Source organism: Pseudarthrobacter sp. AL07 (assembly GCF_029960665.1).
Classification (GTDB): domain Bacteria; phylum Actinomycetota; class Actinomycetes; order Actinomycetales; family Micrococcaceae; genus Arthrobacter.
The window spans coordinates 1-51,586 of the sequence record NZ_JASBRB010000023.1 but is presented as its reverse complement, the minus strand read 5'-3'; the positions used below and the strand labels follow the sequence as shown (position 1 = coordinate 51,586).

The following is a 51,586-nucleotide window of genomic DNA, read 5'->3' as shown; positions in this document are numbered from 1 at the left end:
ACCGGATACTGCCCCTACTGCCAACCACGAGCCCCAACCTAACTAAGTACTACTAGGAGGCCCGGAAACTGGCTCTCAGCGTCGAAACCCGTCCGGCCCAGAGGAGGCTGCTCTCGATCAGAGACGGATTCCGCACAGCCTCCTCTGCGATTGATGTCCTCGCTCCGCCTAATGTCAGCTAAGTGGGCTCACATCAGATTGACATTGTCACGGGGGTGCTCGCGCCAGCCCGCCTTGGCGACATTGTGCGGCTGGTCCTCGGTGTCCAGGCCGCGCTGGTACCAGACGTTCCACTCGTCGAAGGACAGGTTGATGTGCTTTTTGTGTTTTGCCCTTGGCACGCACGGCGTCGGCGGTGGCGATCACGGACTCGATAAAGCCGAACCCGGGCGAGGCGCCCGGCCGGAAAGATTGGGTCCAAGTGCACCGGATCATGGTGGCGTGAACAGCGAATGGGTCGTGTGGTGGAAAGAAGCGCCACACGACCCAAACGCTTGGTCACCAATGGTCACGGCGCGGACCCGTGTGTCATAGCTTTAGCCCTTGATCGCCCCTCCTGTGAGCCCAGTGACCAGGAACTTCTGGGCAAGGAAGGCAAGAGCGATGATCGGCAGTGCCAACAGGATGCTGGCGGCGGCGATGAGTTGGTAGAGGGCGGTGTCTTCAGCAATACCGAACGATGCGATGAATACCGACAGGGTGGTCGCATGCTGCTGCGTCAGTACAACCGGGATCAGGTATTCCTGGATGGCCAGCAGGAACGTGAAGATCCCTGCGGTAACCAGCCCGGGACCGGCAAGGGGCATGATGACCCGACGGAATGCCCCGAAGCGGCTACAGCCATCGATCTGGGCCGCTTCTTCCAGTTCCCTGGGCAGCTCGGCGAAGAAGTTCCGCAACAGCCAGATCGTGAACGGCTGGTTCACCGCCACGAGGGCGATGATCAGCATCAGCTGGGTGTCGTAAATATTGAGGGCCTGTGCGATGGAGTAGAAGGGCAGGACAACGACGAAGCGCGGCAGTGACCGGAAAACAAGTGCCAGCACGAGCAGCCACAACGAGATCCGGGAATCAAACCGGGACAGTGCATAAGCCGCAGGCGCCCCCACGATCAGGGAAATGATGACTGTGACCACGCCGACCACGATGGTGTTCACACCGAATGAGGCGAATTCGGTGGCGTACCAGAGCTGTTCGTAGGCCGTGATCTGGGGGGTGAAGCTCCAGACGGGGGGCGAGATGAACGCGTCTGTGTAGGGCTTGATGGAGGTCAGGAAAGCCCAAACAAACGGGAAAACTGCCACAAACGCCGCCACCGACAGCCCTATGTATGCCATGGCGGTCCGCCACCGGGGGCGGCGTCCTATGGTGGTGTTGCTCAGGGCCCCTCGGGGCCGACGTGGAGGACGGCCATCGACGGCGCGGTCCGGGATGGGTGTCGGCAGCGGGGCCGGGGGAAGGATGCTGACGTTGTTCGGTGCACTCACGCGGATTTCATCTCCCGCCAGGTTTGGCGAATGAAGGGGACGAGGAAGATCAGGATGATGATGATCGTGATGACGTTGATGGCGCTGGCGAGTCCGAGTTGTTGGGTTTCGCCGAGCGCGACGTTGTAGACGTAGGTCATGAGGGACTCAGTGCCGACCGTTGAGGCGGCCGGGGTGATCATCCGGATGCTGTCGAAGACCCGGAAGCCGTCCATGATTGAGATGAGGGCGATGAAGCCGATGAATCCCCTGATGGAGGGCATCACGATGCGCCATTGGGTCTGCCACCAGCCGGCCCCGTCGAGGGCGGCCGCCTCGATCCGTTCGCGGGGGACGGACTGCAGGGCCGCCACCAGGACGAGGATGCCGAACGCCGACTCGTGCCAGATGCTGTGGAAAATGAGTAGGAACTTCGCCGCCGCCGGATCGGTGAACCAGTCCGGCGCGATACCCAGGGGTGCCAGCAGGACATTGACGAAGCCGCCGAACGTGCTGTTGAACAACCAGGAGAAGACGAGTGCGCCGATCACCGTCGGCACGACATAGGGCACCAGAAGCAGCCCAAGGAAGAAGGCCCGGGCCTTGGCGCGGACGGCGTTGAGCATGAGGCCAACAACGTACCCGCCAACGATCTTTCCTGCCGTCATCGCGGCGGTGTAGACGGTCGTGAACCCGGCGGCGGCCCAGAACCGCTGGTCACCCAAGGTGGCCGCATAGTTGGCGAACCCGACGAACAGACCAGGGTCGCCATAGCTGACCTTCCTGAAGCTGTCGAAGGCCGTGATGAATAAGGGCCCGGCCATGAGCAAAGTCATGACCAAAATACTGGGGCCGACGAAGATGAAGAATTCGCGTCGTCTCAGTGGACCCACCTCCTAAAATCTGTAGTGGCGGATTCGCCGCGGAATGGTTACTTCAGGTACCCGGCGGTCGTCAGCGCGGCGTTGGCTGCGGCATCGGCCTTGACGAGCGCATCCATCGGGTCCCCGGTGCCGTTGACCGCTTCGACGATGAAGGGACGGGTGCTTTGCTGGATTGTGGGCATAAACGGCTTTAGCGGCAGCGTGTCCGCGCCTGCCTTCAGGGTATCCAGTGCGGCCTGCCAGTAGGGTGCTTTGGCCTGCAGTGCGGGGTCGTTGAGCTTGCTGGCCCGGGAGATGACGGCGAACGGGGCTCCGTTGGTCATTGCCGCGTCTCCGACCGAGGTGGCCAAGACTCCGGCGAGGGTCTCGAAGCCGACCTTGGAGTTCTTGGCGATGGCGAACCCGTCCTGGGTCCATTGGGCGGCCGGCTTGCCGCCGGGCTTTGCCGCCGGTGCCGGAGCGAAGGCGAAATCGTTGGAGAATTTCGACAGGGCCGGGTCGATGAGGGTGGCACCCCGGCCGGCGTAAATGATGCCCATCGCGGCCTGCCCGTTCTGCAGGGCGGCGACGGCCTTGGCGTTGTTCAGGGTCAGGGCATCGCTGGACATGTAGGACTTGAGTTTGCGCAGGTCGTTGATCGCGGCTGCGCCTTCGGGGGAGGCCAGCGTGGGCTGTCCCCCGCCGTTGACCCAGGAGCCGCCCTGGCTGGTCAGCGCGTTGTTGAACGCGGTGGAGATATCACTGTCCGCGTTGAAGGAAGCGACGAAAGGTGTTTCGGACTTCCCCGCGGTCTTGATCTTGTCGGCCGCTGCATACAGTTCGTCATAGGTCGTGGGCGCCTGGATGCCCAGGCTGTCCAGGATGTCCTTGCGGTACATCAGAATGTGGACATTCTGCTGGTTGGGCAGGGCATAGAGGTGCCCGTCGTACTTCATCTTCTCCAGCAGCGCCGGATCAATATCGTTGACACCGGAGGCTTCACCGTTCTTGGCCACCCACTCGTCCAGGGGCGCCAGCCATCCCTTGGAGGCGTACTCGACCAGGGTGGTGTTGTAAACCTCCACAATGTCATAGGACGCGCCGTCGGCCGGCTGGGAAAGCGAAAGCGGTGCCTTTTCGAGTTGGGCCGAGAAGTCCACCGGTGAATGGTTGACCTTGAGATTCTTGACCCCGTTGCAGGCGCTCGTCATAGCCTTGGTAAACGGGTCCATACCGGGGGCACCGTAGGCCAGGACATTGACAGTGACCGGGCTGGCCGGCTCAGGGGCAAGACAGGTCCCCTTGGCGCCGGTGGCACCGGGAATCTGGCTGCCGGCGCCACAGGCAGCCAGGGACGCCACCGTAAGGGCGGCTACAGCCAGCAGCAGGGGCGAGCGACCGATTCTTTTGGGAAAGTTCAAAACGTCACCTTAATGATTTGGTGCCCCTAGCAGGCATGAATACGTATGTCCTAGACTGTGGCACAGCTAACATGATTGTCAATAGGCTTGCCGTGAGATGTTTACTGCGAAGCATCCACCCGACCCCGGAAAGTGAGGCAACAATGGTTGCCACCAGTCGTGACGTTGCCCGCTTGGCGGGCGTGTCCCAGCCGACGGTTTCGCGCGCCCTGCGCGGGGATCCCCGGGTCACCGTGGAGACGCGCCGCCGCATCGCGGATGCGGCGGCGGCCCTGAGCTATGTCCCCAGCCAGATGGGCCGTTCACTCTCAACGCAGGCCACTCAGCGGGTAGCCATGGTCGCCGACCTGGCCAACCCCCTCTACCCGCTGATACTTCCGGCGATCCACGACGCCCTGGCCGGCCGCGGCTACCGGATGGTTCTGATGGCCGAACGCGAGGATGACGATGCTGCCTACTCGCCACTTCTGGACCGCTCCGTCGACGGGGTGCTGCTCACGACCACGCGGCGGGAGTCAACAATGCCATTTGAGCTCCAGCAGCGAGGCATCCCCATGGTCATGCTGAACCGCATCGGCGGGATCGTGGCAGCAGACAGCGTGGTCGCTGACAACCTGCAAGCGGGCCGGGTAGCAGCCCAGATGCTTGTCTCTGCCGGCCACAAAGAGATCGGGTTGATAGCAGGGCCGGCCGCGGCCTCCACCAGCACCGACCGCGAGGCCGGAATCCGGGAGGCACTGGCTGACTCCGATATCCCCTTGCGTTCCTCGCAAGTTGCGCGCGGGTGGTTTGGGCATGATTCCGGGGTTTCGGGGATGCGCAAGCTCATGGCACTGGAGCGCCCACCCCGCGCCGTCATCTGCATCAGCGACTCGGTCGCCATCGGCGCGTTGAATGCGGCCCGGGAGCTTGGCCTCCGGGTGCCCGAGGACGTAGCTCTGGTCGGGGTTGACGATATCCCCACCTCCGGCTGGCCGATCTGCAACCTCAGCACCGTCGCCATCCCCTTGGCCGACATGGCCAGGGATGCCGCGAATCTTCTGGTGGACAGGCTGACGGGGGTTGTGGCCGGGGACCCGGTGCGCCGGATCCACCCGGTGCGCGCCGTGCCCCGCGGCACGCACACCGCCTCCTAGTCGACGCACGTCCCAATCCGCGAGCGAAACCTTGACATGCATGTGATACATACGTATACATGACCCATGGACGTTAACGTGAAGCAGAAAACAGCAACCCAGGTCGTCGATGAAAATGAGCTGAGGCGCCGGACCATCCGCCGCAGTGACTACGTCAGCTGCAACCAGGCCTTCATCGACTGCCGCACCCCCGGCAGCGACACCAAGGAGAACTACTCGATCATCGGACCGGGGGTGACCCAGAGCGCACAACAGGTCGTGAACCTTCGGGAACCGCACGGCTTCAACATCGGTGCCGCCGCCATGCCGGATGGCGTGGTGAACAACCTCCATCTCCACTTCACCGCCGAAGTTTTCCTGAACTGGAGCGGAACCTGGCAGATGCGCTGGGGCGCGGACGGCAGCGACGGCGAATTCATCTGCGAAGAAGGCGATATCGTCAGCGTTCCCACCTGGATCTTCCGCGGCTTCACCAATGTGGGAGGTTCGCACGGATGGCTGTTCACTGCCCTGGGCTTCGACAACACCGGAGGCATCATCTGGGGACCCTCGGTGCTGAAGGAGGCAGAAAAGCATGGCCTCTTCCTGACCCTGGACAACGAGCTGATCGATACGGTGGCCGGCGACACAATCCCGGAAAACGTGGAGGTCGTCCCGCCCCTGCCCCAGGCCGAGATCGACAAGCTGCGCACCTGGACCGCCGAGCAGATGCAGGAACGTGTGGTCCGCCAGCGCGATCTGAAGTGGAGCAGCCAACCGTTCCTGTGTAATGAACTGCCCGGCGGCGGGGCCGAGCTCGCCACGGTCATCGGTTACGGAATGACAGAGGACCGGGACCAGGTACCGCCGATACACTACCCGCACAACTTCAACCTCGCGTGGCTGCGTGCGGTCAAGGACGAGGGCATGCTCCAGCATCGCCACGACCACAGCCAGGTGTTGATGGGCTACCGCGGCACATGGCTGGTGACCCTGAACGACGGCGACCACAAGGTGGCGACCGTCCTCCGTCCCTACGACACGATTTCCGTGCCGGCGGGAGCCTGGCGGACCTTCACCGCAATGGATGACGAGGCCCAGATGCTGGTCGTGAACAGCGGCGACGGGCGCGTCCGTCTCGAATGGCCGTCCGAAACCATCCGGCACGCCGAAGACAAAGGCCACGCCGCCGACGCCGCCGGCTACGTCGCCGCGTGGAACGTCGTCCGATACTCCACAATCGACGACTGAGCGGGCAGATCATGGGGCCTCGCCCAGCGACACAACGGATCCGTACCTGGATCCGGGTGCCGGGCATGCTGTGCACCGCCGAAATCTTTACCGCTATGGATCCCTACCTCTGCCTCGGCGGCGCGACAGTGGACACACGGATCGAGGGCACCACCTTGGACGAAGCGGCGGAGCATCTCCTCGAGCTTGCCCGGAGGCAGGAGGGGCCGGTGGGGATCATCGGACTCTCACTGGGTGCAATTGTCGCGATGGCCGCGGCAGTGAAAGACCCGTCAATTTTCCACGCCGCAGTGCTGATCTCCACCAACCCACGGGGGCCCAGGCTCGAACAGATGCAGGCCTGGGAAGAATTGGTCCGACGCAACACGGCTGGCGCCTTCCCCGAAATCGCCGGTGACCTCGCGCCTGCCCTGTTCGCGCCGGCACGCATCACCGCCGCCCTACTCAGGACCGGAACAGCCATGGCCGAACACCACGGACCGCGAGTCTTCGCCGACCAGCTGGGCATCCAGCGGAGCCGGCGGGACCTTCGTACCGAGCTGCAGCGGGTCACTGCACGGACTCTGGTCCTCGCCGGATCCGAAGATCAACTCTGTACCCCGGAGATGCACCACGACATCGCCACTGCCATGCCACACGCCGAACTTCACATCATGCCCGGCGCCGGCCACCTCATGCCACTTGAGGGCCCGGAAGCAACGGCCAACACCATCAACCACTGGAATCGAAGGAAAACTTCATGACAACCACCCCCCCGGGGCTGCGGGCCTACGGGTTCGACGGCCCCGTCGACTACATCGAACGCATCACCTACGACATCTGGAACCTGCCCCACCGCGATCTCGAACTCATCCGCAAGTACTACGCGCCCAGCACGGCAATCCACCTCGACGCCGGCGATCTGGTGGGCGACGAGATCGTCATCGCCAACACCCACGCGCGGCTGCGCACCTACCCGGACTTCCACGGCGTCATCGATGACACGATCTGGACCGGTTCCGAAGAGGAAGGTTACCGGACCTCCATGCGCTGGACATGGACCGGGACCGACACCGGCGGCACCGTCTACGGCCCCGCCACCGGCCGGTCGGTGACATTCACGGCGATAGCCAACTGCATTGTGCACGGCGAAGTCATCGTCGAGGAATGGCTGGGCGCCAACCCGCTCGCTCAGGCACGCCAGCTGGGATACTCCCATGAGGACGCCGTGCAGGCTACTGACTATCCCTCTGCAACCCGGGTGGCCCGTCCGTCCTTTGACTTCACCCGGACGGCAGAGGGAGACCTGGTCCGGAAGGCATTCACCAATGCCTTGGAAGGCCGGTTTGAATCCGGGCTCTACGCCGCCGATTGCGCCACCGCGTTCGCCCCGGACGTCCAGCGTGACGGAGCCGGCGCAGTGGTGGAGTGGGCCGACGGTCTGCGCGCCGCCCTCGGACCCCTTGTCGTGGAGGTCGATGACCAGTACTCGCTGCCGGCCTCGGACACACTGCCGCTGCGCGTTGCCACCCAGTGGCGGATCGCGGGCACCGGAGCCAGGGGCCCTGTCGAGTTCAGCCTCATCAGCCACCACCATCTCGTTGAAGGCCGCGTCACGGCGCAGTGGCTGGCCTACGACGAACTCGCCCTCGCCCACCAGGGCATTGCTTTGCCCCAGCCAGCCACCGCCGCCTGATCACCAACCTTCCCGGAGAAAACTATGTCGCAGATCCTTAAGTCAGCCCTCCCGACCGGCCATACCGGCAGCAGCAAGCCGGAAGTCCGGGCCACCGTCGAGGCAATCATTGACGATATCCGTACCCGCGGGGACGTTGCCGTCCGCGAATACTCGGAGAAATTCGATGGTTGGAGCCCCGAATCCTTCCGGCTCACTCTCGAGCAGATCGAGGAGATCATTGCCACCCTGCCCCGGCAGGTGATCGATGACATCACGTTCGTCCAGGACCAGGTCCGCCGCTTCGCCCAGGCCCAGCGTGATTCCATGACGGACATTGAAATCGAGACGCTTCCCGGGGTCCGGTTGGGGCACCGGCACCTCCCTGTCGCCTCCGCCGGGGCCTACATCCCCGGCGGCCGCTACCCCCTGACCGCTTCAGCGCACATGACCATCATCACGGCCAAAGTCGCCGGCGTGCCCCGGGTGGCCGCCTGCACCCCGCCCATCCGCGGTAAGATCCCCGCAGCGACCATCGCGGCGGCACACATGGCGGGCGCGGATGAGATCTATCTGCTCGGCGGCGTTCAGGCCGTGACGGCCCTCGCCGTTGGTACCGAGGAAATTCCCAAAGTGAATCTCATTGCCGGCCCGGGCAATGCCTTTGTGGCCGAGGCCAAGCGCCAGTTGTTCGGCGAGGTCGGCATCGACCTTTTCGCCGGTCCGACCGAGATCCTGGTCATCGCTGATGAGTACGCTGACCCGTTCATTGTCGCCGTGGACCTGCTCAGCCAGGCGGAGCACGGGCCCGATTCCCCGGCTGTGCTCATCACCACCAGCGCCGCACTGGGCGCCCGGGTGCTGGAACATATTGAGCAGATCCTGCCGGGCATGCCCACCAACGACTACGCCGGGCCGGCCTGGCGGGACCACGGCCAGATCCATGTCGTCGATACCCTTGACCAGGCCTATGCCTTGGCGGACACTTTCGCCTCCGAGCATGTCGAGGTCCTGACCCAGGAGCCCCGCGAGGCCTTGGATAAGATGCATGAGTACGGCGCGCTGTTCCTCGGCGAGGGCACCTGCGTCTCCTACGGCGACAAAGTTATCGGCACCAACCATGTCCTTCCCACCAAGGGCTCAGCCCGCTACACCGGCGGCCTTTGGGTGGGCAAATACCTGAAGACCGTCACCCACCAGGAAGTTACCGACACCGCATCCTCGGCGCTGCTGGGCGAGATCTGCGGCCGCGCCAGCAGGGTCGAATCCTTCGAAGGCCACGCCCGGTCCGGTGACGTCCGGGCCACTAAGTATGCCGGTGCCGCCCTGCCCTGGGCCACCCTGCCAGTGACCGTGGACCAGCTGTGACAGGGCCGTTGACAGGCCGCACCGCCCTGGTCACCGGCGCCGGCAACGGGTTGGGCCAAGCGATGACCCAGCATCTGGTGGATGCTGGCGCCCGTGTGATCATGGTCGGCCGGAACCTGGATAAACTCGTCCAGGCCCGCGATGAACTTGGACTGACCGGGGACCAGTGCAAGCTGGCAAGCTGCGACGTCTCGAATTCGGCCTCAGTCGATCAGCTGGCGCTGACCCTCAAGGACGAATCCGTTTCCATTCTGGTAAACAACGCCGGGATTCCCGGGCCGGTGTCCGACTTGGTCGACATCGATCCGGACGACTGGGACAACGTCTTCGCCACCAACGTGCGTGGCGTCTACCTGATCTGCCGGGCCTTTCTTCCTGCCATGATGAAATCCCGCAGCGGCGACATCATTAACATCGCATCAGTGAGCGGGAAACGGCCGCTCGTTGGGCGGACTCCCTACTGTGCATCGAAGATGGCCGTGATCGGGCTGACCACTACCCTGGCTGCCGAGGCCGGCCCGTATGACATCCGCGTCAACAGCCTCTCGCCCGGCCCGGTCCGGGGACCACGGATGGAACGCAACTTCCGGCTGGAAGCTGAACGCTCAGGAACCTCCTACGATCAGGCCGAGGCAGACTTCGTCTCCCGGGCAGCCCTGGGCCGCATGGTAGAGGAAGAGGAAGTCGGCCAGGCTCTGGTCGGAATTCTGCAGATGCGAGGACTCACCGCAGCAGACATCGATCTGTCGGCCGGGATGGTGGCCCGCTGATGTCAGCACGGTCACTGGAGCCGCTCAAATCACGACTCGCCGCCGGCGACCGACTGCGAGGCCTGCTCGTACGGGTGCCGGCACCGATGCTGATAGATATGGCCGGGACCAACGGCTACGACTTCATCTTCCTCGACACCGAACACGGGATCGCCGATCAGAAGGACATCGCAGATCACATCACCGCAGCCCGGGCCGCGGGGTTGCCCACGCTGATCCGCATCGGTGAAGGGGAGGCCGCCCTCGCGCTGCGGGTTCTCGACGCCGGCGCCGAAGGTATTATTGTGCCGCACGTCCGCACAGCCGAAGAAGCTTCAGCCGCGGTCCGTATGTCCCACTACCCGCCTCTCGGGGACCGCGGCTTCGCCACCTACACGGCAGCGGGCCGATGGGGCAAAACCTCCCCGGCAGACCACGCCGCGCAGACCGCAGCCCGGACCCTAGTCATTGCAATGATTGAGGACGCCGAAGGCGTTTCCAACGCCGGCGCCATCGCACAGACCCCCGGTGTAGATGTCATCTTCGTGGGCCCTTCGGACCTGGCCGCGGCTTTGGGATATGACGCAGCCCGGGCGGACGACGCCCGGCTGCAGGTCTGGGCTGCTGCGGCAGGGCGCCCGGTCATGGCAATCGTCTCCACCGCGTCCCAGGCCCGCAAGGCCTGGGAACAAGGAGCCGCGATGGTGGTCCTGAACGCGCAATCAGCCATCGACGACTGCCTGGCTGACTGGGCGGCCACGTCCTGAAGACATCAAAAGGAGGGCCTCCGGTTGGCACAACCGGAGGCCCTCCTTTCGTCATGTTGTGACGGCGTCAGTCCGTCACCGACTTACGGGTCGCTGCGTCGGCAAAGTCGCCAAGATAGTCGACGGTGAAGTGCATCAGCTTCTCCACAGAACCCACCGTGAAATACTCGTCAGCGGCATGGGCCCGATCGCCATGGCCGAGTCCTGCCACACTGAACGGGATCTGCTTGCCCAAAGCGGTGAAGAGCGAGGCCGGGCAGCAGTTGTTCGCGATCGGCCACACCGCCGTCTCCACCCCGTAACGGGCGGCCGTGACGATCCCCGCATCCAGCAGGACATCATGGTCATCGGGCATCGACGGCGCACCGGCATAACCGCGCGGAATGTCAATGTCCACGTGGCCGAAGCCTCGCCGGTCCAGATGCCCGCGCAGGGCCTGGACGAACTCCTCTGGAGTCAACCCAGGCGGAAACCGGAAATCAACTCTAGCGCTGGCTTCCCCGGGGAGCGAGGTATAGAACGTCGGGCCCTGGTAGCCCCCGGTAATACCCTGGATGTTCATGTTGACACCGGTCATGTAATTTTCCACATGGTCCGCAATGTCTTTACCGGCCAGCGCCCGTTCAACGTGCAGGTTGCCCAGCATATTTGCCGACCATGCTGGATTCTCACGGAAACCGGCCGATACCTTGGCGATGTCGTCGGCGAACTGCAGCGAGGCCGCCTCCGCGACAGCTCCTACCCCATCGATGGTGACCCGCTGCTCATCGTCATACATCGTGCCCAGGGCCCGCACCAGCTGCATCATGGGCGCGTCGATCCACGCCGAATTCCCAGCCCAGATATGCCGCCCATCGGCAGGACCGCCCCATGCACCGCCACGGCAAGTAATCTGTGCAAACACACACCCCTTAAACCCGCGGCGGACCGTCATGACGCCCGAGGAATTCTGCTGCATGCAGGGCAGCCAGATGCCGTCGGCACTCAGCAGCAGCTCCCGGTGTTTCTCCACAAATCCCGGCAAGCTCGGGCTGCCGATCTCCTCTTCGCCTTCGATCACGAAGATCAGGTTGACCGGCAAGTCCACACCGGCCTGCTGCATGGCCTCGACCGCGAGAATCGCGGCTATCACAGGCCCCTTGTGATTATTGGCACCCCTGCCGGCCACCACCGGGCCAAGGTGGGGCAACAGTCCGAGATCGCGGGCATCAATAACCTCAGCTGCCAGCGGGTCCACCGTCCACTCATGTGCCATTGTCGGCGTCACATCGTATAGTCCATACACAATCAAGGTGGGAGCCGACGGCATAGATGACCGGGCCGTCCCCAAAACGACCGGATAGCCTGCCGTGGGAACGATCGCGGCGTCAGGGCACACACGGCCCAACAGTGCGAAAAAATACTCCGCAGCAGCTCCGATCCCCTCACCGGTGTCGCTGAATGAAGGCATACGCAAAGCGCGGCGCACCTCCTCCAACGCCGCATCGCCGTCGGCGTCGATGATCTGATGGGCCGGAGTGAACTCCGCACGTGGACCTCTGATTTTTGCATTCATCCAGCAATTATCAGCTATGCATACGTATACCTCAATCCCGTGCCACGTGCGGTCCCGACACAGCTGAGTTAGATAGTTCCGAGTACGGCGTCCGGCCGAAGACGGAACAAGTCAGAACGACCTGCGCCGGAAACGCCGGGTGGCGGAAGTGCGAGCCACCTGTATTGCTCCGGGGAAAACGTGCACCCAACACGGCCAGCTCACTACTTCAGGTCGTTATCCGCCGCTTCCTGCCTGTGGCGGTTTCCCCAAGTCAGCCCTCCAGGACCTGCCTGATCGCGAACTCGCCCACGGCGAGCATCCGCGGGTTGTCGTCGGAGTTGCTCACCATGGCGGTGGACAGGACGAGAGCCCAGCCCCTGCCCCCATCCAGGTGTCCCCTTGCACCGCAGGGCCAAAGGCGTCGATGAATCGCTGGCGGGCGCCGGCGTCGAACATCAGCCACGCCACCGCAAGATCGACAGCCGGGTCCCCGGCCCCGACATCGCCGAAATCGATAACACCAGCCAGCGTGCCGTCGTCCGCCAGCAGAATGTTGCCCGGGTGAAGGTCCCCACGGAGCATCATCGCCGGACCATCCCAGGCATTTGCGGTGCAGGCCTGCGCCCATACGGCGCCGAGTGCTGCCGCCTGAGGGTAGCGCTCGCGGTCCCCGAGCCGTTCCACCACCGCCGAGTCACGATCTGTCAGCGGCACACCGCGGAAAGGATTCACCGGGACGCCGGCTTCGGCGGGCATGTGGAGCGACAGGAGGAATTCGGCCAGACCTTCAGCGGCCGGTCCGCGCTCAGCGGGGTCGACGTCAGCCGCGGCGGCGCCAGGGATCCACCGCACGATGCTCCACGGCCACGGAAAGTCCGACGTCGGCCGGCCGGCATGGACGGGTCCCGGCCATTCGCAATCCGTGCCAGCGGAAGATCGCGGAGGTCGGGACGCTGCTGCCGGACAAGGCACTGGACGACCGTCTCGCTCACGTCCACCGTGGCTGGTGGCATTTCCGCACCTGCCGAACGGCCACCTATTGTGCCCAGTCGTCGTCGCCGTACGCCCGGCCGCGGAAGTGGGCTCGGAGGTACTCCCCCACCACGGCGGCCCCCAGATCATCGGTCTCGGGCGCCACCACCCGGCCGCCAACCCGGCGCGCCATCCGCTGGACGAACCGTTCCAGGCCGGGATCGTCGCCGAGCCGGAAGAACGTGACCTGCGTACCGGCACGCCCCAGGCGGTCGAGCTCGGCCACGGTGATCCGGATGGTCTCCGGGTCCGGCGGGTAGTCGAACCAGGTCTCGCCGCCGGCAAGCAGGTGCGCGGTTGGTTCGCCGTCGGTCACCACCAAGAGGACCGGCTGCATGGACGGGTGCTTGCGGAAGAACCGGCCGGCCAGCAGTAAACCGTGGTGCAGATTGGTTCCCTTGCTCTGGAAGGGCGGCAAGGCGGTGAGCTCGCCAATGTCCATGGGCTGCGCGTAGCGGCCGAACGTGATCAGCTGCAGCCGGTCGCCGCGGAAGCGCGTTGTAATGAGGTGGTGCAGGGCGAGCGCGGTGCGTTTCATGGGCACCCAGCGTCCCTGTGCGGCCATCGAGAAGGACACGTCCACGAGCAGGACCACGGCGGCCTGGGTGCGCGCCTCAGTTTCCGCCACTTCGATGTCGTCCGCGGCGAGGCGCAGCCCGCTGCCCGGGTCTCCGCCGTCGGCAATCGTCCGGCGGATCGCGTTGGTGATGGTCCGTGTGACGTCCCACGGCTCGGCGTCACCGAACTCCCACGGGCGGCTGGAGCCGGTCTGCTCCCCCGCTGCCCCGGCAACGCGCGTGTCCCGGCGCCCCTGCCGGCTGGAGAGTTGCTTCGCCGTAGCCCGCAGCAGCGCCCGCCCGAGCCGCCGCATGGACTGCGGTGACAACCGGAGATCCCCGTCCGGCCCGCGTTGGAGGTACCCGCCGTCGTGCATTGCGCGCTCAATCTCCGCAAGGGTACGTGCCGTCACGGCGGCATCCTGCCCGAGCTGGCGGGCGAGCGCGTCGAGGTCCAGGTCGTCCAGGCTGGATCCGTTGTAGGACTGGGAGAGCTGCTCGGACAGCTCGTCCAGCTCGGCGAGGTCCTGCAGCATACCCGTGCCGTCGCCCAGGCCGAGCCCCTCCTCGCCCTCGAAGCGTTCGGAGCCGGTCCAGCCTTCGCCGGGCGCAGAGCGCGCAGGTTGTCGTCGAGTTGGCCGAGCTGGGCCATGAGTTGGGGCGAGCCGAAGGCCTGGGCGGAGAGGTTCATCAGCTCCTCCCGCTGCTCCCGGGACATGGATTGCAGCATCCGCTGGGCTGCGGCCGCGCGCTGGGCGAGGGCGTCGATCAGATCCTCGACGGACTGTGGACTCTCGGGAAAGTGGTGGCCGTGTTTGGCCATGAAGTTCTGGAAGTCCGTGTCGGCGTCCTCGCCGCGCCGGTGTTTGTCGAGGAGCCCGTTGAGGTCCTGCAGCATCTCGTTGACGGCCGCACGGTCGTCATCGGTCGCGTTCTCCAGCGCCTGCTTCATGCCGGCGAACCGCTGGTCCAGGACCTCGCGGCCCAGCAGGTCCTTGATCCGCTCGTAGGCTTCCCGGGCCGTGCTCGACTGCCAGTCATAGGAGGCCAGTTCGTTGACCGCTGCAGCCGTGGACCGGGGCAGGTTCTGTAGCTGCATCTCCCGGAGGGCGCGGTCGGTGTTGTCCATCATGGCGTCGCGGGCCAGCTGTTTGCGTTCCTCCAGCACCGCGGTGTCCAGCAGCTTCTGGACTTCGTTCAGGGTGCCGTCCAGCTTGTGCCGGCCCAGGAGGTCCTTGCGGCGCTGCTGGACGCGGCCGGCGAGGTCGTCCAGGCCTTCGCGGCTGCGGCCGCCGCGGCGCAGGTATTCATGGAGGGCGTGCCGGGGTGAGTAGCCGGCCATGACGTCCTCGGCCACGGCGTCCAGCGCTTCCGCCAGGTCCACCGGCGGCGCGAGCGGATCCGGCCCGCCCCTGTACCGGCTGTACCTGGACCGGTTGTGAACGCTCATGGCCCTCCTGTCCTCAAGCTTTCGAACTACGCGAGGTAGCTTTTAGCCGTAAACCGTCGCCTCATCGTCTGACTCCTTGGCGATCCGCCGGGCGAGGTAGAGGCCTTCCAAGGCCAGTTCGACGGCGGCGGCCCGCTGCCCGTCGTTCGTCGCCCCCAGTCGCTCACTGATGTCGTCGTAGAGGCGGGAGCCGTTGAGCGACGGGAGGTTGTCCAGGAACTCCCGCGCGGTGACCAGTTCCCCCGTGGTCACCGTGGTGTGGCCATCGAGCGCGGCCACAAGCTGCCCCATGTCGATGCCATGGAAGTGCGCCCGCACGGCTTCCGCCGTGGCCATGCGCAGGAGATGGTCCAGAATCTCCTGTTCACGCCCTTCCTCACCGGACTCGAACTCAATCTTGCCGCCAAGGACTTCCACCGCCGCGTCCAGGTCGATGATCCGGGCCACGGCCTCGTCCTCGCCGCGCACACTGGCCCGGCGAAGGGCTGCCGCGGCCACGGTTTCGGCGCCCGCGATGGCGAAGCGTGCGGACACCCCGGAGGTCTGGTTGATCGCCGGGGACTGCCGCAGCGCCCGGGTGTAACGGGCCAGGATCTCAAGGATGACGGGCGGGACGCCGGCCACCAGCTGCCCCTCCTGCTTGATGACGGCCACCTCGTCGTCAAGCTCCAGGGGGTAGTGGGTGCGGATCTCGGCGCCGAAGCGGTCCCGCAGCGGCGTGATGATCCGGCCGCGGTTCGTGTAATCCTCGGGGTTGGCGGACGCGACCACGAGGACGTCCAACGGCAGCCGCAGCACGTAGCCGCGGATCTGGATGTCGCGTTCCTCCATCACGTTCAGCATCGAAACCTGGATGCGCTCGGCGAGGTCGGGCAGCTCGTTGACGGCTATGATCCCGCGGTTGGAACGCGGGACCAGGCCGTAGTGGATGGTTTCCGGGTCCCCGAGGCGTCGGCCCTCGGCCACGCGCATCGGGTCGATGTCCCCGATCAGGTCGGCGACGGAGGTGTCCGGCGTCGCAAGCTTTTCGACGTACCGTTCGGAGCGGTGGCGCCAGGCCACCCGCAGCCGGTCCCCTTCGGTGAGGACGCGGGCACGGGATTGCTCGGTGATGGGTTCGTACGGGTGTTCGTTGAGTTCCGATTCCTCGATCACCGGCGACCACTCGTCCAGCAGCCCGGCCAGGGTGCGCAGCAGCCGGGTCTTGCCCTGCCCCCTTTCGCCGAGCAGGACGATGTCGTGGCCGGCGAGCAGGGCCCGCTCGAGCTGGGGCAGGACGGTCCGGCTGAAACCGAACATCCCGGGCCAGGGATCGGTGCCGGCGGCGAGCGCGGCGAGCAGGTTGTCGCGGATTTCGCGGCGCAGGTCCTTGTGCACGTGGCCGGAGGCACGCAGTTCACCAACAGTGAAGATATCGGGGCGATCACTCACTCCTCTACGGTAGACCTCTACAGGGCGGGGATCGAGAGATTTGTCCAGATTCCCTGCTCACAAGGGCGCCGTGCGTCTTACGCATGATCCTGATGACCGCAGCCATGCCGCCGGAATCGCCGGCACCTCCTTCGGGTCCGTCTGGCACCCCCGCTTCTTTTGGTGCGCCACGGGGAGACCCCGGTCATGTGCCCCTGAAAGTGCACTTGGTAGGGCTTAGGCAATAGTCTGGCCAGATGGGGACCAAGGCCGTGAACACCGGCGAACAGATGGACAGACAGTCGCGTATTCTCGAGGCGGCGCTGGATCTGCTGTCCCGCCACGGCATCTCGGGTGTGAGCATGCGGGCTGTGGCCCGCGAAGCCGGCGTCGCGCTTGGCCTGGTGAACTACTACTACGACGACAAGACGAGCCTGATACGGGCTGCCCTGCGCCGGGTCGACGAGCATGACCTTCTGCTGGTGGCGCCGGACCCGTCGTCAGGCCCGGAGGAACAGTTGCGCCAGGCCCTGCGGCGAGTGGCAGCCGCTGACCTGCTGACCACCCGTTATCTGTCCCTGCGCCTCCACCTTTGGGCCCTGGCCCAGGCGGACGAGGGCTATGCCCAGATCAACGCCGAGGCCTTCGACCGCTATCTCGACGGCCTCGCTGCACTGGTTTCCAACGCCCAACCCGGCCTCTCCTGGGAGGCCTGCCGGGAGCGGGCGGCCGACATTGTGGTCATCCAAAACGGCATGTGGCTGACGGCGCTTCTCGGCGTTGATGAGGCCTCCATCCAGAGAAGTATCGCCCGCACGGAACAGATCGCCTTCGCGCCGCTTCAGGAGTAAGCCCGCCAGGTAGCATTGAACGAGTGTTCAAAAAAGTATTGAACACTCGTTCAATGTCAGCTACTGTCCTTCCTATGACTTACGCCACACCCCTTCGGGACGTCCCCCACACCAAAAAAACTGAAACAGCCTCCACCCTGTTCATCAACGGTGCTTGGGAGGCAGCCGCCTCGGGCGCTGTCCGCGAAATCCGAAACCCCGCCGACGGCGAACTGGTGGCCACGGTCTCGGAGGCCGGCCGGGAGGATGCGGAACGCGCCATTGCCGCAGCCCGTGCAGCCTTCGACTCCGGAACCTGGTCGAACATCCCGGCCCCCGAGCGCGGCACCTTCCTCCTGAAAGTCGCCGCCGGACTGCGCGAACGCCGGGAAAAGTTCGCCCGCGCCGAGTCGCTGGACACCGGCAAGCGCATGGTCGAAAGCCGCATCGACATGGACGACATTGCCGCCTGCTTCGAGTACTTCGGCAGGCTGGCCGGGCAGCAGGCGGGCCGCATGGTCGACGCCGGGAACCCCGCCGTCGTCAGCAAAATCGTCTACGAGCCTGTGGGTGTGTGCGGCCTGATCACGCCGTGGAACTACCCCCTGCTCCAGGCGGCGTGGAAGATCGCGCCCGCGCTGGCCGCCGGCTGCACGTTCGTCCTTAAGCCCTCCGAGCTCACCCCGTCCACCGCCATTCTGGCCATGCAGCTGCTGCAGGACCTCGGCATGCCGGACGGCGTCGCCAACCTCGTGACCGGCGCCGGCGCGGAGGCGGGCGCGCCGCTCTCGGAACACCCCGCCGTCGACCTCGTGTCCTTCACCGGCGGGCTGGAAACCGGCAAGCGCATCGCGGCGGCCGCCGCCGGCACCGTCAAGAAGGTGGCCCTGGAGCTTGGCGGCAAGAACCCCAACGTGGTGTTCGCGGACGCGAACTTCGATGCCGCCGTCGACAATGCCCTGAACGGCGCGTTCGTCCACTCCGGGCAGGTCTGCTCCGCCGGGGCGCGGCTGGTGGTGGAGGAATCGATCGCCGAACGCTTCGTGGACGAGCTGGTCCGGCGTGCCCGGGACGTCCGGCTCGGCGGGCCATTCGATGACGCGGCAGAAACCGGGCCGCTGATTTCGGGGGCCCACCGCGACAAAGTCCACGCCTACGTCCAGCGCGGCATCCAGGAGGGTGCTCGGCTGCGGACCGGCGGCGCGGCGCCGCGAGGCGAAAAGTACGACGGCGGGTTCTACTACCAGCCCACCATCCTGGACCGGGTGGAAAGAGGCATGTCCGTGGTCATCGACGAGGCGTTCGGCCCGGTGGTGACGGTGGAAACGTTCCGCACCGAGGACGAAGCGGTAGCTACCGCCAACGACACGGTCTACGGGCTGGCCGGCGCGGTTTGGACACAGGACGCCGGAAAAGCCCAGCGCGTGGCATCCCGGCTGCGGCACGGCACCATCTGGATCAACGACTACCACCCCTACCTCCCGCAGGCCGAGTGGGGCGGCTTCGGCCAGTCCGGCGTCGGCCGCGAGCTTGGCCCGACCGGCCTGGCCGAATACCAGGAAGCCAAGCACATCTACCAGAACACCAGCCCGCAGGTCACCGGCTGGTTTGCTGACCACGGCAAGGAGAACTAGATGCATTACGACAACATCGACGACGTCACCGACCGCGGGTTCGACTACGTCGTCATCGGCGGCGGATCCGCGGGTGCCGCCGTCGCCGCCCGGCTGAGCGAGGATCCGGACGTCACCGTCGTCCTCGTGGAGGCCGGGCCAGATGACCGCAACCTGCCAGAAATCCTGCAGCTGGACCGTTGGATGGAGCTGCTCGAATCCGGCTACGACTGGGACTACCCGGTGGAACCGCAGGAAAACGGCAACTCCTTCTTGCGCCACGCCCGTGCCAAGGTGATGGGCGGCTGCTCCAGCCACAACTCGTGCATCGCGTTCTGGGCTCCCCGCGAAGACCTTGACGAGTGGGAGTCCAAATACGGCGCCACCGGCTGGAACGCCGACGCCGTCTGGCCCCTCTACAAGCGGTTGGAAACCAACGAGGACGCCGGGCCGGACGCGCCGCACCACGGCGACTCGGGCCCCGTGCACCTGATGAACGTGCCCCCGGTGGATCCTGCCGGCGTCGCGCTTTTGGACGCCTGCGAACAGGCCGGCATCCCGCGAGCGAAATTCAACACCGGCACCACCGTGGTCAACGGCGCCAACTTCTTCCAGATCAACCGCCGTGCGGACGGCATCCGGTCCTCCAGCTCGGTCTCCTACATCCACCCCATCATGGAACGTGAAAACTTCACCCTGCTGACCGGCCTGCGCGCCCGCCAGCTGGTGTTCGACGCGGACAAGCGCTGCACAGGCGTGGACGTGGTGGACTCGGCGTTCGGCCGCACGCACCGGCTCTCCGCGTACCGTGAAGTCATCCTGTCCACCGGCGCCATCGACTCGCCCAAGCTGCTGATGCTCTCCGGTATCGGCCCGCCAGCACACCTCGCCGCACACGGCATCGAGGTCCTGGTGGACTCCCCCGGCGTGGGCGAAAACCTGCAGGACCACCCCGAAGGCGTGGTCCAGTTCGAGGCCAAGCAGCCCATGGTGCAGACCTCTACCCAGTGGTGGGAAATCGGCATCTTCACGCCCACCGAGGACGGCCTGGACCGTCCGGATTTGATGATGCACTATGGTTCCGTCCCGTTCGACATGAACACCCTGCGGCACGGCTACCCCACCACGGAGAACGGCTTCAGCCTCACCCCGAACGTCACGCACGCCCGCTCCCGCGGTACCGTCAGGCTGCGCAGCCGCGATTTCCGCGACAAGCCCATGGTGGATCCGCGCTATTTCACGGATCCCGACGGCCACGACATGCGGGTCATGGTGGCCGGCATCCGCAAGGCGCGCGAAATCGCCGCCCAGCCCGCCATGGCCGAATGGACCGGCCGCGAGCTATCGCCCGGCGTCGAGGCGCAGACGGACGAGGAGCTGCGGGAGTACATCCGCAAGACCCACAACACCGTGTACCACCCGGTGGGTACGGTCCGGATGGGGCCGCCCGACGACGGGATGTCACCGCTGGATCCCGAGCTGCGGGTCAAGGGCGTCACCGGCCTGCGCGTGGCGGATGCCTCCGTGATGCCTGAACACGTCACCGTCAACCCCAACATCACCGTCATGATGATCGGCGAGCGCTGTGCTGATTTGATTCGGGCCGACCTCATCCGCGCCGGCCACACCGATGGCGCTGCAAAGAATGAGGAGGAACTCAGCCCGTCCTTCGCCTGAGAGGCAAGTTCCGGAGGTTTTTTGATCCCGCGTCCAATGGCGGCCGCGGGGTGCATCGCGCGTACTTTTCTGACATAGGAGTTCACATTTTGGAACCCAGCAAGAGTATTGATTCAAGCGGCATGGACGAATTTGGCTATACCCAGACCCTGGACCGGAGCATCGGCAAGTTTGCCAGCTTCGCCGCAGGCGTCAGCTACATCTCCATCCTCACCGGCGTCTTCCAACTGTTCTACTTTGGTTTTTCCATGGCCGGACCGGCGTACGCCTGGTCCTGGCCCATCGTCTTCGTCGGCCAGCTGATGGTGGCCCTGTGTTTTGCCGAACTGGCGGGCCGCTACCCCGTTGCCGGGTCGGTGTACAACTGGGCCAAGCGGCTCTCGTCCGGGACCTCGTCCTGGCTGGCCGGCTGGCTGCTGATGCTGTCCTCCATCATGGCGCTGGGGTCAGTGGCGCTGGCCCTGCAGCTCACCCTGCCGCAGCTCTGGTCCGGCTTCCAGTTCGTCGGTGACGGCACCGGTCCCTACGACTTCGCCATGAACGGCGTGGTGCTGGCCACCATCATGATCACCATCTCCACGCTCATCAACGCGTTCGGCGTGAAGCTGATGACGAGGATCAACAGCATCGGCGTCTTCGTGGAGCTGACCGCGGCCGTGCTGCTCATCCTGGCGCTGGGCTGGCACGTGGTGCGGGGCCCCGAGGTCTTCTTCGAAACCGCCGGCTTCGGCGAGGGCCACGACCTGGGCTTCTTCGGCGTCTTCCTGATCGGCGCCATGGCCTCCGGCTACGTCATGTACGGCTTCGACACCGCCAGCTCCCTCGGCGAGGAAACGAAGGACCCCAAGCGCACGGCACCCAAGGCCATCCTGCGCGCCGTCACGGCCTCGTTCGTGCTGGGCGGGCTGATCCTGTTCTTCGGCATCCTGGCCGCACCGGACCTGAACGACCCCCTGGTGGGATCTGCCGACGGCGGCCTCCAGTACATCGTGCTCTCCGTCCTCGGCGGGCCTTTCGGCAAGGCCTTCCTGGCATGCATCGTGGTGGCCGTTGTGGTCTGCACCCTGGCTGTCCACGCTGCGGCCATCCGAATGATGTTCGCCATGGCCCGGGACAACAACCTGCCGTTCAGCCGGCAGCTCAGCAAGGTGGATCCGGTCCGCAGGACCCCCAAGGTCGCGGCGATCGTGATCGGCGTCATCGCCGTCATCCCGCTGCTGGTCAACGTCACGCAGCCTGCCATCTTCACCATTCTGTCCAGCATCAGCATCGTCCTGATCTACCTGTCCTACCTCCTGGTCACGGTTCCCCTGCTGCGCAACCGGCTCCTGAAGAAGTGGCCGCTTGCCGACGACGGCTCCGAGCCCGGCTTCAGCCTGGGCAAGTGGGGACTGCCCGTGAACATCCTCGCGGTCCTGTGGGGCAGTGCCATGACGGTGAACCTGGTCTGGCCCCGCCCGGAGATCTACAACTCAGTGCCGCCCTTCGAGTGGTACCTGCAGTGGGGCGGCGTGATCTTCGTGGCCGCCGTGATCATTGGCGGGACCCTGCTCTACCGCCTGAAGATCCGCCACCAGACCGGGGTGCTGGCCGAGCACGCCGCGGCAGTCGCAGCACATCCGTCGTCGGCGGGCGCCGGGCAGCACAAAACGCCGCAGCACGAAGCTGCGGAGGATGCGCTGGTCCCTGCGTCGGAAGCGTCGTAACACCCAACGGAAAAGGCCGACGGCGGCACTCACCTGAGCGCCGCCGTCGACCGTTGCACTTCTGAACTGCCCGGTCGGGCCGCTGTCCTAGGCCTCACCACGCCAGGCACCGGTCTCGGTACCGCGCGATTCGATGAAGTCCTTGAACTTCCGCATGTCGGCCTTGACCTGCATCTCGTCAATCTTCAATGCCGCGCCTGCCTTCTCAGTGGCGGTTTCCGGCGCCCATTCGAAATGGACTCTGACCCTCGTGTGATTGGCATCCACCGGCGTAAACCTGATGCTGCCGGCATGCGACTTTCCGTCGGTGCTGCGCCAGGCAATCCGGTCGTCAGGCTCCTGATCAACGATTTCGGTATCGAATTCCCGCTGAACGCCACCCACCTTGGTGACCCAGTGGTTGGTGGTCTCAGTCAGCTGGGTTACAGACTCCACACCGGACATGACCTGCGGAAAGGATTCGACCTGGGTCCACTGGTTGTACGCGGTCCGCACCGGGACGGCGCCTTCAACGGTCTCTTCAACGTGGTCCATCTGCTTCCACCTTATGACGGACGGCAGCAACAGCGGACTGGCAGCATTTGCCTTCCTGCCAGTCAGGCAGCCGCCACATTTGCACGATAAATCCGGCGGCCACCGGTGTCCAGAGCTTCGGAATCCCCGGGACAATCACGTCGCCACCGGCCCATATGCGGAGGCAATCCGGGGCCGCGATAACCCCAACCCGATGACATTGACGACCACAGTCGTAGGCTACTGACTAGGCCGGACGCTTCCTGACCGGCTTTGGGTCCTGAAGGGAACGACGAGTGGACAGTATTGCTGGTTACTGGTTCTTGAGTGCCGCTGAGTGGGGCAATGCGGCCGCCGATGTGCACGCGGGCAAGGCGGGATCGCCGTCCTGGTCGGAGGGCAACCTCGTGCGGCCCCTGATTCACGGTGCCACCTACTTCGCCCGGCTGCATGAGGAGCTGTCGGCACTTCATGCAGGAGACCGTGTGTGGTTCACCGACTGGCGTGGCGACGGCGACGAAAAGCTGACGGCGGATGGGCCGACAATCGGCGGGTTGCTGTCGCGGCTGGCCCGAAACGGAGTGGAAGTGCGCGGCCTGATCTGGAGGTCCCACGGCGAGCGCGTGTCCGCCCCCATGAGCAACCTGTCGAACGAGCACCTCAGCCGCCAGATCAACGACGCCGGCGGCGAGGTGCTGCTGGATCAGCGCGTGCGCCTCTTCGGCTGCCATCACCAGAAACTGTTCGTCATCCGGCGTCGTGACGACCCGTCGCAGGACGTCGCGTTCGTGGGCGGGATCGATCTCTCCCACAGCCGCCGGGACGACGCCGATCATGCGGGAGACCCGCAGGCGGTGGACATGGATCCCCGGTACGGGAAACAGCCTCCGTGGCACGATGCCGCCCTTGAACTGCATGGCCCGGTTGTGGCTGATGTGCTCGAGTTGTTCGCAGAAAGGTGGAATGACCCCCATCCCCTGGACCGGCGCACGCCGTACAGGATGCTGCTCCAGCGCCTGGCCGACATGCCCCGGCATCCCGAGCCCCTGCCGGAGAATGCGCCGCCACCGCCACTGGCCGGCCCTCACGCCGTGCAGCTGCTGCGTACCTACGGTGTGAAGCATCCGCCGTTCCCGTTCGCACCCGATGGTGAGCGGGGCGTCGCCCGGGCCTACACGAAGGCTTTCGCCCTGGCCCGCTCGTTGATCTACATCGAGGACCAGTACCTGTGGTCGGCAGAGGTCGCAGCCGGGCTCGCGGCGGCCCTCGAACAGAACCCCGGGTTGAACGTGATCGCCGTGGTACCCCGCTACCCGGACTCCGACGGTCCGCTGGGAGGCCCACCGAAGCGGCTCGGGCAACTGCGCGCCATCGAAAGGATGCGCCGCGCAGCCCCCGGCAGGTTCGGCGTGTTCAACCTGGAGAACACAGCCGGGACGCCGATCTATGTCCATGCCAAGGTCTGCATCATTGACGACACCTGGTTCACGTGCGGATCCGACAACTTCAACCGGCGGTCCTGGACCACGGACAGTGAACTTACCTGCGCGGTCATCGACACCGCGGCCGGTCACCGGGAAGCACCCGGCGCAGACGCTGGTCCCGGGACTTCCCGTCCCTTGGCCAAGGAGCTCCGGCTCCAGCTCTGGGCCGAACACCTGGGCCTGGATCAGAGTGATCCCCGGCTGAACGCTCCTGCGGACGGCCTCGCCTTGTGGAAAGCTGCCGCGGACGCCCTGGACGATTGGCACAAAACCGGCCGCCGATCGCTCCGGCCCAAAGGACATGTGCGGCACCACAGTACAGAACCGGTGACCCGCCTTCAGCGGCTCTGGGCGGATCCTGTTTACCGCCTGCTGGTGGACCCGGACGGTCGCCCGCGCAGGTTGCGCGGCACAACCAGGTTCTGAGCAGGACAGGCCGTTCCCTCACGGCATCGACACCCGGAGCATCAGGCGGCGAGGCGCGTCAGGATAGCCCGTTCCAAAGGACTGGCTCCCTGTTCCGGGGGACTCACCGGAATGGGCAGGCAGCTTGGTGGAATGAGCGACGGCTCCCGGTCCGGGTGCTCGGCCGGATAGTGCCGGCCGGTGGGTGAAATCCAGCCCGGCGGCTCATTCTTCGTTGCCTGCGTTGGCCTCCAGGGCCGCTGGTGTTTGAGCCGGTGGTGCTTCGGGCATTATGCCTGTCCCAGGTTGCTGATGCCGGTGGTCCCACCGTGCTGCCAGGCGGTGAGATGGTCCACGTCGTTGTCCAGGGTGTTGCTGCATCCCGGGAAGGTGCATGCGCCGTCCCGCACCTTGAGCCACCGCTTCAATGTTTCCGGGAGCTGGTAGCTGGTGCGCCCGATTTCCAGCGGAGCCCCGTCGCGGGGGTCGATGAGGACGCGGTAAAACGAGTTGGCACCGTTGGCAACGAGCTTACGTGCCACCGATGGCGGGACCGGCCCCAGCCCATCGACCTCTGCGGGTTCTTCGTTGAGGCCGAGGAGGGAGAAGACCGGGACGGTGACGAGAATATCAGCTTTAGGAGAGGGCACTTCTCCGGCGTCCTGGTTCGCACTGCCAAGCAGTAATCCAGCAGCGATATCGGCGCGCAGCTGGGCAAGATTGCGTGCTTCCCGTGGGCCCTGAAGTCCCCGGGCCAGGGCGGTGGTCCTGTTCCAGATGGCGCAGGCCGTGTCCCCGGGAAGGTAGAGCGAGATCCAGGCCATGCCGTCCCGGTCCGGCGAGTTTTCCACCCGCCGGTCCGTCGTGCTCTTCGCGCGGCGTATCTCAAGGGGTTCCGGATGATGTCGCTCCCGCCAGGCCCTGACCTTCCGCCGGAACCGCGCGGGCACCAGGTCTCCCGGCGCCGCCCCGCGCGCCGGTTCCTCCGGGTGGAAGAAGCGCGCCTCCAATGCAGCGCCGGCGGCGGGTCTGAGGCCTGTGGTTTCCTCCACCAGGATGCGGCACGCTGCCAGGCGATGACGCCGCTTTGGAGCGCATCGAGTGTCGCCGGCAACGACGTGGTCAGCGCAGGGGCTTCGCCCAGCAGTGCCGCTGCGGCGCGCTCCCCGATCGTCAGCACACAGGCTGTCTCGGCCACCAGACTCATCTCCTGTGCCGACGCCTCATAAGCGGTGGCAGGCGGACCTGCCAGCGCGGCCGCCGCGGCCGCATGGGCGGCCACCAGGCGGACCTTGGCCGCCGCCGTCACCGCCTCAACCCGAGCCAGAACCGCCAGCCCCTCCAGGCACGCCTCCGAAAACTCCTGCAACGGATCTGCATCGCGGACACGGTCAGCGCCATCAGGACCGAGTGACGGCTAAACAACACCGGCAAGCTCCTCGACCAGGCGGCCCACTGAGGCGACGGCAGCCGCCATCGCGGCCCTGTTTCCTGCCTCAATAACCGCTCCGGATTCCATGCCCAAAGCATCGCAGGTGGGTCTGACAATCTGGGAGGGAGGCCATCGACGGCGGCGGCCTCCCGCCGTCGTGGGCCTCCCTTGGGCAAGGGGCGTTTAGGAGCCGGTTAGGCCGTTGGCATGTGCGGTCCCAGCGTAGGGGTGCAGCCAGTGCTGTCACACACTTGAGGTACACGCTGTGGCCGCCCCGGCGCATCCAGGTCCTCGAGCGGGTCCAGGTAGAGGCTCCCGTATGGTGACGGCGGCCTCAGAACGGCCTTGAGCGAACTGGGCCGTTCAAGCCAAGCGCATCTTGGCGCTGCGCCTAAAGACTTCGCGGAGATTTCAAATCCACAGAGGATGTTCGTAGCGCGAAGGTCGTTGCATGTTGCATGTAACACGCAGTAGTTTGTAGTCCATGGAAATCATCAGGGCAGCCAGCGCAAGGCCGCCGCCCGATGTTTTAAGGGCGGGCTAAGTCCAGCTCAGGATTGATTCGATGTCACCCACGGAAATGCGACGTTCTTTGGCCTCCCGAAGGACAAGCATCCGGGCCGTATTAAGTATGTGGCGCCGCATGGCCTGTCCGGCTTTCTCGGCCTCTCCGGCCACAAAGGCCTCGTAGATGTCCCGATGGTCCTCAAACGCTTCCCGGGGGGAACGCGACTTGGGGACGGTTTCCACCCCCGTGAGCAGGACGACGTTGCGCAGGTCCTCCAGCAGCTTCACCACCCGCTGATTGCCGGAGACTGTTAGCAGCGCCAGGTGGAAGTCCCGGTCGGCTCTCAACGTAGCTGCAGGGTCGTCCGTCTCGGAAACTTTCTGGAATGTTCGAAACGCCTCATTGACCCTTTGGACATCGGCGTCCGTGCGTACGGCGGTAGCTTGCCGGGTCACTGGCACCTCAAGCATCAGACGGACCTGAAATCCTTCAATCAGGTCTTCCAACGTAGTGGATTGGATCCGAATGCCCTTATTGCGCTCGACCACAACGAGGCCGGTCTTCGCCAATTGCTGGACTGCTTCCCGAACCGGCGTTCGTGACACGCCCAGCCATTCACCGAGTTGGGTCGCGGAGTAAAGCTCCCCAGGCTTCAACTCACCGCCCAATATCGCAGCTCTCAGTCTTGTGATGGCCTGATCTGTCAGGTTGTCTGCACGTTCAAGGTTGTCCACGAGAAAATTCTCGCACGTACAACTTTCCGCCCAATGATGAGGATTGACATGCCAACAAATCCCCTGCGATGCGCCGTGATCGGCGGCGGCATTATCGGTGTCGCCGTTGCCCGGGAGCTGACAACCCGTCTGGAAGGCGCGTCGGTAACCATCTATGAAAAGGAGGAAAAACTCGCCTCCCATCAGACAGGCCACAACTCCGGGGTCGTCCATGCCGGCTTGTACTACGAGCCTGGCGGGCTGAAGGCCACCCTGTGCCGCCGCGGAGTCGAGCTGCTGAAGGAATACTGCGCCGCCAAGAAGCTGCCCTACGATCAGTGCGGCAAGCTTGTCATCGCCCAGACCGCCGAGGAAAGCCGGCGGCTTGACGCTATCTTTGTCCGGGCACAAGCCAACCTGGTACCCGGGGCCAGGATGCTCAGCGGCGCCGAAATCAAGGACGTGGAGCCTAATGCTGTGGGGATCTCGGCACTGCACTCGCCTGAGACGGCCATCGTCGACTATGCCGCCATCACCAACGCCCTTGCCGGCGACGTCCGTGAGGCAGGCGGACAGATCAGGCTGGGTCAGGAAGTCCGCTCTCTTGAACAGCAGGGGCAGGGCGTCGTGGTTCACACCAGGGACGGAGGTGAACACTACGACCTTGTGGTGGCCTGCACCGGGCTCCAATCCGACCGGCTGGCCGCGTCGACGGGGGAACCCTCCACCCCGCGCATCGTGCCGTTCTTCGGACAATACTTTCTTCTCGGCCCGGAGGCCCGAAGCCAGGTCAAGGGCCTGATCTATCCGGTTCCTGATCCACAGCATCCCTTTCTTGGAGTGCACCTCACCAAGCGCATCGACGGCGAAATGATGCTCGGCCCCAACGCCTTCATCTCGTTCGGACGGGAGTCCTACTCCTGGAAGGACGTCAATGTGCGCGACGTCCTGGACTATGCGCTGTTCCCTGGTTTCTGGAACTTCGCCCGCAAGAACCTGCCGTCAGCTGCGCGTGAGTTCCAGACCGTCGTCAGCAAGCGCAAATTTATCGCCGAGGCAATGCGTTTTGTCCCTTCGCTCGAGGGTGCGTCCATCGTTCCCGGCACGCGGGGTGTACGTGCCCAGGCGATGAACGCTGACGGGTCCCTCGTGGATGACTTTGTGATTGCCCGCCGCCAGGACACAGTCCTTGTACGCAACGCCCCCTCACCCGGGGCCACCTCCTCCCTGGCCATCGCCGAATACATCGTCAACCAAGCGCTCGAAGGGCGCGCCGTCCCCGGGCGGGCCGGCGCGCAGTAACCGGAAGCGCCTCCTCAGCGGAAGGCCGGAATCCCGGTGATGTGGTTGCCCAATATCAGCGTGTGCACCTCGTCCGTTCCCTCATAGGTGCGCACGCTCTCGAGGTTGTTGGCGTGGCGCAGCGGGGAATAGTCCAGCGTGATGCCGTTGCCGCCAAGCATGGCCCGGGCATCGCGGCAGATCTTGATCGCTTCGCGGCAGTTATTCAGCTTGCCCACGGAGATTTGGTGCGGCTGGAGGACTCCGGCGTCCTTCAGCCGGCCCAACTGCAAAGCCAGGAGCGTTCCCTTGTTGATCTCCAATGCCATGTTGACAAGTTTCTCCTGGGTCAGCTGGTAACCGGCGAGCGGCTTGCCGAACTGCATGCGCTGCTGCGAGTAGTCCCGGGCAGTGAGGTAGCTGTCACGTGCCGCCCCCATGGCGCCCCAGATGATGCCGTAGCGGGCCTCGTTGAGGCACTCAAACGGGCCGCGGAGGCCCTTGGCTTTGGGCAGCATGGCACTCGCCGGCAACCGGATGTCCGTCAGTTCGATATCGCACTGAATGGACGCACGCATGGACAGTTTCTGCTGGATGGGGGTGGCCTTGAACCCGGGGGTGTCGGTGGGGACGACGAAACCGCGAACGCCGTCGTCCGTCATGGCCCAGATGATGGCCACCTGCGCCACCGAGGCCAGCCCGATCCAGCGCTTGGTGCCGTTGAGGATCCAGTCGTCCCCGTCGCTTTTTGCGAAGGTCAGCATGTTTCCGGGGTCGGACCCGGCGGAGGGTTCGGTGAGGCCGAAGCAGCCGATGGCGGTTCCGGCGGCCATGCGCGGAAGCCACTCGTGCTTCTGCTCTTCCGATCCGTGCTTGGCTATGGCGCTCATGGCCAGTGAACCCTGGACGCTGACAAAGGTCCGCAGCCCGGAGTCGCCGGCCTCCAGCTCCAGGGCGGCTAGGCCATACTCCACCGAGGTCCGGCCGGGGCACCCGTAGCCCTTGATGTGCATGCCGAGCAGGCCGAGTTCAGCCATCTGCGGGACTATCTCCAGCGGGAACTCCGCGCGCTCATACCAGTCAGCAATATTCGGTTTGATGACCGAGTCCACGAATCCGCGGACCTTCTCCCGCACGGTGACTTCCTCCGGCGTGAGCAGCGTGTCGATGCCGATGAGGTCTGAAGTGTCAGTCATGGTTCTACTTTCCGGTGGGATGGGTTTGGGAGGCTGCCCGGTGGGTACGCGCCGGGAACGTCGCTCCGCTGTGTTCGCCGAGCAGCGGCGGCAGCCGCCGGTACGTGGCGGGGGTTTCCGAGAGCTGGATGGGGTTGGCTACCTGTCGGGAGGTTCGGGGGCTGGACTCGTCCGCAATCTCGACTACGGGATCCAGCCCCAGATCGGCGGCCAGCTGGATCGCTTCGACGATGGAGTTGACCTTGCCGGCGGGTACGCCCGCTTCGCTGAGCAGGCCCGACCACTCCACTGCCGGTTTTTTTTGAAGCTGCTCCTCAATCAGCGCCTTCAGCGCGTCCCGGTGGGCCACCCTGTCCACGTTCCCGCGGAACCTGCTGTCGTCCGACAGTTCGGGAATGCCCAGCACCCGTGCCAGGGCGGCAAATTGTTTGTCCGTTCCCACCGCCAGGGCGAGGGGCCCGTCCGCGGTGCGCAGCGTCTCGTACGGCGCGATGCTGGGATGAGCGTTGCCCATTCGCTGCGGGGATTCGCCCGTAGCCAGGGTGCTGGAGGCCTGGTTGACGAGCCCGGCAAGGAGCGAGGACAACAGGTTGACGTTGATCAGCTGTCCCCTGCCGGTCTGGTCCCGGCTCCGCAGCGCGGTAAGGATGCCTACCACCGCGTTTTGGCCGGTCACCACGTCCACCAGCGCCACGCCCACCTTGCTGGGTTCCGACTCCGGGGATCCGGTGACGCTCATGAGTCCGCCCACGGCCTGGACCAGAAGGTCATATCCAGGCAGGTGCGCCCCGCCCTTGCTTCCGAATCCGGTGATGGAGCAGTAGACCAGGTCCGGGCGCTCCGCCCGGAGGGTTTCATAGTCCAGTCCGAAGCGCCGCATGACGCCCGGCCGGAAGTTCTCAACGACGACGTCGGCGGCCAGCGCTATGTCCCGCGCCTGCGCGAGCCCTTCCTCGGTGCGCAGGTCGCACACGACCGAGCGCTTGTTCCGGTTGACGCTGGAGAAGTATGTGCCCGCGCCGTGTTCGTCCACGGGGGGCACCCAGGCTCTGGTGTCGTCGCCGCCAGGGCTCTCCACCTTGATCACATCGGCGCCGAAGTCAGCGAGCATCATGGTTGCAAAGGGTCCGGCGAGGACCCGGGAGAAATCCGCCACCTTGATTCCGTCCAAGGGTGCGGCGGCGGGAGGGCCGTGAGGGAAAGATGGGGTGCTGCTCAACGAGCGTCAGCCTCCTTCGGTTGTGGTTCGGCAGGCTCAGTTGGAGGCGGTCACGGGATTGCTGAGGGTTCCAAGCCCCGTCACGCGGCATTCAGCGAGGTCCCCCGGCTCGATGTGCACTGCTCCGGGTGTTCCCGTGGAGATGATGTCACCGGGGAAGAGCGGCATGACCTTGCTGTGGAAACTGATCAGGTAGGCCGGGTCGTAGCGCATGTGCGACACCGTATTGCTGCGGCGCACCTCGCCGTTGACCACGGTGGACACCCTGACCTCGGCCAGGGAGCCGGCGGCCTCCTCCACCTCGGCGAGGGGCACGATCCGGGGGCCGAAGGAGAAAAATCCCGGAAAGTTCTTGGAACGGGTGAGGAACCGCGGATTGCGTTGCAGGATGTCCTCCGCGGTCTGGTCCAGGACCGGTACGACGCCGGCGAGATAGGACAGGGCATCCTCCGGCTCGACATTGCGGCAGTATCGACCGATCACGACGGCGATCTCCGCCTCGGTGGTGGTGCGCTGGCTCTGCTCCGGGATCGGGATGTTCTCGTCCGGGCCAATGACCGTATGGTCACCCTTGATAAACGAGGCAGGCTCGTCGGGCACGGCCTCGGTGAGGTCGGAGGCGTGCTCGACGTAGTTCAGGCCTATTCCCCACAGCATGCGGGGGTGGCGGTACGGGGCGCCGTAGGTGAGGTGCTCCGGATCGCTGAAGACGGCGTCCTCTGCGTTGGCTGCGGCCGTTTCCAGGTCCCCGAGCAGGTCTCCGGTCAGGACGTCGAGAATATCGCCGGTAAAGCCCGGGAGCAGGTCGCGGACCAGCGCGGCTCCGCGCCGCGGGTGGACGACGGCCGCCTCTTCGCGGGCCTGCCCGGGGGCGGCCGCATCGGTGGTGGACTCGTCGCGAATCGCGCAGAGATGAAGGACTCGGGAAGTCATGGAATGGTTCTTTCGGTTAGTAGGAACGGACCAGTCCGCCGTCGCAGCGGATCTGTTCCCCGGTCACGTAGGAGGCAGGCCCGCTCGCGAGGAAGGCCACGACGGCGGCGAATTCTTCGGGCTTGCCGTACCGGCCGGCAGGGATCGAAGCTTCCGAGTCCGCCCTCGTCTCCCCCGGCGAGCGGCCGGTGCGTTTAGCCGCCGCTGCGTCCAGTGAGCCGACCCGGTCGGTGTCGATGCGGCCGGGAAGCACCGTGTTGACGGTCACGCCATCCCTGGCGACCTCCGCCGCCAGCGTCTTCAGGTAACCGGCCAGCCCGGCCCTCCCGATGTTGGATAACGCCAGGTTGGGCAGCGGCTGCTGCACGCCGCTGGAGCCCACTGCCACCACGCGCCCCCACCGGCGCTCCCGCATGCCCGGAAGCACGAGTGCGGTGAGCCGGATGTGCTGCAGCAGCAGTTGGTGCACGGCGTCGAGGGACTGTTCGGCGGATATATCCGCGGCGCCGCCGGGCGGCGGTCCGCCGCCGTTGAGGATGAGCACGTCGATCGGGCCGAAGGCCTCCTCCGCGGCTTTCACCAGCGCCGAAGGGGCGCCGTCCTCCGTGAGGTCAATGCCGATGCCGACGGCGGAACCCAGGCGCGCAGCTTCCGCCCGCACCAGATCCTCGCGCCGCGCCGCCAGCACCACGTTGGCGCCTTCCTCGGCCAACGCCCTGGCAATGGCGAGGCCTATCCCCGAACTTGCGCCCGGAACCAGGACGTTCTTTCCCTTCAAACCAGTCTCCATCAGGCCATCACCACCCGAACGGCTTCGAGGTGGGCACCGACGAGGTCCGCCAGCGCCGGCGGCAGTTTCGGAGCGGGCGGCCTCACGATGGATTCAGCGATGATGCCGCGGCGGCGCAGCACCTCCTTGCGCAGGGCCAGCCCTACGCCGGGCTGGGCCTCGAAGTTCACCAAGGGCAGCCACGGAGCGAAAGCCTCGCGGGCGGCGCGGAAGCCGCCGTCGGCCCATGCGCTCAGGGCGGCCTGAAGTCCTTCGGGATGCGAGAATCCGGTCATGGCGCCGGCCGCGCCGGCGGCCAGCTCATCCAGCAGCCCCACTCCCCCGAGTCCGCCGTATACGGGCACGGACGTGGCACCCGTCAGCCGCGCGATGGCGGAGGCCGTCGGCGGCGCCTCCGACTTGACGGCCACGATGAACGGGCACTGCGCGAGGACCGCGAGGATCTGCGCTGCGCTGATGTTGACCCCGGATGCCACGGGGTAGTCCTGCAGCACGATTCCCGCGCCGGTGGCGCGGTGCACGGCGGTCAGGTGGGCCGCGAGCACCTCTGGATCGGAGCTGTTGGCCTGCACCATAAGTGCCGCAAGGTTGCTGCCCGCCGCCATAACCGCGGTACGGGCTTGCTCCAGTGCCACTGCCGTTGACCGGGCTGAGAGGCCCACCACCAGGGGGGTGCCCTTGCCCTCCTCGGCAACGGTGCGCACAATCAGGGCCTGCTCCTGGGCATCGAGGGATGCCCCCTCGCCGAAGACGCCAAGCACCACCATCCCGGTAGCCGGCAGCGCAGTGTAAAGCTGCACTTCGCGGCGCAGGGAGTCGGTGTCTACGGCAAAATCCGTTCCGCTGAACGGTGTGGCCAGAACTCCCCAGAGGCCGGGGGCAAGGTGCGGAATCGGTGTCGTCATAGTGATGGGGCCTCCTTTCGGTCACGGGCAATGTCTGTGCGGTGTCTGCGGAGCCCCATGATGTGTACCAGGACGCCCACGGCAATGATGGCTGCCCCGATGCCGATGTAGAGCGGCTCCATGACCAGCATCGGCAGTGACCCGACGCCCAGCAGGACCCGTTCGGGCCAGCGGGCCGGGCCGAAGAGCCAGGCCCCGGTTGCCACGGCAAGGGAGGCCACCGCCAGCAGTGAGACGGTGAATGCCAGCGCAATCGATCCTGGACTGCCCTGCAGCAGCAGCCCCACACCGTCGTCGGACAGCACAAAGATGAACGGGACCAGGAACGCCGACAATGTGTACCGCCAGGTCAGCCACATCGTCTTGATCGGTCTGCCGCCGGTGATGGCCGACGCCGCGAACGGGGACAGTGCGGTGGGCGGTGACACCTCGCTGAGGACCGAGTAGTAGAAGATGAACATCGCAGCCGCGAAAGCGGGAACGCCGACATCCTGCAGGGCGGGTCCGATGATCACCCACGAGATGATGAAGCTTGCCGTTACCGGCACGGCAAGTCCCAGGAGGGTGACGGAGATGGCGGAGAAGATTGCTGTCAGGAGCAGGTTGCCGCCGGCAAAGTCCACGATGATGTTCGCCAACTTCAGACCCAGTCCGGTGAGGGTCATGATTCCCACGATCAGGCCGGCGGCCGCCATGACGGGGATCACGGACAGGGCGCCCATGGCGCCCGTGGCGAGCGCGTCCCAGATCCGCTTGGGCGTCAGCCAGGATTGGCGGTCCAGGAAGCTGAGCACGAAGGCGAGACCGGTGGCGAACACTACGGCCCGGAACGGGGTCATGCCCATGGCCATGAACACCACGATCGCAAGGAGGGAACTGAAGTGGTACCCGAACCGCAGCAGCAGCTTGCCGGCCGGCTTGACGTCGAAATCCACCGCCTTGGTCTTGAAGCGCCGGGCGTCCATTTCGATGGCGAGGATGATGCCGAAATAGTAGAGGACCGTGGGAATGGTGGCCCAGATGAGCACCTGCAGGTACGAGACGCCAAGCAACGCGGCGATGATGAAGGCTGCGGCACCGAGCGTTGGCGGGGACATGATGGCGCCGATACCGGCAGCGGCCAGGATGGCGCCGCCGTGTTCCTTCGGGTAGCCGGCCTTGCGCAGCAGCGGCCAGGAGATGCCGCCCAGGGTCACAGTGGTGGCGACGCCGGAACCCGACACGGTGCCCAGCAGGAAACCCGCGAGGGTCACGGTCCGGCCAGGACCCGACTTTGACTGTCCGAAGGCAGAGAAAGAGAGGTCTATGAAGAATTTGGTGGCGCCCGAGGCGCCCAGGACGGCGCCGTAGATGGTGAAAAGAATGATGTACGACGCCGCGACGTCGGTGGGAACCCCGAACAGGCCTTGCGTCCCCATGACGTTGTGGCCAACAAGGCGGATCCAGTTGAAGGAGGACGTGTTGAAGGGGGCAGGGACGAAGGAACCGAACGCCGCATACGCGAAGAAGCCGACCACGACCAGCGGAACGAGGATACCCACCGTTCGGCGGGATGCCTCCAGGGTGACCAGGATCGCGATCACGCCCATGATCAGGTCAAGGTAGGTCGGCGTGATCGCACGGCGGAAGAAGCTGTCCCAGTCCGAGATGATGTAGGCAAACGGAACTACGGAAATTGCAGCGAGCAGCCAGTCAAGTATGTGGGGGTTGTCAGAACGTCCGGACGCCTTGGCGGCAGCCGAGCGGCCCCACCCGCGGTAGACCAGAAACGTCATGGGCAGCCCGACCATCAGGAATGCGGGCAGGTAGAACTGGGTGGGCATGGGGTTGAAGACCCAATACAGCGCAAACAGGGACAGCGCCACACCGATGGCCTTCACCGCGATGCCGGGTTTCCCGTCCAGGTGGCGGGCAGGTTTCTCCGCCTCAAACTCCGCGATCAGCGCCTCTTCATCAATCACCGCATCCTTGTCCCTGGGGTCGGCGGTGACACCGTCATCCGCGGTCCTCCGTCTGGTGCCCCCCGGGGGCTCAGGCGACGTGCGTGCCTGAACGGCGCCGTTGCCGTTGGGGTTCTCGGTCATGGGGTCTCCTTGAGGGATAGCACAACGAACGGGTCGCTGTCTTCGACTAACTTCCATAGTTCAAGCGGCGGAGCGCCCGGAACGTACACGGTGCGGCGGCCCAGATCAGTTGCTGCCAGCGACAGCCGGCCAAACTCCGCAGGGTGCCCCGGATCTGGGTCCGCCACCCATTCCCTGCGGTCGCCGTCCCCGGCTGCGGACGGCGGCCCGGGGACGGCGTAGTACTCTTCGAGCACCGCCAGCTGGTCGGCGGCCAGCTGCACCAGGCGGTAGCTCCCGTCGTCCTGGACGGTGTAACGCTCTTCAGCGACGGTGCCGTAGATGGAGTTGCGGTAGCTCACTGCGAACGTGTCCCCGGCAAGGGGAATACTGGCCAGCATGCCGCCGTCGTTGCTGATCACGACGGCGCGGGGACGGTGGGGTTCCAATGGCGAGCCGGCCACGGCAATCCCGCCTGCTCCCAGCATTCCGAGGCAAACGAGACCGACGACGGCGGCGGCTGGCTTTCGCATGAGGTGCTAGCTTCCGGACTTGTCGAAGTACGCCTTCGAACCTGGGCAGGCCTCCACGAACGGAACCTTCCCGGCGGTGGCCTTGTCCATCTCGCCGGCTGCGGGGTGGACCTTGATCAAGGCCTCTTTGTTGTCAAAGAGTGCGGTGGTGATGTCCTGCTGGAGCTTCTTGTCCATTTTCTTGCTGGCGACCAGGATGTTCGGTGAAGCGATCGCCGGGACGGCCTCGTTCTGCCCTTCGTAGGTGTTGGCCGGGATGTCCTGCCCCACGTAGTAGGCGCCGTATTTCTCCGCAAGGGGTTTGGCGTACTCCCCGATTGAAAGCAGCTTCATGTCGCCGTCGCCGGCCAGGTCGATCAGCGCGCCGGTGGGCAGACCTCCGGACCAGAATCCGGCGTCGATCGTTCCGTCGCGCAGCGCAGCGACGGTTTCCGCCGCGCCGAGCTGGCGGCGCTGGATGCCCGATTTCGGGTCAATTCCGGCGGCCTCGAGGATTCGCAGCGCCGCTACCTCGGTGGCGGAGCTGGGCGCGCCGACCGAGATGACTTTGCCCGCCATGTCCTTGACGTTCTGGATTCCCTTGTCGTTTACGGTGACGGCCTGCATGAAGTTGTTGTAGATGTTGCCAAGGGAGCAGACTTCCTGGGGCTTTCCCGCGAATTTGCCCTCGCCCTTGACGGCATCGGACACCACGTCGCCCACTGAGAAGGCGAGCTGCGCGGACCCGTTCTCGATCAGCAGCATGTTGTCCACGGAAGCGTTCGTTTCCTGCACCGTAGCGTCATAACCCTTGACCTTGTCCCGGATCACAGTGGCGAAGCCGCCGCCCAGCGGATAGTAGACCCCACCGGTGCCGCCGGTGGCGATGGACAACATGCCTCCCTGCCCGGCTGTGCCCCCGCCGCCGCTGCTGGGAGCGGGGCTGCCGCATGCGGAAAGGAAAACTGCCGGTACAAGGACAGCTGCTGCGCACAGGCGCTGCATGCGCCTCCGGGCAGTGATGTTCATAGCAATCATGGTTGTATCTCCCTGTTTTTGATCATGCTGTTGGCTGGGTGGGCGTCAATAGGCTTGACGGTCAAGTGGCCTGGTGTAGGTGTTCTCCGGCGGCTGCCGGAACGGGAACATCTCCGGCAGCGAGGATGCCTGCCAGCAGGCGGTAATAGCCCACCAGTACCGAAAGCTCCGTAATGCCACCGTGTCCGAAGTGTTCCAGGGCGGCAGCATGCACGTCCTCGTCAACGGCGGTGCCTCGCAACAGGGAACGCGTCAAACCCAGCGCCGCGCTTTCGTCCGCAGACAAGGTGTCCGGGACATCGCCTTCGTGCAGCTGCTTCAGCTCGGTGCCGTTGATGCCAACGGTCGTGGCGACCAGGCTGTGCGCGTACCACTCGTAGGCGGACTCCAGCTCTGCGGCGACGGCACAGATCACCAGCTCCCGGGTGCGGGCCGGCAGCGAGCCGCCAAAGCGCAGGACGGCGCCCAGAGCCTGTACCGCGTTTCCGATCGCGGGCGAGTACAGCAGCGCGTTGAAGGGGCCGCTGAGGCGTCCGTTTTCGTCGACAATGGAAAACGGCCCGTTTCCCCTCGGCGGGCCGGCGATGACCCCGTACAGATCGCGCTGCTGGTTCGAGAGTTCATGCGGCATGAGGAGCGGGAAGCGGCCACCCAGCCTGGAAGCGTCGGATCCGGCTCCACGGTGGTTCGATTCACACAAGGGTCCTGCCCCCGTCCACGTACAGGACATGACCGGTGACAAACGCCGCCTGCCGGGAAGACAGGTAGAGCACAGGACCGGTGAGGTCATCCACCGTCCCGAGCCGGCCGGCGGGGACCATTGAGGTGTAGTGTTCGCGTACCCCGGGGCGATCCAGGTGCGTTCTGGTAAGTTCAGTGTCCACGTAGCCGGGGGCGATGGCGTTTACCGTTACTCCGTGGCCGGCCCACTCGCGGGCCATGACCCGGACCAGCTGGTTGATGCCGCCCTTACTGGCTGCGTAGGGGCCGTGGTCGGGGTGCGCCAGGAGGCTGGAGACCGACGAGCAGTAGATCTGGCGCCCGAAGCCGGCCTCGACCATGACGCGGCCCGCTGCGCGGCCGAGCCGGAAGGCGCTGGTGAGGTTGAGCTCGAGGATGCGGTTCCAGTCCTCATCCGCGGTTTCGAGAATCGGCACTCGATGGTTGACGCCAATGGAGTGCACCAGGATGTCCAGTCCGCCGAGCTGTTCCTGGGCCGACGCAACGGCATCCTCACAGCCCTCCGTGGACGTGAGGTCAACCCGTTTGGTGGCCACGCCCGGACCAAGGGCAGCCAGCCGGGACTCGTCGCGGTCAACCGCGAGTACGCTCGCCCCGGCTGCCACGAACTCCCCAATGCAGGCACTCCCGATTCCGCCGGCGCCGGCCACCAGGACGCGGGCGCCATTCAACCCGAGCCAGTCGTTCACGGAGGCCACATTCGAGCGGGCGGTCTGGTCACTCATGGGTTGAAGTCCGCATCAATGCGGTTACGAGAGAGGCCATTTGGATAATGTATCCAATATCACCCCCATATGTAAGCAGCGTCACACAATTGTTACGTTATGGGCGGCTCGGGGAATCCAAGAAGGTGCGGAGGGCATCCACGGCATGCTCTCGGTGCTCGTCCATCAGGGCGACGAGCAACCCGACGTCCCCGTCCGCATAGGCCTGGACGATACCGGCGTGTTCGCGTTCTACTGTGGACCGATTGTGTTCTGACCCGTAGTAAACGAACCGGTATGCCTCCGTTGCGTCCCACAGGACCCGGACTATGCGCTCCAAGCGCGGCATTTTGGCCGCCGCCAACAATTCGAAGTGGAAACGCCTGTTCGCTTCGGTCATCTTCAGCAGATCACCCGCCGCACTGGCCACCTCAACATCGCTGGCCGAGGCTCTCATCGAAGCGAGTACGGTGCCGCTCCGGTTTTCAACGGCAACCCGGGCCGCCTCCGATTCCAGCAATTGCCTGAGCCGGTAGACCTCCAGGAGGTCCGTGAGTGACAGGCTGGCTACTTTGTGCCCGCGGTGCGGCTCGTAGACCACCTGGCCCTCGCTTTCGAGGACCTTGAATGCTTCGCGGACGGGTACCCTGCTGACGCCGAACCGCTCGGCGAGCGTGTTTTGACGGAGCGGCTCGCCCGGCAGGAAGTCCCCCGCGATGATTGCGCGCCGCAGCTCGGCAAGGACGAAAGCTTGAGCGGTGGGAGGGCGCTTAAATTCTTTCGCGGCGTTCTCGCTCATCCCGCCACCGCAAACGCATCTGCTTTCACACCTGAATCCTAGCTGGCTGGCTTCCGCCGCCGTCCTCGTTCCCGCCGGTCGCACCCCCGCCGTGGTCCGAAGCCTGTCGCCGCTCCGCGCGTAGGGCGTCCGCCATGACCTGGACCAGGTGCCGGCTCTCCAACCCGGCCAGGTCGCGAACCTGGGTGCGGCAGGAGAAGCCGTCGGCCATGATGCCGTGATCGGGAAGGGCCTCTGCCTTGGCGAGAATCCCCCTGCGGGCGATTTTCTCGGACACCTCGTAGTGCCCTTTTTCCATGCCGAAGTTGCCAGCCAGTCCGCAGCAGCCGGCTGACGTTTCGACGTCACATCCCATGGCTGTCAACAGGGCTTCATCGGCCGCGTAACCCATGACGGCATAGTGGTGGCAGTGCGGCTGAACGAGGAGCTTTTCCCCGGCGAGCGGTGGAGTCCACCCGATCCCGGCCAGGAGTTCAGCGACAGTTCTCACGGCAGCTGACACTTCCGCGGCGCGGGGATCGTCGGCCAGGAGTTCCACCAGGTCCGAGCGCAGCGTCGCGGTGCAGCTGGGCTCGAGACCAACTACCGTCCGGCCGTCCCGGACGTGCGGCAGAAGGAGGTCTACCGTTGCGCGGAGCTTCGCTTTCGCGGCCGTCAGCTGGCCGGTGGAGATGAGAGTCACTCCGCAGCATGCACCGGGGCCGGCAAGCTCGACATCGCAGCCTGCGGCCACGAGAACTTCGACGGCGTCGCGCGCCACCTCGGGCGCCAGCGCGTCGGAGAACGAATCGACCCAAAGCAGGACTTTGTGTCCCCCTTTCCGGCCATGGCTGCGGTTCCGGCCTTCTTGCGTTCGTCTGAACGGAGCACGGGGCAGCGGCGGAAGGGACCGGCGGAGGTCGGCCCCCATGAGCGCCATGATGGTCTTGCGCAGAACCGGCAGGCGTCCGGCGAGGTTGACCAGGGGTGCCGCCGTGGCCGAGAGGCGCAGCCACTGGGGAAGGCGCCCCAGCGTGTAGTGGCTCAGCGGACGTATTCGTCCCTTGTAGGTCTGGTGCAGGGTTTCGGACTTGAACATGGCCATGTCGATGCCGGTGGGGCAGTCGCTGGCGCAGGCTTTGCAGCTGAGGCAGAGGTCGAGCGCGTCATGCACTTCCGGTGAGGACCAGCCTAGAGTCACCACACCGCCGTTCAGCATCTCCTGGAGTACCCGGGCCCGGCCGCGGGTAGAGTCTTTCTCCTCACTGGCGCGCAGGGACAGGGCCTGGGGTCGGCGCAGGTCAGCGTCGAGGGGCGACGGCCGGACTACGACTCCGGGGTTGAACATGTCCTCCGGGTCAAAAAGAGCCTTGAAATCGCTCATGGCCCGAAGCGCTGCGGGGCTGTACATGGTGGGGAGCAGTTCGGAGCGCGCCCTGCCGTCGCCGTGCTCACCCGAGAGCGATCTCCCGTGCGCGACTGCCAGGGCCGCGGCGCAGAGAGGAAGCGGCGCATGAGCACCCCGTCGCTGTCCAGTGGGAAGTCGAGGCGGACGTGCACGCACCCGTCACCGAAGTGACCGTAAGCCAGGCCGGGAAGCCCTTCCTCATCCATCAGTTGTTCCAGGCCGCGCAGGTAGCTGCCCAGCCTCTCCGGAGGCACGGCAGAGTCTTCCCATCCCGGCCATGCCTGCTGACCTGAAGCGGTCCGGCCGGCCAGTCCGGCCCCGTCCGCCCGGATCTGCCAGAGGCGGGTGGCTTCCGGGCCGGCCGGCAGCACGACGGCAGCATCAGCACTGGAGGCGGAGACCAGAAGTTCGGCTGACGCCATGGCCTCTTCGGCCGTGGCTCCGCCAATCTCGGCCATCAGCCAGCCGCCTCCTGCGGGAAGCGCCGGGACGCTGGCCGGGCCGTGCGCCCGCCGCACGACGTCGACGAGCTTCGCGTCCAGCCCTTCCAGTGCCAGCGGGCGAAAGGGAAGCAGCGCCGGAACATCGTCGGCCGCGGTGGCCATGTCCGCGTAGCCAAGCACAGCCAGGGCAGGGGCAACCACCATCGGAACGAGCCTGAGTTCTGCCTCCAGGATCACCCCGCAGCTTCCTTCTGTGCCGGTCAGGGCAGCCGCGAGGTTGTGGCCCTTCTCGGGGAGAAGGTGCTCCAGGGAGTATCCCGAGATCTGTCGACTGAATCGCCCGAATTCGGTCCTCAGGACGGCCATGTTTTCCGCCACGAAGACTGCCAGCCCCGGCCCGGCTTCCAAGGCGTGCGGGCCGGAGCCTGCGGTGACGATGTCACCCGAACCTGTCAGCCAGGTCATTGATACAACGTTGTCCGCGGCGCGCCCGTAGGAGAGCCCGTGCGGTCCACAGGCATTGTTTCCGATCATGCCCCCGAGAGTGCAGCGCATGGCTGTCGAAGGGTCCGGACCGAACCGCAGCCCAAACGAGGCGGCCGCCTTCTGGAGGTCACTAAGCACCACCCCGGGTTCCACCACCGCAGTGGCCGCCTCGGGGTTGATGGCAAGGATGCGGTTCATGTGACGGGAAACGTCCAGGACCATGCCCGGGCCGATCGCGTTCCCGGCGCAGGAGGTGCCGCCGCCGCGCACGGTCACAGGCATGCGGTGTTTCCGTGCGATTGCCACTGCCTCCTCGACGTCCCGGCGGGTCTTGGGCAGCACCACGATTTCGGGAACCACCCGGTAGTTGGAGGCATCGGTGGCGTATTGCACGCGCGCCAGCGAGGAGTCGTCCACGGTGCCTTCGAGCACTGTGCGCAGCTCGGCGACGATCGGGTGCTTGGGTTGTTGCGGGATCGGTGTATTCAGGGTCACGGCGGAAATGCTCCTCATTGGGCCGATATGGTGCTGTTCCTTCGTGCGGCCTCCGTCAGCACTGTGACCGTGTTGGCGCGCGCTGTGTCGGACACCGGGGCGAAATGCTGCCCCGTGGCGGCGGGCTTGGGTGACCATTTCTGCACCGGCTTCGCTCGGCATAGCCCCTCATATGCAAGCTGCGGTCGGCTGACGTCCGCAGAGGCGGAGAATCCGTCCGGGAGGACGGGCCTACGACGTCCCCTTGGTCATACGGTCAATCTGCGCCTCAATGCCACCAGCGTCGCGCACAACTTCCGTATAGATCCGGCCGGCGCGGAACCTGCCCGCCGAGACTTGGAAGATGTTGACCCCGACGAACTCCATGACCGTCCCGTCCCCGCGGGTTCCCTGCAGGCCCCACTCCATCCACACCTCGTCGCCGTCCGACACCGTCCGGACAATCTTCGCCGTGAGGTCAGGCAGGTCCCTGAGCAGTTTCTCGAAATTTTGCCGCACAGCGTCTTGGCCTTGGACGGATTCCCCGCGGCGCGCCGGAGCTTCGTCAGTGTAGTCGCTGTCGAAACAGTCCGCCGCTGCTTCCAAGTCGTGTAACGACAAGGCCCTGACCCACCGTTGCGCCACTGCCACCGGATCGTTGCCCATGCACTCAATGCTGAAGCTCCGGCGCCAGTTTGGCAACAACTCGCCTTGACTCATCAAAGATGCCCGCGCCGCCTCCAGGATCTCGTTCTCGAGTAACCGAACGCCGGCCGAGATGTTGTCCCGGATGCCCCCAAACAGCCACGTAACTCTTCGCCAAGGCACATCGACTGCGAAGCCACGCCAACGTCACACAACGCCACGGCATCCTGATCCGGACAAGCAACGTCCTACCCTGAACAGGTGACTCTGGTTTCCCCGCCCTATCGCCGGAGCTCGATATGACCCCGGGCCGCGATCGAGCCCGGCGGCTGAAAGAACTCAGGACCTGCTCACCGTCCCATCATCTCCACCGGCTGCACAAGGACCGGCTGATCGAGCGCTGCGCAGCGATAGCCACCATCGGAGGCGATCCATCATGGACCTTGCCAAGGGCAACCGAAGAGGGACGCCAGGACCCCCGGGTACGACGTGAGACTTCACGTCGTACCCGGGGGACACCGTCTTCGATGAGGACTGAAGGAATGCGGGGGCAGTCGGACCGTGCAGCCGGCCCGCCAAAGTCAGAGACTCAGGTCCAGCTCAAGTCCCATTGATTGCTCCACGGCGCTGTCGTAAAGAATTCGGCCGATGGCCAAGTCCAGCACTCCGATGCCCACCGAGTTGAAGAGCGTGATGTCATCCCTCGAGGTCCGGCCCAGCACTTTCCCCGTGATAACGTCACCGAGCTCACCCCTCACATCGTCGACGCTCATGACCCCTTCACTTACAGGAATCATCAGGTCACCCGACTTCGTCGTCGCTGTCGGCAAGCTGTCCACAAATACTCGGGAACGAACCATCCCAGCAGAATCTATTTCACGATCTTCTGGGCGGGGACGGGCTCCTACCGCGTTGACGTGCAGGCCAGGCTTGAACCATTTGCCGAAAACCACCGGCTCCGTAGCCGGAGTGAGGGTGCACAGAACATCGGCCGATTCCACAACATCCTGCACAGAAGCTGCGACCACCACCGTCAGCTCGAGGTCGGCGATCTGACGCTTGAACGCGTCGATGGTTTCAGCTGTGCGAGACCATACCACGACTGTTTTTATAGGAAGAACGGCAAGCATGGCGTGGACGTGCGCGACTGCCAAGGCGCCCGCTCCCACGAGCCCGAGGACCGAACTGTCAGACCGCGCCAGCACTTTGCTGGCAACGGCGCTGGCTGCAGCTGTGCGGACTCGAGTGGGAACGCGGCCGTCAAGGATCGCCAGTGTCTCCCCCGTGGACCGGGAAACGAGTACGATTGTTGACCGCTGCGTCGGCAACCCACGATCGGAATTCCCAGGAATGTCGGCGAGCAACTTCACTGATGCAAGTCCGTCGGCTTCAGATAAAGCCGACATCGGAATGAACCGGCCCCCGGATGAGGGAAGGCGAAGGGAAGCCGGTGCCGGCTGATGCGCTAAGCCTGCTGATACGTCCGCAAAGGCACTTTCTACCGCTTTGATGGTTCTGGGCATGTCGGCTAGCGTGTGGAGCTCGGACGCTGTGAGAATAAGGGTCATTTATATGTCCTTTCGTCGGTGGGCGAAAATACTTTCCAAGTCTTCAATCGCCGAACCCCCGGTTCATGACAATCTGGCCGTTCTTGACAACCAAGTTCCGCGGAGGACGGCTCACCACAGCTTCAGCAACGTTGCGGGCCGGGACCACAACAAGGTCCGCCTTGCATCCGACGTCCAAACCATACTTTTCGAGCCCCAGGATCTTCGCGCCGTTATATGTGGCCGTGTCCAAGGCCGCCTCAATGTCCTGATCACGGCGAAGATCTCCGCGATAGGCGACGAACATGGCACGTTCGAGCATGTCGCCGTTCCCGTAGGGAGACCACAGGTCCCGAATGCCGTCATTTCCGCATCCGACGTTTATTCCGTGCTCAGCAAGTAATTTCAGCGGCAGCACCGGGCGGCTGAAGACGGCTGCGGTCGTCAATGAAATGCGCGCTTCAGCCAGGCCATCAAATACTTTGGATTGCACAGGGGCGGGCATATCAGCAAGGCAGAATGCGTGGCTGATCGTGACCCTGCCCTCCATACCCATTCCCTTGGCCCGCTGAATGATCTGTAGTACCTGCCAGACGCCGAGTTCCCCTGGGTCGTGAAGGTGGATATCGATGTCACACCCGGAGTTGCTGGCGATGTTGAAAATGGCGTCCAGTTGGCCGTTGGGGTCGCCGTCAAAGCCGGCCGGATCGACGCCGCCGATGGCCGTAGCTCCCATATCAAGGGCATCTTTCAATAACGATGCTGTTCCCGGGCGCGTTACGACCCCCTGCTGTGGGAAGGCGACCTGCTGAACGTCGATGCGTTCCTTAAGGGACAATGCCGCCTTCTGCACAGCTTCTATTCCGCTGAGCCCGACTTCCGGGTCAACATCCGTATGCGTTCGGATGCTTGTCGTTCCGCACGCGGACATTTGCTCCAACAGTGCCGTGATGCGGTCCAGAGACGGATAGCCAACATCGAGGCGGCGGAGCCTTTCATCCGCTATACGCTCGGCGACACTTGGACCTGCGGTGTGCGGAATCCACGGGCCGCTCCAGAGCGTCTTATCGATATGGCAATGGCTGTCCACGAGCCCGGGCAGCAGGAGCGCGCCCTTGCAGTCGATTTCTTCTCCCTGGGTTTGTCCGGGATGCAGCCTCCCGACTGCCACAATGTGTCCATCCGAGACCTGTATGTCAACCGGCCCGGCGTCTGATGGGCGACGGACGTTCTGGAGAAGAAGGCTGGTGTTTGGCTGCATCAGGCCTCCTTATTGACGGCTCTGCCGGCACTTGAAACAGTGACCCCGGCGGTTGAAACAGGGACCTCGTCGCCACCTTCGTGGACAGGTTTCAGACTCTCAGCGTCTTTGCCGAGGATGTCTTTCGCCCGCATGGCAACCGGCAGGTGTTCGGACGTGCCCCCCTTGAACACCAGGCTGAGGAGGATGACAACCGATAGATTAGCCGCCAGCGAAATGAGTCCGGTGTTGATGTTGCCGGGCACAAGCTTTGTAAAGTAGAAGAACGTCACGAGGGCACAACCGACCACGATGCCCGCAGACAGGGCGGGGGCCTTGAACTTCCTAAAGAACATGACACCAAACCATGCGGGGACGAGCTGGGCCGTCAAAGCCAGGGCCAGATTCAAGAAGGTGAGCATGATTGAGGAAGTGAAAGTAGACAGCGTGGCTGTGAAGACCAGGAAAAGTCCCATGACCAGTTTCACACTGTGGGAAGACTTGGATTTAGAGAGTGTCGGGACGAGGTTCCGGGTGAGGACTCCACCAAACATCAATGAGTTCCCTGCAAGAACAATCAGGGCAGACAACCCGGCGCCGGCGGCTACCAAGCCGACAATCCATTCGGGGGCGAGATCCCGGGTGACCGCCAGGAAGACACCGTCCGGCTTCGACAGGTTCGGGGCGTGGCTAATGCCGTAGTACGCCGCGAATACCAACAGCGGGTACATAAGCATGTACAAGGGCATCCAAATAACGGACTTCTTGATGGAACTTTCGGATTTTGCCGCGAAGAGGAACTGCGCGGGAAAGGTCAGGTAAAACTGAATCGATTGTACGAATATGGTCGACATTGCAAAGATAAGAGCCCCGCCAGTAACCGTGGTCATGTCCGGCCTCGTGGCGACCCCTTCAAAGATCCCGGGCACCCCCTTGGCCGCAATTACGGCGACAATCCCGGCAAGGGTTATTCCCAAGAACATAAACAGGTCCTTGACGATGGCGACGAAAGCAGTCGAGCGCATCCCGGAGATGGCTACGTACAGGAAGGCGATCACAGCTGACCCGACGATGATGCCGAGGCGGCTCAACGGCAGTCCGAGACCGCTAAGAACTGTTTGCAGCCCAACGAACTGGAACACAGCCCAGGGAATTAGAGCCAGAACGAACGTGAACGCGGCCAGCTTTTCGAGGGGCCGGTTCTTGTAATGGCCGTACATGACGTCCGGCACCGTTACCGCGTTGTATACCTTGCCGGCACGCCAGACCAGAGGTGCCAGGAAGTACCCGAAGACATAGCCTAAGAGAATGTATCCAATGAACCAGACTCCGTATGAGGCTCCCTTCGCGTAGATACCGCCGGGGAAACCGAGCATCGTTCCGACGCTGTATATCTCGCCTACTGCAAGGAAAAAGATCAGCCAGCCGGGCAGAGAGCGGCCTGCAATCAACGTACCCAAGGGTCCGCGGGTTGTAACGCCGCGTCGCGCTGCCAAGGCCACGCCGATCGAAAGAGCGATGATACTGAAAAAAACAACCGCAATCATTCCGTTTCTCCTTCCAAGCGACCGTATGCGGCGCGTTCCAAGTAGCGCCATGAGACCCAGAAACACAGGGACGTCAGAGGTAGCCAGGCAAACAACCAAGCAAAGACCATTGGTATACCAAGGATGGTATTCGGGTTGTTACTGACTAGTGGGACTCCGACAAGTATTGCCAGCGCGGGGATTCCCATCGCCACGGCCAAGGACCAGCGACTTCCGATCACGATTACTCCTAAATTCGGACGGTTGGACTATGAGCGGAAGCCCCAAACTAAACGAGACGCCAGTGTTGAACCGCCTGTTGTTTGAGTCCGTTCTCAGTGGAGTCAACAATAGTTCTGGTATACCATCCGGGCCAGAGCCAGTTGCTATTCCCTTGTAAGGAGCCAGTTGCCGTGGGAATGGCCTAAGGGTCGATCGTCTCGCGGAGCTGGGCAAGCACCGGCTCGCGGCTCTGCTCAATGTGTGCGTAGGCAAGCGCGTAGGCGAGGTCTGGGCGGCCTTCGGCGATTGCGCTGCACAGGGCCGCGTGCTCTTCGTGTTGCAGCTCATTGCTCCGGTTCTGCGCCAGTCCGAAGATCCAGCGCATCCGTCCAAGAAGCGGCTTCATGGAATCCATCAGAAGGCGGTTACCTGAAAGCCGGACGATTTCCGAATGTATTTCACTGCTGAGCAGCAAGATCTGCTGCGGTCGGACCTCTTCAATCGCCAAACGCGAGGCCGCAAGGAGCTCAGGTAAGCGGAGCTCAGGTAAGCGCCCGGCAGAGACGTCGGCGGCAACCCGCATGGCTGCCGCTTTCGCCGCGAAGGTCTCAAGACAAAGCCGGACGTCGAAAAGATCGTTGACATCAGCCAGAGTCAGGCGCCGCACCACCGCGCCGCGCCGCGGAAAGGTGGCAACGAATCCGTCTTGCTCCAGCCGCTGGATAGCCTCCCGCACCGGTATCCGGGACACCTGCTACTTCTCCGATAGTTCGCGTTCCCGCAGGCGCATGCCTTGTTCAAAGGTGCCAGTTACGATACCTTCCAGCACTAACTGATAAACGAGCTCAGCGCGGGCCTCTTCTCCATTCGGAACCTCAGGCCTCGTTTCAGCCACGGCCAACCCCCTTCGCAAGCATCGCCGGGGCCGCTGGACGCCGACGATCAAGCATCCCACGATGCATAGGGGCAGGAAGCGTCGGTGGACAATCCGGATCCGGGCATCCTGCATCGCCTCTTAGCGGACACATCATGGCCTGGGACCGCTTGCATCGGTGGGAGCTCGATCGGGTTCCGTCGATCATTGCGGTTCAATCTGCGCCATGTCCGGGCGTGCTGACGAGTCGATGAACAGGGGGAAGGGCCACCTTACTAACCAAGGCCGCTTCGTACCGAAGAAGCCCGACCTGGCCTTGGGAGCATTTCCTCGCTCACCTCCACGGAGGTGAGGCGTCCTTTTACAGCAAAGTGTCCGGCTACAGCAAGAAGTATTGCTTCCCCAGCCAGCGCCCAAATGGGGGCTTCCCAGCGTTGAGTCCATTCGAGAAGCAGTGCGGCACCTATGGGACCCAGAGCAGCCAAGGCGAACCCGATTCCCTGGCTCATGGCCGATAATTTCCCTGCAGTCAGAGGCCCGGCCGAGCGAATAACGATCAGTGTCATCGCAACTCCGAATCCCGCGCCCTGGGCGACGCCCAAGAGACCCACAAGAACGAACTGCAGCTGCGCAGGTGCTGCAAGCATAATCAACAGGACTGCGGCCATCAGAATGCCTAACCCGGAGGACATGAATACCAGGAGATTGCGGCGGCCAGCCAACACAGGGGCCAACAGACCAGCGGGCAGCCCGGCCACGTTGAACCACCCCAGAAATGCAGCGGCTGCGAACGGTGTCATGCCCTTGAAGATGAGAAAAGCAGCCAAGCACGATGTGAGCGAGAAATAGAGCATGGCTTGCAGGCCAAAAAAAGCAGTCACAGCCCAGGCAGTCGACTGCTTCCGCAACGGCTGAGGCGCCAAAATGTCGATGCAGTTATTCCGTGGAACGGCTCCGGCATCCTGAGGATCTTCGGACTCTGCCAGGGTCAACGGCGACAGGCCACCCGCGCCCTTTGGTAAAGGGCCGGGCTCGCCATGCCATTGGATCAGAAGAGCACCCACCAAAGCAGGTATTGCCCAGACGGCAAGGGCCCACGTCACGCTGCCTCCAAACATGTACTGCAGAGGCTGTGTCAGTCCTGCCCCCAACGCCGCACCGAGACCGATGCCCATCGTCCACAGTCCGGTTGACCACGCTGTGCCGCGGTTCGCCTTTAGCACCTGGGGCACCAGGACGCTCGCTGCCATGATGGCCACGCCGGCCAGAAAGGTGCCGGGGAGCATGACAATGGGACCTAGAACACGCGCGCTCAAAGCGGCGGCGAGAGCGAGCATTGCGATTGCAATGGCACGCGCAGGGCCGACGCGGCGGGCGAGCCACGGTCCACAAGGAGCAGAAAGTCCGAAAGCCAGTACCGGAAGCGCCACGAGAAGGGGAACTGCCCGCGGGTCCAAGCCCAGTACAGATTTGAGTTCTTCTAAAACTGCTGCCACCGATGTGATTGCTGGCCGAAGGTTGAAGGCAACGAGCGTGATGGCGATGAGTAGCCACCAATTCCGGAACATCATCATCCGACGGGAGCCTGCTGATACATTTTCCGCTTGGTGCAACATCGGATCCTCCTAGACGCTTTGGTATACCAAAGTGTAGTCTACTGTTTAGCGATCCATCCAAGTTGGAGAAACCTGGTTGGAGAAAGAGGTGCAACGGCCGTCAAAGGTAGCCTCTGGTATACCTTCGATCCGACTCAAAGGAAGACAGCAATGGCAGCGTCTGAATTGATCATGACCATCACAGCGGAGAGCAAAGCGGCTATGGACCATCACATCGCCGAAGCCGAACGCATCGCCATAGCCCGCGCCGTCGTGGACGGCACCAAAGGCATTATGGTCACCCGTCACAGGCCGAACTTGTGCACCGTGGTACTTAGCGACGAAGTCCCCTACGGCCTGACGCGGGAACGCCTGCTTAATTAGCAGAGGAGGACTCCCTCACGTTCAGGTGCCGGAGCAAGTCCGGCCGGCTCAGTGATCTGCCCTCGATTTCGTCGATCAGCATACCGGCCATGACCTCGCACTGGGCGTCGATGGCGACTCCGGCAGTGGTGAGGCCTGGTTGAAGATGTTGTGTCAGCTGGACAGCCTCACAAGTAACAACCGCCACTTGATCAGGGATGTCCACTTTCCTGTCTTTCAGTGCCGAGATGACCCCCGGAGGGTGAGGTCGGGCCGCTGATTTGGGCAGCCCCTGCCGGATACGGCAACGCGGCAGCAGAACATGCGTCTATCGTGGAGGCGATTCGGTCCGGAGACGGGATGCTTGCCCGGGCTCTGGCCGAGGAGCATGTCCGTTCGGATATGAACCGGGTACTCGATTTGCGAATGAGCGTCGATGCATCACGCGAAGAATCTTTTCCTGACCCCGCCAAGGAAGAACGCGAAGTAGCGTTGATCGAATCCTTCGCCGAACTGCTGGCCGATACCGCCACCTCCTCAATCCGTGCGATTGAAGACGCGGTGCGCGTTCAGCTCGGCTCTAAACGGCAGGGGGACAGCTCTGACCTGGACGCCATCTACGACGCGTCGCGGCGGACCCTCGAAGGGGCCGTCCCGCTCTTGTACGGTGCCGGCTTCCTGCCTGACACCTCATTCGGCCCTGCGGGCGTGGCGTGGTGCCATGCCCCGAGCGGACCTCAGTCACTTCAGCGGCTCGTGATCGACTGGGACTTATATGAGGGCGGTACCGCAACGTGGCGCCCTGAGGACTACGGCGACCGAACCGTCCACATCAGCCATGCGTACCTTGATGCCAACGGGAGCAACGAAAACATCGTCACCTTCAGCAAAGCCGTTTTCGTGGAGGACGAAATGGTCGGGATCGTCGCTGCAGATGTCCTGGTCCGGGGAATCCAGAGCCACCTCGAACCCCACCTTCGGGCCTTACCCCCGAATACGTGCCTCGTTGACCAGCAGGACGCAATCAGGCTCTTCCGAATGCAGGGTGTAGCCGGGGTTGGCGCGCGTGACTTCCGAGGCCG

The 51,586-nt window shown here is 64.5% G+C and carries 45 protein-coding genes and 2 pseudogenes; 16 read left to right on the top strand and 31 right to left on the bottom strand.

Going from position 1 to position 51,586, the window contains the following annotated elements:
* Positions 1 to 209: 209 nt before the first annotated feature.
* From QK290_RS14910 to QK290_RS14895, 4 genes and pseudogenes are all read right to left on the bottom strand, one after another.
* Positions 210 to 378 (bottom strand): annotated as a pseudogene (locus tag QK290_RS14910) (alpha-L-arabinofuranosidase); the annotation flags it as partial.
* Between the two features lie 158 nt (positions 379 to 536).
* Positions 537 to 1,487, bottom strand: coding sequence for a carbohydrate ABC transporter permease (locus QK290_RS14905; RefSeq protein WP_282331414.1), 951 nt, complete (start codon positions 1,485 to 1,487; stop codon positions 537 to 539).
* Positions 1,484 to 2,302: a sugar ABC transporter permease gene (locus QK290_RS14900; RefSeq protein WP_282331413.1), complete on the bottom strand. Its 819-nt coding sequence runs from the start codon at positions 2,300 to 2,302 to the stop codon at positions 1,484 to 1,486. The genes QK290_RS14905 and QK290_RS14900 overlap by 4 nt, the downstream gene beginning before the upstream one ends.
* Before the next feature lie 95 nt (positions 2,303 to 2,397).
* Positions 2,398 to 3,750: an extracellular solute-binding protein gene (locus QK290_RS14895; RefSeq protein ID WP_282331412.1), complete on the bottom strand. Its 1,353-nt coding sequence runs from the start codon at positions 3,748 to 3,750 to the stop codon at positions 2,398 to 2,400.
* Positions 3,751 to 3,893: 143 nt separating this feature from the next.
* On the opposite strand from QK290_RS14895, the gene QK290_RS14890 reads away from it, so the two are divergent.
* The 7 genes from QK290_RS14890 (at position 3,894) to QK290_RS14860 (ending at position 10,654) form a co-directional block, all read left to right on the top strand.
* A complete protein-coding gene (locus tag QK290_RS14890) occupies positions 3,894 to 4,886 on the top strand; it encodes a LacI family DNA-binding transcriptional regulator (RefSeq protein ID WP_282331411.1) in 993 nt (330 codons plus the stop codon).
* A gap of 66 nt (positions 4,887 to 4,952) precedes the next feature.
* Positions 4,953 to 6,116 (top strand): hypothetical protein, encoded by a 1,164-nt coding sequence (locus QK290_RS14885; protein WP_282331410.1) that lies wholly within the window; start codon positions 4,953 to 4,955, stop codon positions 6,114 to 6,116.
* An 11-nt stretch (positions 6,117 to 6,127) separates the two neighbouring features.
* The gene (locus QK290_RS14880; RefSeq protein ID WP_282331409.1) at positions 6,128 to 6,859 is read left to right on the top strand and encodes an alpha/beta hydrolase; all 732 of its coding nucleotides are present in this window, start codon (positions 6,128 to 6,130) and stop codon (positions 6,857 to 6,859) included.
* Positions 6,856 to 7,791 carry an ester cyclase gene (locus tag QK290_RS14875; protein WP_282331407.1) on the top strand — a complete coding sequence of 312 codons (936 nt, stop codon included), beginning with the start codon at positions 6,856 to 6,858 and terminating at the stop codon, positions 7,789 to 7,791. The genes QK290_RS14880 and QK290_RS14875 overlap by 4 nt, the downstream gene beginning before the upstream one ends.
* Before the next feature lie 24 nt (positions 7,792 to 7,815).
* On the top strand, positions 7,816 to 9,138 hold the full coding sequence (hisD, locus tag QK290_RS14870) for a histidinol dehydrogenase (RefSeq protein ID WP_282331406.1): 1,323 nt from the start codon (positions 7,816 to 7,818) through the stop codon (positions 9,136 to 9,138).
* A complete protein-coding gene (locus tag QK290_RS14865; RefSeq protein ID WP_282331405.1) occupies positions 9,135 to 9,908 on the top strand; it encodes an SDR family oxidoreductase in 774 nt (257 codons plus the stop codon). Before hisD ends, QK290_RS14865 begins: the two co-directional genes overlap by 4 nt.
* Positions 9,908 to 10,654: an aldolase/citrate lyase family protein gene (locus QK290_RS14860; RefSeq protein WP_282331404.1), complete on the top strand. Its 747-nt coding sequence runs from the start codon at positions 9,908 to 9,910 to the stop codon at positions 10,652 to 10,654. Before QK290_RS14865 ends, QK290_RS14860 begins: the two co-directional genes overlap by 1 nt.
* A gap of 67 nt (positions 10,655 to 10,721) precedes the next feature.
* On the opposite strand, the gene QK290_RS14855 is transcribed toward QK290_RS14860, so the two are convergent.
* From QK290_RS14855 to QK290_RS14840, 4 genes and pseudogenes are all read right to left on the bottom strand, one after another.
* A complete protein-coding gene (locus tag QK290_RS14855; RefSeq protein ID WP_282331403.1) occupies positions 10,722 to 12,209 on the bottom strand; it encodes a M20/M25/M40 family metallo-hydrolase in 1,488 nt (495 codons plus the stop codon).
* A gap of 324 nt (positions 12,210 to 12,533) precedes the next feature.
* The gene (locus QK290_RS14850) at positions 12,534 to 13,043 is read right to left on the bottom strand and encodes a phosphotransferase (RefSeq protein ID WP_282331402.1); all 510 of its coding nucleotides are present in this window, start codon (positions 13,041 to 13,043) and stop codon (positions 12,534 to 12,536) included.
* Between the two features lie 184 nt (positions 13,044 to 13,227).
* Positions 13,228 to 15,230, bottom strand: a pseudogene (locus tag QK290_RS14845) (VWA domain-containing protein).
* A 42-nt stretch (positions 15,231 to 15,272) separates the two neighbouring features.
* The gene (locus tag QK290_RS14840) at positions 15,273 to 16,661 is read right to left on the bottom strand and encodes a sigma 54-interacting transcriptional regulator (protein WP_282331401.1); all 1,389 of its coding nucleotides are present in this window, start codon (positions 16,659 to 16,661) and stop codon (positions 15,273 to 15,275) included.
* Positions 16,662 to 16,897: 236 nt separating this feature from the next.
* On the opposite strand from QK290_RS14840, the gene QK290_RS14835 reads away from it, so the two are divergent.
* The 4 genes from QK290_RS14835 (at position 16,898) to QK290_RS14820 (ending at position 22,466) form a co-directional block, all read left to right on the top strand.
* Complete coding sequence (locus QK290_RS14835) at positions 16,898 to 17,491, top strand: TetR/AcrR family transcriptional regulator (RefSeq protein WP_282331400.1); 594 nt, start codon at positions 16,898 to 16,900, stop codon at positions 17,489 to 17,491.
* A gap of 74 nt (positions 17,492 to 17,565) precedes the next feature.
* Complete coding sequence (locus tag QK290_RS14830) at positions 17,566 to 19,104, top strand: aldehyde dehydrogenase family protein (RefSeq protein ID WP_282331417.1); 1,539 nt, start codon at positions 17,566 to 17,568, stop codon at positions 19,102 to 19,104.
* Positions 19,105 to 20,760 carry a GMC oxidoreductase gene (locus QK290_RS14825; protein WP_282331399.1) on the top strand — a complete coding sequence of 552 codons (1,656 nt, stop codon included), beginning with the start codon at positions 19,105 to 19,107 and terminating at the stop codon, positions 20,758 to 20,760. It abuts the gene before it with no gap.
* A gap of 122 nt (positions 20,761 to 20,882) precedes the next feature.
* Positions 20,883 to 22,466, top strand: coding sequence for an APC family permease (locus tag QK290_RS14820; protein ID WP_282331398.1), 1,584 nt, complete (start codon positions 20,883 to 20,885; stop codon positions 22,464 to 22,466).
* Positions 22,467 to 22,553: 87 nt separating this feature from the next.
* On the opposite strand, the gene QK290_RS14815 is transcribed toward QK290_RS14820, so the two are convergent.
* Positions 22,554 to 23,000 carry an SRPBCC family protein gene (locus QK290_RS14815; protein ID WP_282331397.1) on the bottom strand — a complete coding sequence of 149 codons (447 nt, stop codon included), beginning with the start codon at positions 22,998 to 23,000 and terminating at the stop codon, positions 22,554 to 22,556.
* 275 nt (positions 23,001 to 23,275) lie between these two features.
* Between QK290_RS14815 and QK290_RS14810 the strand changes: the two genes are divergently transcribed.
* A complete protein-coding gene (locus QK290_RS14810) occupies positions 23,276 to 24,889 on the top strand; it encodes a phospholipase D-like domain-containing protein (RefSeq protein WP_282331396.1) in 1,614 nt (537 codons plus the stop codon).
* Positions 24,890 to 25,158: 269 nt separating this feature from the next.
* On the opposite strand, the gene QK290_RS18690 is transcribed toward QK290_RS14810, so the two are convergent.
* Complete coding sequence (locus tag QK290_RS18690; RefSeq protein ID WP_348994476.1) at positions 25,159 to 25,920, bottom strand: DUF222 domain-containing protein; 762 nt, start codon at positions 25,918 to 25,920, stop codon at positions 25,159 to 25,161.
* A gap of 218 nt (positions 25,921 to 26,138) precedes the next feature.
* On the opposite strand from QK290_RS18690, the gene QK290_RS18685 reads away from it, so the two are divergent.
* Positions 26,139 to 26,282, top strand: a complete 144-nt coding sequence (locus QK290_RS18685) for a hypothetical protein (RefSeq protein WP_348994475.1) — start codon at positions 26,139 to 26,141, stop codon at positions 26,280 to 26,282.
* Between the two features lie 558 nt (positions 26,283 to 26,840).
* Here QK290_RS18685 and QK290_RS14800 read toward each other — a convergent pair.
* The gene (locus tag QK290_RS14800) at positions 26,841 to 27,542 is read right to left on the bottom strand and encodes a GntR family transcriptional regulator (RefSeq protein WP_282331395.1); all 702 of its coding nucleotides are present in this window, start codon (positions 27,540 to 27,542) and stop codon (positions 26,841 to 26,843) included.
* A 48-nt stretch (positions 27,543 to 27,590) separates the two neighbouring features.
* Here QK290_RS14800 and lhgO point away from each other — a divergent pair, with 48 nt between their 5' ends.
* Positions 27,591 to 28,823: an L-2-hydroxyglutarate oxidase gene (lhgO, locus tag QK290_RS14795; RefSeq protein ID WP_282331394.1), complete on the top strand. Its 1,233-nt coding sequence runs from the start codon at positions 27,591 to 27,593 to the stop codon at positions 28,821 to 28,823.
* Positions 28,824 to 28,837: 14 nt separating this feature from the next.
* Here lhgO and QK290_RS14790 read toward each other — a convergent pair whose 3' ends face one another.
* The 19 genes from QK290_RS14790 to QK290_RS14700 all read right to left on the bottom strand — a co-directional run bounded on the left by QK290_RS14790 (position 28,838) and on the right by QK290_RS14700 (position 50,162).
* Positions 28,838 to 29,998, bottom strand: a complete 1,161-nt coding sequence (locus QK290_RS14790; RefSeq protein WP_282331393.1) for an acyl-CoA dehydrogenase family protein — start codon at positions 29,996 to 29,998, stop codon at positions 28,838 to 28,840.
* Between the two features lie 4 nt (positions 29,999 to 30,002).
* Positions 30,003 to 31,217, bottom strand: coding sequence for a CoA transferase (locus QK290_RS14785; RefSeq protein WP_282331392.1), 1,215 nt, complete (start codon positions 31,215 to 31,217; stop codon positions 30,003 to 30,005).
* A 36-nt stretch (positions 31,218 to 31,253) separates the two neighbouring features.
* Positions 31,254 to 32,150, bottom strand: a complete 897-nt coding sequence (locus tag QK290_RS14780) for a fumarylacetoacetate hydrolase family protein (RefSeq protein WP_282331391.1) — start codon at positions 32,148 to 32,150, stop codon at positions 31,254 to 31,256.
* A 16-nt stretch (positions 32,151 to 32,166) separates the two neighbouring features.
* Positions 32,167 to 32,940 carry an SDR family oxidoreductase gene (locus tag QK290_RS14775; RefSeq protein WP_282331390.1) on the bottom strand — a complete coding sequence of 258 codons (774 nt, stop codon included), beginning with the start codon at positions 32,938 to 32,940 and terminating at the stop codon, positions 32,167 to 32,169.
* Positions 32,940 to 33,845 (bottom strand): dihydrodipicolinate synthase family protein, encoded by a 906-nt coding sequence (locus QK290_RS14770; protein ID WP_282331389.1) that lies wholly within the window; start codon positions 33,843 to 33,845, stop codon positions 32,940 to 32,942. The genes QK290_RS14775 and QK290_RS14770 overlap by 1 nt, the downstream gene beginning before the upstream one ends.
* Positions 33,842 to 35,929 carry a TRAP transporter fused permease subunit gene (locus tag QK290_RS14765; RefSeq protein WP_282331388.1) on the bottom strand — a complete coding sequence of 696 codons (2,088 nt, stop codon included), beginning with the start codon at positions 35,927 to 35,929 and terminating at the stop codon, positions 33,842 to 33,844. Before QK290_RS14765 ends, QK290_RS14770 begins: the two co-directional genes overlap by 4 nt.
* Positions 35,926 to 36,441 (bottom strand): hypothetical protein, encoded by a 516-nt coding sequence (locus QK290_RS14760; RefSeq protein ID WP_282331387.1) that lies wholly within the window; start codon positions 36,439 to 36,441, stop codon positions 35,926 to 35,928. The genes QK290_RS14765 and QK290_RS14760 overlap by 4 nt, the downstream gene beginning before the upstream one ends.
* Before the next feature lie 6 nt (positions 36,442 to 36,447).
* Positions 36,448 to 37,458: a TAXI family TRAP transporter solute-binding subunit gene (locus QK290_RS14755; RefSeq protein WP_282331386.1), complete on the bottom strand. Its 1,011-nt coding sequence runs from the start codon at positions 37,456 to 37,458 to the stop codon at positions 36,448 to 36,450.
* Between the two features lie 61 nt (positions 37,459 to 37,519).
* A complete protein-coding gene (locus QK290_RS14750; RefSeq protein ID WP_282331385.1) occupies positions 37,520 to 38,158 on the bottom strand; it encodes a carboxymuconolactone decarboxylase family protein in 639 nt (212 codons plus the stop codon).
* A complete protein-coding gene (locus QK290_RS14745) occupies positions 38,151 to 38,924 on the bottom strand; it encodes an SDR family oxidoreductase (RefSeq protein WP_282331384.1) in 774 nt (257 codons plus the stop codon). The genes QK290_RS14750 and QK290_RS14745 overlap by 8 nt, the downstream gene beginning before the upstream one ends.
* Before the next feature lie 97 nt (positions 38,925 to 39,021).
* Positions 39,022 to 39,702, bottom strand: a complete 681-nt coding sequence (locus QK290_RS14740; protein WP_282331383.1) for a GntR family transcriptional regulator — start codon at positions 39,700 to 39,702, stop codon at positions 39,022 to 39,024.
* A gap of 25 nt (positions 39,703 to 39,727) precedes the next feature.
* Positions 39,728 to 41,167, bottom strand: coding sequence for an FAD-linked oxidase C-terminal domain-containing protein (locus tag QK290_RS14735; protein WP_282331416.1), 1,440 nt, complete (start codon positions 41,165 to 41,167; stop codon positions 39,728 to 39,730).
* Positions 41,062 to 42,513 carry an FAD-binding oxidoreductase gene (locus QK290_RS14730; RefSeq protein WP_282331382.1) on the bottom strand — a complete coding sequence of 484 codons (1,452 nt, stop codon included), beginning with the start codon at positions 42,511 to 42,513 and terminating at the stop codon, positions 41,062 to 41,064. The genes QK290_RS14735 and QK290_RS14730 overlap by 106 nt, the downstream gene beginning before the upstream one ends.
* 231 nt (positions 42,514 to 42,744) lie before the next feature.
* Positions 42,745 to 43,158: a nuclear transport factor 2 family protein gene (locus QK290_RS14725; protein ID WP_282331381.1), complete on the bottom strand. Its 414-nt coding sequence runs from the start codon at positions 43,156 to 43,158 to the stop codon at positions 42,745 to 42,747.
* A 560-nt stretch (positions 43,159 to 43,718) separates the two neighbouring features.
* Positions 43,719 to 44,705, bottom strand: a complete 987-nt coding sequence (locus QK290_RS14720; RefSeq protein ID WP_282331380.1) for an ornithine cyclodeaminase family protein — start codon at positions 44,703 to 44,705, stop codon at positions 43,719 to 43,721.
* A gap of 43 nt (positions 44,706 to 44,748) precedes the next feature.
* Complete coding sequence (locus QK290_RS14715) at positions 44,749 to 45,945, bottom strand: amidohydrolase family protein (RefSeq protein ID WP_282331379.1); 1,197 nt, start codon at positions 45,943 to 45,945, stop codon at positions 44,749 to 44,751.
* Positions 45,945 to 47,471, bottom strand: coding sequence for a hypothetical protein (locus tag QK290_RS14710; protein ID WP_282331378.1), 1,527 nt, complete (start codon positions 47,469 to 47,471; stop codon positions 45,945 to 45,947). Before QK290_RS14710 ends, QK290_RS14715 begins: the two co-directional genes overlap by 1 nt.
* 403 nt (positions 47,472 to 47,874) lie before the next feature.
* On the bottom strand, positions 47,875 to 48,423 hold the full coding sequence (locus tag QK290_RS14705) for a GntR family transcriptional regulator (RefSeq protein ID WP_282331377.1): 549 nt from the start codon (positions 48,421 to 48,423) through the stop codon (positions 47,875 to 47,877).
* 398 nt (positions 48,424 to 48,821) lie between these two features.
* Entirely contained in the window at positions 48,822 to 50,162 is a 1,341-nt protein-coding gene (locus QK290_RS14700) for an MFS transporter (RefSeq protein ID WP_282331376.1), read from the bottom strand.
* Positions 50,163 to 50,312: 150 nt separating this feature from the next.
* Between QK290_RS14700 and QK290_RS14695 the strand changes: the two genes are divergently transcribed.
* Positions 50,313 to 50,525 carry a hypothetical protein gene (locus QK290_RS14695; RefSeq protein WP_282331375.1) on the top strand — a complete coding sequence of 71 codons (213 nt, stop codon included), beginning with the start codon at positions 50,313 to 50,315 and terminating at the stop codon, positions 50,523 to 50,525.
* Here QK290_RS14695 and QK290_RS14690 read toward each other — a convergent pair.
* Positions 50,518 to 50,754: a substrate-binding domain-containing protein gene (locus QK290_RS14690; RefSeq protein ID WP_282331415.1), complete on the bottom strand. Its 237-nt coding sequence runs from the start codon at positions 50,752 to 50,754 to the stop codon at positions 50,518 to 50,520. The genes QK290_RS14695 and QK290_RS14690 overlap by 8 nt on opposite strands.
* A gap of 176 nt (positions 50,755 to 50,930) precedes the next feature.
* Between QK290_RS14690 and QK290_RS14685 the strand changes: the two genes are divergently transcribed.
* Positions 50,931 to 51,586, top strand: a 656-nt coding sequence (locus tag QK290_RS14685) for a hypothetical protein (protein ID WP_282331374.1), incomplete at its 3' end; no start/stop codon positions are given.

Bases quoted from the DNA above. Each gene is read 5' to 3' on its own strand.
- QK290_RS14780 (WP_282331391.1), bottom strand. From the start codon at position 32,150: ATGACTTCCCGAGTCCTTCATCTCTGCGCGATTCGCGACGAGTCCACC.
- QK290_RS14880 (WP_282331409.1), top strand. From the start codon at position 6,128: ATGGGGCCTCGCCCAGCGACACAACGGATCCGTACCTGGATCCGGGTG.
- hisD (WP_282331406.1), top strand. From the start codon at position 7,816: ATGTCGCAGATCCTTAAGTCAGCCCTCCCGACCGGCCATACCGGCAGC.
- QK290_RS14855 (WP_282331403.1), bottom strand. From the start codon at position 12,209: ATGAATGCAAAAATCAGAGGTCCACGTGCGGAGTTCACTCCGGCCCAT.
- QK290_RS14755 (WP_282331386.1), bottom strand. From the start codon at position 37,458: ATGATTGCTATGAACATCACTGCCCGGAGGCGCATGCAGCGCCTGTGC.
- QK290_RS14875 (WP_282331407.1), top strand. From the start codon at position 6,856: ATGACAACCACCCCCCCGGGGCTGCGGGCCTACGGGTTCGACGGCCCC.
- QK290_RS14775 (WP_282331390.1), bottom strand. From the start codon at position 32,940: ATGGAGACTGGTTTGAAGGGAAAGAACGTCCTGGTTCCGGGCGCAAGT.
- QK290_RS14890 (WP_282331411.1), top strand. From the start codon at position 3,894: ATGGTTGCCACCAGTCGTGACGTTGCCCGCTTGGCGGGCGTGTCCCAG.
- QK290_RS14825 (WP_282331399.1), top strand. From the start codon at position 19,105: ATGCATTACGACAACATCGACGACGTCACCGACCGCGGGTTCGACTAC.
- QK290_RS14710 (WP_282331378.1), bottom strand. From the start codon at position 47,471: ATGATTGCGGTTGTTTTTTTCAGTATCATCGCTCTTTCGATCGGCGTG.
- QK290_RS14740 (WP_282331383.1), bottom strand. From the start codon at position 39,702: ATGAGCGAGAACGCCGCGAAAGAATTTAAGCGCCCTCCCACCGCTCAA.
- QK290_RS14720 (WP_282331380.1), bottom strand. From the start codon at position 44,705: ATGACCCTTATTCTCACAGCGTCCGAGCTCCACACGCTAGCCGACATG.
- QK290_RS14790 (WP_282331393.1), bottom strand. From the start codon at position 29,998: ATGACTGACACTTCAGACCTCATCGGCATCGACACGCTGCTCACGCCG.
- QK290_RS14900 (WP_282331413.1), bottom strand. From the start codon at position 2,302: ATGACTTTGCTCATGGCCGGGCCCTTATTCATCACGGCCTTCGACAGC.
- QK290_RS14700 (WP_282331376.1), bottom strand. From the start codon at position 50,162: ATGTTGCACCAAGCGGAAAATGTATCAGCAGGCTCCCGTCGGATGATG.
- QK290_RS14745 (WP_282331384.1), bottom strand. From the start codon at position 38,924: ATGAGTGACCAGACCGCCCGCTCGAATGTGGCCTCCGTGAACGACTGG.
- QK290_RS14725 (WP_282331381.1), bottom strand. From the start codon at position 43,158: ATGGGCAACGATCCGGTGGCAGTGGCGCAACGGTGGGTCAGGGCCTTG.
- QK290_RS14715 (WP_282331379.1), bottom strand. From the start codon at position 45,945: ATGCAGCCAAACACCAGCCTTCTTCTCCAGAACGTCCGTCGCCCATCA.
- QK290_RS14860 (WP_282331404.1), top strand. From the start codon at position 9,908: ATGTCAGCACGGTCACTGGAGCCGCTCAAATCACGACTCGCCGCCGGC.
- QK290_RS14695 (WP_282331375.1), top strand. From the start codon at position 50,313: ATGGCAGCGTCTGAATTGATCATGACCATCACAGCGGAGAGCAAAGCG.
- QK290_RS18685 (WP_348994475.1), top strand. From the start codon at position 26,139: ATGGGCGGCCACCAGGCGGACCTTGGCCGCCGCCGTCACCGCCTCAAC.
- QK290_RS14770 (WP_282331389.1), bottom strand. From the start codon at position 33,845: ATGACGACACCGATTCCGCACCTTGCCCCCGGCCTCTGGGGAGTTCTG.
- QK290_RS14820 (WP_282331398.1), top strand. From the start codon at position 20,883: ATGGACGAATTTGGCTATACCCAGACCCTGGACCGGAGCATCGGCAAG.
- QK290_RS14815 (WP_282331397.1), bottom strand. From the start codon at position 23,000: ATGGACCACGTTGAAGAGACCGTTGAAGGCGCCGTCCCGGTGCGGACC.
- QK290_RS14765 (WP_282331388.1), bottom strand. From the start codon at position 35,929: ATGACCGAGAACCCCAACGGCAACGGCGCCGTTCAGGCACGCACGTCG.
- QK290_RS14830 (WP_282331417.1), top strand. From the start codon at position 17,566: ATGACTTACGCCACACCCCTTCGGGACGTCCCCCACACCAAAAAAACT.
- QK290_RS14885 (WP_282331410.1), top strand. From the start codon at position 4,953: ATGGACGTTAACGTGAAGCAGAAAACAGCAACCCAGGTCGTCGATGAA.
- lhgO (WP_282331394.1), top strand. From the start codon at position 27,591: ATGCCAACAAATCCCCTGCGATGCGCCGTGATCGGCGGCGGCATTATC.
- QK290_RS14835 (WP_282331400.1), top strand. From the start codon at position 16,898: ATGGGGACCAAGGCCGTGAACACCGGCGAACAGATGGACAGACAGTCG.
- QK290_RS14760 (WP_282331387.1), bottom strand. From the start codon at position 36,441: ATGCGAAAGCCAGCCGCCGCCGTCGTCGGTCTCGTTTGCCTCGGAATG.